This is a genomic window from Paraconexibacter sp. AEG42_29 (assembly GCF_040581415.1).
Lineage (GTDB): Bacteria > Actinomycetota > Thermoleophilia > Solirubrobacterales > Solirubrobacteraceae > Paraconexibacter.
In genome coordinates, this window is sequence record NZ_CP114014.1 from 839891 (window position 1) to 894769 (window position 54879).

59 protein-coding genes (2 of these 59 only partly in view) are annotated in these 54879 nt (G+C 72.2%); 36 read left to right on the forward strand and 23 right to left on the reverse strand.

Annotation, left to right across the window (positions count from 1 at the left end; translation table 11 throughout):
- The 7 genes from DSM112329_RS03995 to DSM112329_RS04025 all read left to right on the forward strand — a co-directional run.
- Positions 1 to 87, forward strand: partial view of a site-specific integrase gene (locus tag DSM112329_RS03995; protein WP_354700518.1) — the end only. Its footprint begins 1131 nt before the window's first position; 87 of the gene's 1218 nt are visible here — the last part of the coding sequence; its start codon lies beyond the left edge, outside the window; it ends in the stop codon at positions 85 to 87.
- The gene (locus DSM112329_RS04000; RefSeq protein WP_354700519.1) at positions 84 to 431 is read left to right on the forward strand and encodes a hypothetical protein; all 348 of its coding nucleotides are present in this window, start codon (positions 84 to 86) and stop codon (positions 429 to 431) included. The genes DSM112329_RS03995 and DSM112329_RS04000 overlap by 4 nt, the downstream gene beginning before the upstream one ends.
- A 42-nt stretch (positions 432 to 473) precedes the next feature.
- Entirely contained in the window at positions 474 to 956 is a 483-nt protein-coding gene (locus tag DSM112329_RS04005; protein ID WP_354700520.1) for a helix-turn-helix domain-containing protein, read from the forward strand.
- A 494-nt stretch (positions 957 to 1450) separates the two neighbouring features.
- Positions 1451 to 2407: a hypothetical protein gene (locus DSM112329_RS04010; protein ID WP_354700521.1), complete on the forward strand. Its 957-nt coding sequence runs from the start codon at positions 1451 to 1453 to the stop codon at positions 2405 to 2407.
- 50 nt (positions 2408 to 2457) lie between these two features.
- Complete coding sequence (locus tag DSM112329_RS04015; protein WP_354700522.1) at positions 2458 to 2841, forward strand: helix-turn-helix transcriptional regulator; 384 nt, start codon at positions 2458 to 2460, stop codon at positions 2839 to 2841.
- Positions 2842 to 2844: 3 nt separating this feature from the next.
- On the forward strand, positions 2845 to 3420 hold the full coding sequence (locus tag DSM112329_RS04020) for an ImmA/IrrE family metallo-endopeptidase (RefSeq protein ID WP_354700523.1): 576 nt from the start codon (positions 2845 to 2847) through the stop codon (positions 3418 to 3420).
- 136 nt (positions 3421 to 3556) lie between these two features.
- Positions 3557 to 4306 carry an MGMT family protein gene (locus DSM112329_RS04025; RefSeq protein ID WP_354700524.1) on the forward strand — a complete coding sequence of 250 codons (750 nt, stop codon included), beginning with the start codon at positions 3557 to 3559 and terminating at the stop codon, positions 4304 to 4306.
- An 8-nt stretch (positions 4307 to 4314) separates the two neighbouring features.
- On the opposite strand, the gene DSM112329_RS04030 is transcribed toward DSM112329_RS04025, so the two are convergent.
- Positions 4315 to 4881 carry a DUF488 domain-containing protein gene (locus DSM112329_RS04030; protein ID WP_354700525.1) on the reverse strand — a complete coding sequence of 189 codons (567 nt, stop codon included), beginning with the start codon at positions 4879 to 4881 and terminating at the stop codon, positions 4315 to 4317.
- 111 nt (positions 4882 to 4992) lie between these two features.
- Here DSM112329_RS04030 and DSM112329_RS04035 point away from each other — a divergent pair, with 111 nt between their 5' ends.
- The gene (locus DSM112329_RS04035) at positions 4993 to 5832 is read left to right on the forward strand and encodes a hypothetical protein (RefSeq protein ID WP_354700526.1); all 840 of its coding nucleotides are present in this window, start codon (positions 4993 to 4995) and stop codon (positions 5830 to 5832) included.
- 115 nt (positions 5833 to 5947) lie between these two features.
- On the forward strand, positions 5948 to 6250 hold the full coding sequence (locus tag DSM112329_RS04040; protein ID WP_354700527.1) for a hypothetical protein: 303 nt from the start codon (positions 5948 to 5950) through the stop codon (positions 6248 to 6250).
- A gap of 635 nt (positions 6251 to 6885) precedes the next feature.
- Here DSM112329_RS04040 and DSM112329_RS04045 read toward each other — a convergent pair.
- On the reverse strand, positions 6886 to 8127 hold the full coding sequence (locus DSM112329_RS04045) for a glycosyltransferase (protein WP_354700528.1): 1242 nt from the start codon (positions 8125 to 8127) through the stop codon (positions 6886 to 6888).
- 19 nt (positions 8128 to 8146) lie between these two features.
- Positions 8147 to 9709 carry an ABC transporter ATP-binding protein gene (locus tag DSM112329_RS04050; protein WP_354700529.1) on the reverse strand — a complete coding sequence of 521 codons (1563 nt, stop codon included), beginning with the start codon at positions 9707 to 9709 and terminating at the stop codon, positions 8147 to 8149.
- A gap of 176 nt (positions 9710 to 9885) precedes the next feature.
- Here DSM112329_RS04050 and DSM112329_RS04055 point away from each other — a divergent pair, with 176 nt between their 5' ends.
- The 6 genes from DSM112329_RS04055 to DSM112329_RS04080 all read left to right on the forward strand — a co-directional run bounded on the left by DSM112329_RS04055 (position 9886) and on the right by DSM112329_RS04080 (position 17027).
- Positions 9886 to 10359, forward strand: coding sequence for a lasso peptide biosynthesis B2 protein (locus tag DSM112329_RS04055; RefSeq protein WP_354700530.1), 474 nt, complete (start codon positions 9886 to 9888; stop codon positions 10357 to 10359).
- A complete protein-coding gene (locus tag DSM112329_RS04060) occupies positions 10340 to 11242 on the forward strand; it encodes a hypothetical protein (RefSeq protein ID WP_354700531.1) in 903 nt (300 codons plus the stop codon). Before DSM112329_RS04055 ends, DSM112329_RS04060 begins: the two co-directional genes overlap by 20 nt.
- A 4-nt stretch (positions 11243 to 11246) precedes the next feature.
- Positions 11247 to 13067, forward strand: a complete 1821-nt coding sequence (locus DSM112329_RS04065; protein ID WP_354700532.1) for an asparagine synthetase B family protein — start codon at positions 11247 to 11249, stop codon at positions 13065 to 13067.
- The gene (locus DSM112329_RS04070) at positions 13049 to 14212 is read left to right on the forward strand and encodes a sugar-transfer associated ATP-grasp domain-containing protein (RefSeq protein ID WP_354700533.1); all 1164 of its coding nucleotides are present in this window, start codon (positions 13049 to 13051) and stop codon (positions 14210 to 14212) included. The genes DSM112329_RS04065 and DSM112329_RS04070 overlap by 19 nt, the downstream gene beginning before the upstream one ends.
- Positions 14200 to 15594, forward strand: coding sequence for a glycosyltransferase family A protein (locus DSM112329_RS04075; protein WP_354700534.1), 1395 nt, complete (start codon positions 14200 to 14202; stop codon positions 15592 to 15594). The genes DSM112329_RS04070 and DSM112329_RS04075 overlap by 13 nt, the downstream gene beginning before the upstream one ends.
- 95 nt (positions 15595 to 15689) lie before the next feature.
- Positions 15690 to 17027, forward strand: coding sequence for a glycosyltransferase family A protein (locus tag DSM112329_RS04080; RefSeq protein ID WP_354700535.1), 1338 nt, complete (start codon positions 15690 to 15692; stop codon positions 17025 to 17027).
- Here DSM112329_RS04080 and DSM112329_RS04085 read toward each other — a convergent pair.
- Together DSM112329_RS04085 and DSM112329_RS04090 are read right to left on the reverse strand one after the other, a co-directional pair.
- Entirely contained in the window at positions 16998 to 17123 is a 126-nt protein-coding gene (locus DSM112329_RS04085; RefSeq protein ID WP_354700536.1) for a hypothetical protein, read from the reverse strand. The two genes, DSM112329_RS04080 and DSM112329_RS04085, sit on opposite strands and share 30 nt — an antisense overlap.
- Before the next feature lie 37 nt (positions 17124 to 17160).
- Positions 17161 to 17436 carry a PqqD family peptide modification chaperone gene (locus DSM112329_RS04090; protein WP_354700537.1) on the reverse strand — a complete coding sequence of 92 codons (276 nt, stop codon included), beginning with the start codon at positions 17434 to 17436 and terminating at the stop codon, positions 17161 to 17163.
- Between the two features lie 75 nt (positions 17437 to 17511).
- On the opposite strand from DSM112329_RS04090, the gene DSM112329_RS04095 reads away from it, so the two are divergent.
- On the forward strand, positions 17512 to 18657 hold the full coding sequence (locus DSM112329_RS04095) for a nucleotidyltransferase family protein (RefSeq protein WP_354700538.1): 1146 nt from the start codon (positions 17512 to 17514) through the stop codon (positions 18655 to 18657).
- Between the two features lie 2 nt (positions 18658 to 18659).
- On the opposite strand, the gene DSM112329_RS04100 is transcribed toward DSM112329_RS04095, so the two are convergent.
- From DSM112329_RS04100 to DSM112329_RS04120, 5 genes are all read right to left on the reverse strand, one after another.
- A complete protein-coding gene (locus DSM112329_RS04100; RefSeq protein WP_354700539.1) occupies positions 18660 to 19685 on the reverse strand; it encodes a magnesium and cobalt transport protein CorA in 1026 nt (341 codons plus the stop codon).
- Positions 19686 to 19695: 10 nt separating this feature from the next.
- Positions 19696 to 20625, reverse strand: coding sequence for a short-chain dehydrogenase/reductase (locus DSM112329_RS04105; protein WP_354700540.1), 930 nt, complete (start codon positions 20623 to 20625; stop codon positions 19696 to 19698).
- Between the two features lie 75 nt (positions 20626 to 20700).
- Positions 20701 to 22179: an NAD(P)/FAD-dependent oxidoreductase gene (locus DSM112329_RS04110; protein WP_354700541.1), complete on the reverse strand. Its 1479-nt coding sequence runs from the start codon at positions 22177 to 22179 to the stop codon at positions 20701 to 20703.
- Positions 22179 to 23297, reverse strand: coding sequence for a PDR/VanB family oxidoreductase (locus DSM112329_RS04115; RefSeq protein WP_354700542.1), 1119 nt, complete (start codon positions 23295 to 23297; stop codon positions 22179 to 22181). Before DSM112329_RS04115 ends, DSM112329_RS04110 begins: the two co-directional genes overlap by 1 nt.
- 4 nt (positions 23298 to 23301) lie before the next feature.
- Positions 23302 to 24183, reverse strand: coding sequence for a metal-dependent hydrolase (locus DSM112329_RS04120; RefSeq protein WP_354700543.1), 882 nt, complete (start codon positions 24181 to 24183; stop codon positions 23302 to 23304).
- 108 nt (positions 24184 to 24291) lie between these two features.
- Between DSM112329_RS04120 and DSM112329_RS04125 the strand changes: the two genes are divergently transcribed.
- A complete protein-coding gene (locus DSM112329_RS04125; protein ID WP_354700544.1) occupies positions 24292 to 24930 on the forward strand; it encodes a TetR/AcrR family transcriptional regulator in 639 nt (212 codons plus the stop codon).
- A gap of 3 nt (positions 24931 to 24933) precedes the next feature.
- On the opposite strand, the gene DSM112329_RS04130 is transcribed toward DSM112329_RS04125, so the two are convergent.
- Together DSM112329_RS04130 and DSM112329_RS04135 are read right to left on the reverse strand one after the other, a co-directional pair.
- Complete coding sequence (locus DSM112329_RS04130) at positions 24934 to 25122, reverse strand: hypothetical protein (RefSeq protein ID WP_354700545.1); 189 nt, start codon at positions 25120 to 25122, stop codon at positions 24934 to 24936.
- Positions 25123 to 25213: 91 nt separating this feature from the next.
- Positions 25214 to 26182, reverse strand: a complete 969-nt coding sequence (locus DSM112329_RS04135; RefSeq protein ID WP_354700546.1) for an NAD(P)/FAD-dependent oxidoreductase — start codon at positions 26180 to 26182, stop codon at positions 25214 to 25216.
- Between the two features lie 47 nt (positions 26183 to 26229).
- Between DSM112329_RS04135 and DSM112329_RS04140 the strand changes: the two genes are divergently transcribed.
- Positions 26230 to 26811: an XRE family transcriptional regulator gene (locus DSM112329_RS04140; protein WP_354700547.1), complete on the forward strand. Its 582-nt coding sequence runs from the start codon at positions 26230 to 26232 to the stop codon at positions 26809 to 26811.
- 42 nt (positions 26812 to 26853) lie between these two features.
- Here DSM112329_RS04140 and DSM112329_RS04145 read toward each other — a convergent pair whose 3' ends face one another.
- Positions 26854 to 27459 (reverse strand): hypothetical protein, encoded by a 606-nt coding sequence (locus DSM112329_RS04145; protein WP_354700548.1) that lies wholly within the window; start codon positions 27457 to 27459, stop codon positions 26854 to 26856.
- Between the two features lie 165 nt (positions 27460 to 27624).
- On the opposite strand from DSM112329_RS04145, the gene DSM112329_RS04150 reads away from it, so the two are divergent.
- On the forward strand, positions 27625 to 28851 hold the full coding sequence (locus DSM112329_RS04150; RefSeq protein ID WP_354700549.1) for a CARDB domain-containing protein: 1227 nt from the start codon (positions 27625 to 27627) through the stop codon (positions 28849 to 28851).
- A gap of 64 nt (positions 28852 to 28915) precedes the next feature.
- On the opposite strand, the gene DSM112329_RS04155 is transcribed toward DSM112329_RS04150, so the two are convergent.
- A complete protein-coding gene (locus DSM112329_RS04155; RefSeq protein ID WP_354700550.1) occupies positions 28916 to 29497 on the reverse strand; it encodes a hypothetical protein in 582 nt (193 codons plus the stop codon).
- A 114-nt stretch (positions 29498 to 29611) separates the two neighbouring features.
- Between DSM112329_RS04155 and DSM112329_RS04160 the strand changes: the two genes are divergently transcribed.
- Together DSM112329_RS04160 and DSM112329_RS04165 are read left to right on the forward strand one after the other, a co-directional pair.
- A complete protein-coding gene (locus tag DSM112329_RS04160) occupies positions 29612 to 29908 on the forward strand; it encodes a hypothetical protein (RefSeq protein ID WP_354700551.1) in 297 nt (98 codons plus the stop codon).
- A 9-nt stretch (positions 29909 to 29917) separates the two neighbouring features.
- Complete coding sequence (locus DSM112329_RS04165) at positions 29918 to 30082, forward strand: DUF1059 domain-containing protein (protein WP_354700552.1); 165 nt, start codon at positions 29918 to 29920, stop codon at positions 30080 to 30082.
- Positions 30083 to 30117: 35 nt separating this feature from the next.
- On the opposite strand, the gene DSM112329_RS04170 is transcribed toward DSM112329_RS04165, so the two are convergent.
- The 4 genes from DSM112329_RS04170 to DSM112329_RS04185 are packed head-to-tail and all read right to left on the reverse strand — an operon-like array spanning position 30118 to position 33630.
- On the reverse strand, positions 30118 to 30885 hold the full coding sequence (locus tag DSM112329_RS04170) for a ribonucleotide reductase (RefSeq protein ID WP_354700553.1): 768 nt from the start codon (positions 30883 to 30885) through the stop codon (positions 30118 to 30120).
- Positions 30886 to 30899: 14 nt separating this feature from the next.
- Positions 30900 to 31910 carry a 4-hydroxy-2-oxovalerate aldolase gene (dmpG, locus tag DSM112329_RS04175; protein ID WP_354700554.1) on the reverse strand — a complete coding sequence of 337 codons (1011 nt, stop codon included), beginning with the start codon at positions 31908 to 31910 and terminating at the stop codon, positions 30900 to 30902.
- A complete protein-coding gene (locus DSM112329_RS04180; protein WP_354702437.1) occupies positions 31907 to 32818 on the reverse strand; it encodes an acetaldehyde dehydrogenase (acetylating) in 912 nt (303 codons plus the stop codon). Before DSM112329_RS04180 ends, dmpG begins: the two co-directional genes overlap by 4 nt.
- Entirely contained in the window at positions 32818 to 33630 is an 813-nt protein-coding gene (locus tag DSM112329_RS04185; RefSeq protein WP_354700555.1) for a fumarylacetoacetate hydrolase family protein, read from the reverse strand. The genes DSM112329_RS04180 and DSM112329_RS04185 overlap by 1 nt, the downstream gene beginning before the upstream one ends.
- A gap of 63 nt (positions 33631 to 33693) precedes the next feature.
- Here DSM112329_RS04185 and DSM112329_RS04190 point away from each other — a divergent pair, with 63 nt between their 5' ends.
- From DSM112329_RS04190 to DSM112329_RS04235, 10 genes are all read left to right on the forward strand, one after another.
- Complete coding sequence (locus DSM112329_RS04190; RefSeq protein WP_354700556.1) at positions 33694 to 34467, forward strand: IclR family transcriptional regulator; 774 nt, start codon at positions 33694 to 33696, stop codon at positions 34465 to 34467.
- Positions 34468 to 34546: 79 nt separating this feature from the next.
- The gene (locus DSM112329_RS04195) at positions 34547 to 35500 is read left to right on the forward strand and encodes a VOC family protein (RefSeq protein ID WP_354700557.1); all 954 of its coding nucleotides are present in this window, start codon (positions 34547 to 34549) and stop codon (positions 35498 to 35500) included.
- Positions 35500 to 36858, forward strand: a complete 1359-nt coding sequence (locus DSM112329_RS04200) for an aromatic ring-hydroxylating dioxygenase subunit alpha (protein WP_354700558.1) — start codon at positions 35500 to 35502, stop codon at positions 36856 to 36858. Before DSM112329_RS04195 ends, DSM112329_RS04200 begins: the two co-directional genes overlap by 1 nt.
- A gap of 4 nt (positions 36859 to 36862) precedes the next feature.
- On the forward strand, positions 36863 to 37579 hold the full coding sequence (locus tag DSM112329_RS04205) for an SDR family oxidoreductase (protein ID WP_354700559.1): 717 nt from the start codon (positions 36863 to 36865) through the stop codon (positions 37577 to 37579).
- Positions 37576 to 38079, forward strand: a complete 504-nt coding sequence (locus DSM112329_RS04210) for an aromatic-ring-hydroxylating dioxygenase subunit beta (protein ID WP_354700560.1) — start codon at positions 37576 to 37578, stop codon at positions 38077 to 38079. The genes DSM112329_RS04205 and DSM112329_RS04210 overlap by 4 nt, the downstream gene beginning before the upstream one ends.
- Positions 38080 to 38082: 3 nt before the next feature.
- Positions 38083 to 38784 carry a class II aldolase/adducin family protein gene (locus DSM112329_RS04215; RefSeq protein WP_354700561.1) on the forward strand — a complete coding sequence of 234 codons (702 nt, stop codon included), beginning with the start codon at positions 38083 to 38085 and terminating at the stop codon, positions 38782 to 38784.
- Between the two features lie 6 nt (positions 38785 to 38790).
- Positions 38791 to 39702, forward strand: a complete 912-nt coding sequence (locus tag DSM112329_RS04220) for an alpha/beta fold hydrolase (RefSeq protein ID WP_354700562.1) — start codon at positions 38791 to 38793, stop codon at positions 39700 to 39702.
- Positions 39703 to 39709: 7 nt separating this feature from the next.
- Entirely contained in the window at positions 39710 to 41398 is a 1689-nt protein-coding gene (locus DSM112329_RS04225) for an AMP-binding protein (protein ID WP_354700563.1), read from the forward strand.
- A complete protein-coding gene (locus tag DSM112329_RS04230; RefSeq protein ID WP_354700564.1) occupies positions 41395 to 42360 on the forward strand; it encodes an alpha/beta hydrolase in 966 nt (321 codons plus the stop codon). Before DSM112329_RS04225 ends, DSM112329_RS04230 begins: the two co-directional genes overlap by 4 nt.
- A gap of 398 nt (positions 42361 to 42758) precedes the next feature.
- Complete coding sequence (locus DSM112329_RS04235; protein ID WP_354700565.1) at positions 42759 to 44072, forward strand: hypothetical protein; 1314 nt, start codon at positions 42759 to 42761, stop codon at positions 44070 to 44072.
- Between the two features lie 92 nt (positions 44073 to 44164).
- Here DSM112329_RS04235 and DSM112329_RS04240 read toward each other — a convergent pair whose 3' ends face one another.
- Complete coding sequence (locus DSM112329_RS04240; protein ID WP_354700566.1) at positions 44165 to 45763, reverse strand: class I adenylate-forming enzyme family protein; 1599 nt, start codon at positions 45761 to 45763, stop codon at positions 44165 to 44167.
- A 50-nt stretch (positions 45764 to 45813) separates the two neighbouring features.
- On the opposite strand from DSM112329_RS04240, the gene DSM112329_RS04245 reads away from it, so the two are divergent.
- From DSM112329_RS04245 to DSM112329_RS04255, 3 genes are read left to right on the forward strand one after another with little or no spacing between them, the layout of a single operon-like run.
- Positions 45814 to 47019 carry a MaoC family dehydratase N-terminal domain-containing protein gene (locus tag DSM112329_RS04245; RefSeq protein ID WP_354700567.1) on the forward strand — a complete coding sequence of 402 codons (1206 nt, stop codon included), beginning with the start codon at positions 45814 to 45816 and terminating at the stop codon, positions 47017 to 47019.
- A 15-nt stretch (positions 47020 to 47034) separates the two neighbouring features.
- A complete protein-coding gene (locus tag DSM112329_RS04250) occupies positions 47035 to 47538 on the forward strand; it encodes a MarR family transcriptional regulator (RefSeq protein WP_354700568.1) in 504 nt (167 codons plus the stop codon).
- A 38-nt stretch (positions 47539 to 47576) separates the two neighbouring features.
- A complete protein-coding gene (locus DSM112329_RS04255) occupies positions 47577 to 48143 on the forward strand; it encodes an HD domain-containing protein (RefSeq protein ID WP_354700569.1) in 567 nt (188 codons plus the stop codon).
- A gap of 119 nt (positions 48144 to 48262) precedes the next feature.
- Here DSM112329_RS04255 and DSM112329_RS04260 read toward each other — a convergent pair whose 3' ends face one another.
- From DSM112329_RS04260 to DSM112329_RS04270, 3 genes are all read right to left on the reverse strand, one after another.
- Positions 48263 to 50065 carry an AMP-binding protein gene (locus DSM112329_RS04260; protein WP_354700570.1) on the reverse strand — a complete coding sequence of 601 codons (1803 nt, stop codon included), beginning with the start codon at positions 50063 to 50065 and terminating at the stop codon, positions 48263 to 48265.
- Between the two features lie 88 nt (positions 50066 to 50153).
- Positions 50154 to 51401, reverse strand: a complete 1248-nt coding sequence (locus DSM112329_RS04265) for a cytochrome P450 (protein ID WP_354700571.1) — start codon at positions 51399 to 51401, stop codon at positions 50154 to 50156.
- A gap of 77 nt (positions 51402 to 51478) precedes the next feature.
- Positions 51479 to 52750, reverse strand: a complete 1272-nt coding sequence (locus DSM112329_RS04270; protein WP_354700572.1) for a cytochrome P450 — start codon at positions 52748 to 52750, stop codon at positions 51479 to 51481.
- Positions 52751 to 52866: 116 nt separating this feature from the next.
- Here DSM112329_RS04270 and DSM112329_RS04275 point away from each other — a divergent pair, with 116 nt between their 5' ends.
- Complete coding sequence (locus tag DSM112329_RS04275; RefSeq protein ID WP_354700573.1) at positions 52867 to 53670, forward strand: enoyl-CoA hydratase/isomerase family protein; 804 nt, start codon at positions 52867 to 52869, stop codon at positions 53668 to 53670.
- A 5-nt stretch (positions 53671 to 53675) separates the two neighbouring features.
- On the forward strand, positions 53676 to 54314 hold the full coding sequence (locus DSM112329_RS04280; protein WP_354700574.1) for a hypothetical protein: 639 nt from the start codon (positions 53676 to 53678) through the stop codon (positions 54312 to 54314).
- A 4-nt stretch (positions 54315 to 54318) separates the two neighbouring features.
- On the opposite strand, the gene DSM112329_RS04285 is transcribed toward DSM112329_RS04280, so the two are convergent.
- Positions 54319 to 54879, reverse strand: the 3' portion of a protein-coding gene (locus DSM112329_RS04285; RefSeq protein ID WP_354700575.1) for an NAD(P)-dependent alcohol dehydrogenase. The gene runs 543 nt beyond the window's last position; 561 of the gene's 1104 nt are visible here — the last part of the coding sequence; the start codon falls outside the window, past its right edge — the gene reads right to left on this strand; the stop codon is at positions 54319 to 54321.

Below are 54879 nucleotides of genomic sequence, written 5' to 3' on the forward strand. Positions count from 1 at the left end.
GTCTACACCCACCTCCTCCAAGGCGAACACGCGCAGCCGCTCGACCTCGACCAAGAACTCACCAGCCCGGCCGAAAGGAAGCCATGACCACGATCACCGCCCCGCTCGCGCTGCTCGCCTTCACCGTCCTGATCGCCTGGACCACCGGCGGACTCCTCCTCCGCACCCTCGGCACCCTGACCGTCTTCACCGGCCTCGCGCTGACCGCCTCCGGCGAGGCAGCCGGCCTCGCGCTCGCCATCGTCGGCGCGATCGGATGGCTGGCCGGCCACTACCTCTACGCCGTCCGCCTCCACACCTACCGCTCCCCGCTCGCCCGCCGCATCTACTTGAGCCGGCACCTGCAGCGGATCGACGTCACCCGCGACTGGGCGACCCCAACCACCCGGGCCGCCGCTCGCCGCCGCAGCTGCGAGCCACGCCGCCGGTAAGCGCCACCTCCGCACTCGACCAGCCACCCCGAAAGGAACCCCGTGAGCACCCCGAACACCGACACCACCGGCCCGCACCCGACCGCGGCGAAGATCCTCGACGCGCTCGCCGCAAGCCCCGGCGACACCGCCGCCACGATCGCCGACCGCACCGGCCTCGGCCGCTCCACCGTGACCAAGCACCTCAGCATGCTCGAACGAGCCGGCCAAGCCGAACGCACCCCCGGAGGCCGCAACGGCGCACGCAAACAGCCCAACACCTGGACGCCCGCACCTGCACCAAAGCCCGCACCGAAGACGCCCGCCGATCCCGGCACGCGATTGCGGCCCGGCGAACTGGACGCTCTCGTCCTAGCCCACATCGATGCGATCGACGGCGACCAGTCACAGGGGCCGGCGGCAGTCGCGAAGGCCATCGGCCGCTCGTCCGGAGCCGTCGCCAACTGCATGGCCCGCCTCGCCCGCGCTGGCACCCTCAAACAGACCAGCGACAAGCCCCGCCGCTACACCGCCGGACCGCGGTAGGACCGCCGCCGTCTCACTGCGATGCGTCGCGGCTGACCCCTCGGTCGGCCGTGGCGCCTCGGCAGCGCCGAAGGCGGTCAGGCGTGCTTCGGGCACGACTTCGGCTTACGCCCCGGCTTCGCCGGCCGAAGCCAATCGTGGTCGCCCGCCTCACACCACAACGACTGCTCCCCCGCTGCCGCCCGAGGCGCCGCCGCCACCGTCGGAGCGGTCGGCTTCGCGGCAACCGACGCGGCCGTCGTCGGACCCGCTGAGCCGCCCACACGATCGAGGACGAGCCGGAACGGCGCGAGGACAAGTCGAACGAGACCGAACATACGCCGCCATAGTATTCGCGGCCTGCGGCCGACGCGTACCGGGGCTCCGACAACCACCGGCGGATCGCGACCGGCTTCCGATTGACCACGAACTCGGAGCGCCGCCGGGTGACGCCGTAGCCTGAACGGCGGTCACCCGCAGCACGCTGGTGGAGATGACGCGACCTTCAGGACTGCATGCCCGACGAGCAGGAACTCATCAAGGACATTCGCGCGCGCCGCGCGACTGGTCTCGCCGACCTGGGCGAGGAGATTCGGCGTCGCGTCCGTGAGTTCGGCGCGACACGGATCGACAGCGATCTACGCCGCGAGGCGTTCTCCGAGCTGACCGCCCCCTTCGAGGTAGAGCCGTATCGGTTGATCGTGCGGCCCGAGTCGTGCGTCGACCCCACGTCGTCGACGGTCGATTTGCGAATGGTGCTTGTGGATGTCGACGGCGCCGACGCGACGGCGGTCGCGACCATCGAGCGCATCTTCGTGTTGGACGAAGCGCTGGTGCATCACGCCAGGTTGGCTGTCCGAGGCGCATTCCGGGGTAAGGCGATCGCCCCGCGCCTCATGCTGTCTTCTTTCGCGCGGTACGACCAGCTCGGCATCAAGACGATCACGGTGCACGCGGGGCTTGGAACGGGCCGCTTCTACTGGTCAGGCAAGGTCGGCTTCGACTTTTTGCGAGAGGCGGATCGGCGGTATGTCGAGCGATGGGCGACGTTCGTCCTCGGGGCACTGAAGTGTCCGGTCGACCTCGACGGGATCTCGCGGCCGCAGCAGTGGGCCTTGGTCGGCACCACCGCCGATCCGCCATCGACGGCTCGATTCAGCGAGCTCGCCGCGAGCGCTCCGACTGTGTCGATGGCACTGCTCGATCCGAACGCCACCGGGGTCGTGGGCTCTGCGATCGCCACAGACGTGGAGTCCGAGCTGGGGATGGTCGACCTCGCCGCTCACCTGCGGAATGTCACTACCGACAACGAGATCGAATGGGACGCCGACGTCCCGCTGGGCAAGCTGATCATGCTCAGCGGCCCGGACTGGCATGGCCAGTTCGACCTCACCGATCCGGTAAGCCGGCGGTCGTACGAGCAGGACGCAAGCCAAGCGATCGCCAAAGCACGTGAGACGGGCGACAGCTGAGGCGCCCAGCATGTTGCGTGTAAGCAACACTGCGTGTATACTCGCAACACATGCAGCCTGCCGTCGACACCACAGCGCTCTATAGCGCGCTCCTGGACAAGAAAGACGAGGAGGGGCTGTCTTGGCGCGCGGTTGCCGCTGAACTCGGCATCCACAGCTCGACGTTCACGCGGCTCTACAAGGGTTCTCGTCCCGACACGGAGACGCTGGTGCTGCTGACCAACTGGCTGGGCGTTTCCCTAGACCAGTTTCTCAGCGGCCAAGCCGCCGAGCGCGACCAGCGTCGCGAGACGATGGTCGCGATCGGGACGCATTTGCGCGCCGATCGGCGGCTCACTCCCGAGAGCGCCGATGCAATCGCCGCAGTTGTGAAGGCGGCCTACGACCAGTTGGCCGAGCCGGCTGCAAGCGAGTCCGAACGGCGTACTGAGTAGGCGATGGCGGCGAAGAAGCTCCTTCCGCTGTCGTTTCGTCGGCGCGCAGAGATGCTCGCCACATCGGAGCGGGACGCCTTCGACCTGTCGCCCACGTGCCGGCTGGACCCGCGGGCGCTCGCGCAGCAACACGGCATCCAGGTCGTCGCGCTGTCATCACTGGCGGGCGTGGGCGAGTACGAGCGCGCGCTGCTGATGAGGAAGAACAGCAAGGAACTCTCAGCGGTTCTTGTTGGCGAAGAGGGCAAGGCGGTGATCATCGTCAACGACTCCCACACGCCGCAGCGCCAGGCAAACTCGATCTGCCACGAGGTGGCTCACTTCCTGCTCGGCCATGCGAGCGGGCCGATCGTCGATGAGGGTGGGGTCCGCGTATATCCCGAGCGGCAAGAGGACGAAGCCAACTGGTTGGCGGGAGCGTTGCTTGTGCCGGTCAAGGGCCTGCGCATGCTTCACGCCAAGCAACCGCGGTCCGAGATCGAAGAGAACTACGGCGTGAGCGAAGAGCTGCTGCGCTGGCGCTGCAACATGCACGGCCTGTCGCCGAAGTGCCGAAAGAAGCAGCCCGTCAAGACCTAAACCGACGGTGCTCTGAGCGGGCGCCAGATGCCGCTGCTCAGGGCGTGTGTCGACGCTGGCGCGCGTTGCCGCATGCAGGACGCCGGTCGATAGCGCAGAATACCGCGGTGTGACGCCCGCTCGCTCGGTTCCGGTCGTGACTGCCCTGATGTCGAAACCGGCTCGGCGCGAGCCGATGCAGCAACATCAGACCGTGGCCGCAACCGCGCGTCACGGCCTGATCGGCGACTGCCACGCCAGCCCGCTCGGACCACGCCAGGTGCTCGTGGTGCGACAGGAAGACCTCGACCGACACCAGCTCGCGATTTGGCAGGTGCGCGCCAACATCGCGGTGCGCGGCCTCGGCGTCGACGACCTGGCCTCCGGCAACGTGCTCGAGATCGGCGCCATGACGCATGTGCGAGTGACGCACGAATGCGAAGTCTGCAAGATCTTGCGGCAATACGTGCCAGGCGAGACCTTCAAGAAGCTGCCCGGGCAGCGTGGCTCCCTGGGCGTGTTCGTGACCGGCGGCGCCATGAACGTCGGCGACGGAGTCGTGGTGCGGGCGTCTGGGTACCCGCAGGTGCCGGACGGGATCTATGACCGCCTCGCGTGGTTGGTGGCACGCATCCCGAGCGGTCGGGTCGTGACCTACGCGACGCTGCTGCAGCTGATCGGCGCGGCCCGTCCGTACTCCCGTGTACTCCCTACGTATCTGAGGCGGGCCGCCGGTGTTGGCCTTCCGGCCCACCGCGTCCTTACAAGCTCCGCGAACCTGACCGGGCACTTCGCAGATCAGGCGTCACTGCTGATCGCAGAGGGTGTCGCTGTCGACCCCACTGGCGCGCTGCTGGACAGCGCCCAGCTTTGGGATGCCCGCGACGTGTACTTCGCGCGGTCGTAGCCGGCGACTCACGCTTTGCCGTGACCACCCTGCATAGGGATTGGTGATCGCCAGGCCGCCCCGGCGTAGGACGCGGCCGTCACGCCCATGCGGTCATCGAGCTCTTGTTGTGACTCGAGATACCCGGCGTGGCGAATGTGCTGCACGTCGACGCCGCGGTCGCTCAAGGCCTTGCCGATGAGCAGGTGACGATGGCAGCGCTCCGGATCTTCCTCCAGGCAGATCAGGGCGACGCCGTGCTTCGCGCCAAGCTGCTTGATCTCATCGATGGCCGCAACGAACCACGGCTCGCTGCTCAGCGGCGCGTACAGCGTGTGCCCCTCCGCGTCGTAGTACTTGTCGGACTTGGGCATCCCGCCCAGCTTGTCGCCGAGGTAGCGATAGCGAAGGTCTATTTCGGTGAGAGCCGCTCGAAACCGGTCGCGGTTGAAGTGTGGCTGGAACCTCGCCAACGGCTTGGAGCGGATGTCGACCACCTCCTTGATGTCGTGGTCGGCGAGCATCTCCACGTACTCGTCGAAGCTCCGCGAACCGTGTCCGAGCGTCCAGATCGTCAGGGGGGAGGCGGAAGTCACCGGTCCATGATTGCATCGGTGCGTCCGGCCGAGCGACGAAACGTCGCGAAGTGCGGGGTGATCGTCGTCTGTGCGCCCGGGGACGCCGGTGCCCACGCTACTTTTTCGCCAATGGCCGTCGCCGGACAGGACTACCGCTGGAATGGCGAGATCGGACCGTTAGGTGAAGCGCTGGGTTCCGTTAGGCCAGGCGCTACCTACAGCGTGACTCACGGCGGGATCTCTCGCGCGTTCACCGTCGCGGGTCGTGGCGATTATGAGGCGGCGCTGCGGGACTGCGGCGCGTTGAGCAGCGACTCCTCGCTCGGCGACCACCCCGAGCTCGTCGCGGTGGTTCAGGCGCACTGGCACGCGTCGGGGAGCAACGGCTGCCGGTTTGCGATGTACCTGTCAGAGCATCGCGAGCGGTTCGGCTGGGAAACGTGGGTGATGCGAGACCGCGGCACCGTGCAAGCCGCAGCCAGTGCGATCGCAGCGCTGACGAACAGCCGAATCGACGAAGTGGAGGTCGACGTTCTGAGCTTCGTGCTCCCGCACGTCACGTCGTCGTCGGTGCTCGGCGAGATCGTGCAGTGCCTGGGCACGCGCGACGGCTGGAGGGTCGCCGAGGGCGGGGACGCCACCGACAAGGACATCGACCTACTGGGACTGACCGTCGGGATCGAGCTCGGATTCTGGTCTGAGGTCTTGGGTTTTGGCCAAGGCGAGCCGCTGGCTCACACGCGGCGGGCCCCGTTCACCGAGCTGGCGATCCGTACCAAGCCGCCAAGGGGCGCCCGATCGAGCAAACGCGCCTTCATGGCCGACGTGCCGCTGGATGCGGACTCGGCGACGATGGGACGTTGGAAGAAGGAGACCAAGCAGTCGCGCTCGCAGCGGCTGGGCGATGTGCACGACGCGCGCGGAAAAGCCAAATGGACAACTGTCGTTCAGCGATCTACGGGAGGGTGACTCAATGCAGCCAAAACCGGCCCCGAAGGGCCAAGCAGGCGACCCGCGCTGGAAGCGTTTTAACGACGAGGTCTTCAGCCTCCGGGCTTGCACCGGGGCGGCGACGGACCCTCTCGTGAGTCAGCTTGCTGCCGAAGGTGTCGAGCTGATCGTCGACGCGCGGCGTGACGGCGCGAGGACTCCCGCGATGGAGGCCGACTGCGAAGGGGCTGGGGTGTACTACGTCCCGGCGCCAGACGACGCGTCCGGGCGGGTCCTGTCGTCCGAGGCGGCTGAGAGGTATGCCAAGCTGGCGATGCGTCATAAGACGTGCTTTGTCGTAGACGACGGTGACGACGAGCTCTTGAGCCTCGTGTCGGAGCAGGTCCCATTCACCACGGTGCCGCTCAGCTACGAAGTAGGCCCCGTCGACGTGTGAGCCGCCCGCCTGGAGATGAGGCTCGCCTAGATGAAGCTGAAACCCTGCGCCGCCGCGGCAAGCTGCGCTCGACCTTCTACGCCGCGCGGCGCGACATCGACGGCGTCTTCCACCAGGCGGCTGCCGAGCGGCCGGGACCCAGCATCATCGCTTATCGGCCCGGATCGTCGCCACCTCTACGTGGTCAACGAGACTCAGCTTGTCGATCTCCGGCTACCGCATCGCGCCCGGGGGTGATCTCCACCCGGTACCGGGCTCGCCGTTCCCCGCGGGCCGTTTTCCGCACGGCATCACGTTGACGCCCGATGGCCGGTTCGCGTTCGTGCCGAACCTGTTCCGATCAGCGCATACGCCGTCAGCGACGCTGCGCTCGCGGAGTTGGACGCGTGTCTGGTGTCCCGTGGCGACCGACCGTCGGTTCGAAAGACCGACGGTCAGCGCGCGGCTGGGGCAACAATGGGGCAACACGCCCCACGGATATCGGGGCATCTCGACGGCGACGGCGACCGGCAGAAAGCAGCGATTTGCGGGGACGTCCTGCGCGCAGGTGATCTCCAGTGATCGGCTTTTGCCACCTACGGAACCGAAGGTCAGAGGTTCGAATCCTCTCGGGCGCGCTCTGCGGGCACGGCCCGTCAGCCGGGCGCCGTGGGGGACGACAGGCGCGCGGCGAGGTCGGCGGCGACCACCAGCGGATCCAGCCGCGGGCGCCACGCCGCTGCGAGCCGTCGGCCGGCAGCATCGTCCCAGGCGTCCACGACCCGGAGCGCCGCTGCCGCCAGCCGCGCGGGCGAGCGCCCGGCGACCATGACACTCCCGTGCCCGCCGCCGGCCGCGTGCGCCACCGCGTTCAGCGACGGGCCGACCACGGGGCACCCGCAGGTCACGGCCTCGCTGAACACCGTCGCCGAACCACCCTCCCAGCGGGAGGTGGACAGCAGCACGGCCGCCCGGGTGAGGAGTTCGGGCAGCTCGGCGTTGGGGACCGCGTCGAGGGCCTCCACGCGCGCGTGCCGCGGGATCACCTGCCCGGCGCCCGGACCGACGATCGTGACCCGCACCTCGGGGTCGTGCGCGAGGAGCTCGCGCAGCGTGGCGCGCAGCAACAGCGGATCCTTCTGCGCGGCGTACCACCGGCCGATCGCGAGGACCTCGCGCTGCCGCGGACCGTCGAGCGGCGCCCCGACGAAGTGCGGCGCCGCGGCCTGCTCGCTGATGCCGATCCGCCCCGGCGCGATGGCGATGCCGAGGCGCTGCAGCGTCGCGCGGTAGTCGTCGAGCGCGGGTCGTCCCGACACCCCCGTCCAGTCGGCGACCGCCACGGCGGCACGGACCCGCGCGCCGAAGTCGATGCGCGCCCGCAGGCCGAGCCGCGAGGGATCAGGACCGGGTGGCGATGTGGTGACCGCCGGGGGCGTCCCCACGCGGCCGCCCGCGGGCGCCGGTACGACGCTCATGCGGACGGCCGCGGCGTGCCGGGCCGTGCCTGCCGCGCGCAGCACGAGGTTGCGGGGGTGCCGCCACGGCACGACCTTGCCGTCGGAGTCCGCGAGCGCGATCGTCGGCAGGCCGGCCTCGCGGGCGGCGCGCAGGACGGCCGCCTGGTGGAGCCACGTGACCGCAACGACGCCGTCGACGCCGCGCCGCCGCCACGCCGACGGGTCGCAGAGGTCGCTCATGCTGGCGGGCTCGGCGAGGTCCTCCGTTCCGTGCACCACGGGTGACAGGGCGACGGCCTCGTGCCCGAGCCGGCGCAGTGCCGCCGTCAGGACGAGGACCTGCTTGGACCGCTCGCCCGGACCGAGGTCGGACGGCTGCACGAGCGCGACGCGCACGGCTAGCCGCTCGCGCCCGCGGGTCGCCCACTCACGATCCACCCGGGCATCGACGGTACCGTCACCGTTCGGCGGCGACGTGGGCGCCGATCTCCACCACGTGGTCGGCGACGTCGACGAGCGCCGCGCGGTGCCCGACCATCACCACCGTCCGGTCCTGTCCGCGGAGCCCGCTCAGGACGCGGCGCTCCGTCTCCTCGTCGAGCGCGCTCGTGGCCTCGTCGAGGATCAGCACGTCGGGACGACGGACGAGCGCCCGCGCGATGCACAGCCGCTGCCGTTCCCCGCCGGACAGCCGGGGGAAGTCGCTGAGGTCCGTGTCGAGCCCGTCCGGCAGCGCGTGCACCACGTCGTCGACGCATGCGGTCCGCAGGGCGGCCCAGAGCTCGGCGTCGCCCACGTCGCGGCCGGTGTGGACGGTCCAGGTGAGGTTCGTGCGGACGGACCCGGTGACGAGCGTGGACTCCTGCGGGACGTAGCCACAGCGCGCGCGCCACGCCGGGAGGTCCGCCGGCGGGGCGTCGTCGATCAGCAGGCGGCCCTCCTCGGGCTTGAGCAGGCCGACGATCACCGCGATGAGGGTCGTCTTCCCGGCACCGCTCGGGCCGCGGATCAGGGTCACCTGCCCGGCGGGCATCCGGCAGGACAGGTCGGACAGCACCGGCCGCTCCGCGTATCCGACCCGCAGGCCCTCGATGGCGATGGTCGCCGGCTCGCCTGTCGGGAGCGCGTCCCCGGCGGACGGCTCGTGCTCGCGGTGGGCCCGGGCCTCGTCGAGGTAATCGGCGACCTCGTCGACGGCGGCCGCCGTGTTGGCGAGCAGCTGGCTCATCTGGATCAGCGTCTGCGTCGAGCCCAGCAGGCGCGATGCCGCCATGGCCAGAACCACCAGCACGGTGGTCTCCAGGCCGGCGTGCCGTGCGGCGACGAGCAGGCCGAGCAGGCCGATGACCCCGGCGACGGCCATCACGAACTGCAGGAGCGCCTGGCGCCGGACGAACTCCGCCTGGAGCTCGCTGCCGCGCGCGGCCTCGGCCGAGACGCTGTCGAGCCAGCGCGCGGAGGCATCGTGCGCACGGGCCACCTGCAGCGACGCCAGCAGGTCGGTGACCTGCTGCCCGTAGGCGAAGACCCGCTGCGTGAACAGGGCCCCGAGGTGCGCGGCCGAGCCGACCGAGCCACGCGCGACCAGGGCCACCAGGGCGACGGTGACGACGGCCGACAGGCCGATCACCGGATCGACGACGATCGCGGCGCCGGCGACCGCGACCAGCATGACGAGCGCGATCGTGATGCGTCCCAGGGTGTCGAGCGCGGTGCCGACGCGTCCGACCTGCGTCGTGAGCTGCTGCAGCAGATCGCTGCGGTGGTGCTGGACGGTGAAGCGCCAGTCGGCGTGCAGCGTGGCCTCGAGGAGGTCGCGGCGCAGCCCGTCGGTGGTGCGCAGCCGCATCTTGGTGGTGACGACGGTGCTGTACGCCGAGAGCGCCGCCCGTGCGGTGACGGCAAGCGCCACGGCCACCAGCGCAACGGCCGGCGAGACGTCGACGCCCAGCCCCGGAATGGCGACCCGCGAGTCGCCGGAAGCGACCCCGAAGGCCGGCACGAGCAGCGCGAGCCCCACCCCTTCGCCGAGCGCCGCGAGCAGCTGGAGGCCCAGGACGAACGCGATCCGGCCCCGGCTGACGTGGGCCGTGAGAACGCGCAGCAGGGCACGGACCCGCTGGCGTGTGTCGGGCGTCGCCGGGTCCCGGCCGATGTGGGGAGTGTCGCCGGGAATTGCTTGCTAGTGTCGCAGCTATGAGGCGGGACGCTCTCGTCGCCCGCCTCCTCAGAGCCACTGTCCGGAGCGCCATGATGTCCGGCGCGTGGGTGCTGCTCGGCGTCAGTCGCTTCGTCATCGCCGCCGTTCCCCACGCGCGCTTCGCCAGGCTCCTCGGTCGCGACCTGGCCACCGCGCCCGCGGTCCCCGTCGTCTCGCCGGCCCAGGTCGCGCGGGCGCGAACGGTCTGCCGGGCGGTGGCGCGTGCCAGTGCAGCGACGCCGTGGGAATCAGCCTGCTATCCGCAGGCGCTGACCGCCCACGTCCTGCTGAGCGCCACTCGGGTTCCGCACGCGACCTGCTTCGGCGTCCGGCGTGAGGCGGAGTCGGCTGAGCTCAAGGCGCACGCCTGGGTCATGGCGGGCCCCGTCGCGGTCAGCGGCGGCGACGGCTTCGCCGACCACGCAACCGTGCGGACGTACCTCTGGGGACGTGTACCGCATGCTCTATGAGTGCCACGGGCTGACCTGGGCCAGCGAGCTGCCGCTGCCCGAGCTCGCCCATGGGTCGTCCGTCGCGGCGCCCGACGTCGAGATCACGCTGGGCCTGATCGAACAGCCGGAAGAAGATGTCTGGCGGGTCGGTTCCGCGATCGCCGGCGATCTGGACCGGTTCTGGCTCGACGTCCCAGGCGTCGCGCGCTTCCTCGTCGAGGGGGGTCGCCGGATCGTCGTCGAGCCCGCCGAGGGCAGCCACCCGGACGAGGTCCGCCTCTACCTGCTCGGCTCGGCCCTCGGGGCGGTGCTGTACCAGCGTGGCCTGCTCGTCCTCCACGGCAACGCGTTCCGCCACGGCGCCGCCGTGGTCCTCGCGGTCGGCCACTCCGGAGCCGGCAAGTCGACCCTCGCCGGCGAGCTGCATCTGCGCGGCTTCGACGTCTTCTCCGACGACGTCGTGGCAATCGACGCCGAGGGCTTCACCGTGCCCGGCCCGCCGCGCGTGAAGCTGTGGCAGGACGCCGCCGACCTGCTCGGCGTCAGCGTCGACGGGCTCCCGCGGGTGCGGCCCCAGGACGACAAGTTCCACATGGCGATCGACGCGCCGCCCACGCAGCGGCTCCCGGTCGCCGCGGTCTACGTGCTCGAGCGCCACGAGGAGCACGACCTCGAGCTCGTCCACGTGGCCGGCACCGACCGGCTGGGCGTGCTGATGACGCACACCTACCGGGCGGCCCTCGTGGACGCGCCGGGCCAACGCCGCCGCCACCTGCAACGCTGCGCGACGCTGGCCGCGCGCTCGCGCGTCGTGCGCGTCCTGCGCCCCGCCGGCTCCTACCGCCCGGCCGCGACCGCCGACGCGATCCTCGCGGACATCTCCGCGCACCACGGAGCCTGAGGCGATGTTCGCGGGAGTCGTGAGCCTGGGCCGCCCGGCCGCGGACCTCGCGGACCCGGGGGCCCTTCGCGCCGCCCTCGCGCCGTACCACCAGCCGGACGCCGTGGACGAGTGGCGCAGCGATCGGGTGGTGCTCGTCCAGCACCGGCGCGACGCGGACAGCGGCCCCCAGCCGCAGGCCGGCACCGTGCTCGCCTTCTGGGGCCGGATCGACAACCGCGCGGACCTGACGCGCGCGCTCGACACGACGCCTTTCGCGACCGATCGGGCGCTGGTCGAGGCCGGCCTGCGGCGCGAGGGGCCGGACTTCCTCACCCGGCTCGTCGGTGACTTCGCCTGTGCTGCCGTCGACTCCGGCAGCGGCGCGGTGACCCTGGTCCGCGACCAGGTCGGCGTGAAGCCCCTCTGCTACCGGGCCGTCGACGGCGGCTTCGCCTTCGCGACGAGCGTCGCCGCGCTGCGCACCCTGCGGGGGCCGTCACCGACCCCCGACCCGGAGTGGATCGCCTGCCGGCTGCTCGGGTTGTACCTGGACGACCCGCAGCGCACTCCGTACCGGGAGATCCGGCGCGTCGCCCCCGGCACGCTCGTCGCATGGGCCCCGGACACCGGGGTCCGGACGCGACGCTGGCACACCTGGCGGGACGACAGCACGTGGGCGCCGGTGCGCGAGGACCGCTGGGTGAAGGACTACCGGACGGTGCTCGACGAGGCCGTCCGCTGCCGTATCCCGGCCGACGACGTGATCGGGGTCGAGAACAGCGGCGGCCTGGATTCGACGAGCATCCTCGCGCTGCTCGGCGGGTTCGTGGACCGTCCTCGGCAGCAGATCGAGACGTTCGGCGTGGTCCATGCGGAGCACGAGCCGATGGCGATCCTCAGCGCCAGCGCCGCCGCGGGCGCGAGCTGGAACCACCTCCTCACCGCCGGCGCCGGTCTCGCCTCGGAAGAGTCTGCGACCGCGCGGGCGCTGCGCGTCCTCGGCCACCCCGAGGACCACGGCATGGCCGGCTCGTTCGCGACGTTCTACGAGCTGGCGGCGGCCCGCGGCGTGCGCACTCTCTTCTCGGGCTTCGGCGGGGACGAGGCGACCACCTACCACGGTTCGCTGCTCCTGACCGAGCTGGCGGACCGCGGCGATGTGTCGGGGCTGTACCGCAACGTCATCGGCAACGTCGCGACCAAGCCCGCCCGGACGCTCAAGCAGCTGGTCTGGCGGCGGATCGTCCGGCGCCGCCACCACGCGGCCCTGCACTCCGCCTTCAAGGAGTGCTGGCCGTGGCACGTGCTGCGCGACGACGTCGTCGCGGAGTACGACCTGCGGCGGCGCTACTTCGACGCCGCGCGCTACGACGCCCCCTTCCGCACGATCAACGGCTTCCTCGTCGACCACCTGCTCGAGCAGACCTGGATCGCCGCCCGGGTCTCGGAGTGCACGCTCGTCGCGGGGACCTGGGGCATCGAGTACCAGTGGCCGCTGTGGGACTCGCGACTGGTCCAGCAGTACCTCTCGACCCCGAGCATCGAGAAGTACGGACCCGGCAGCGGCCGCGACCTGCACCGGCGCGCGGTGCGGGGGACCGTGCCCGACGTGATCGTCGACCGGTGCGACAAGGGCATGGGCGCGAACCTGGTGCGGCCTCACGCCGGCGCGCCGGCTGCTGCGTCCCCGTCGGTGGGCACCCTTCCCGGCCCGCTGGCGGACATCGTCGACCGGCGGCGGGTCGACGACAGCCTCCGGCGGGCGCGGACCGGAGCGCCCATCGGCGCGACGTCGTGGATCGGGACGCTGGAAGCCCAGACCGCATGGCTCACGGCGTCGTGAGCCGCCTGGCTGCCGCACGACGCCGGTACGCCGGGCGGCGGGTGCCGCACGGGCTGTTCGGCCCCGGGCTGCTGCTGTGCCACCGGCCGCTGGTCCGCACCCACCTGCGCCTGTGGTGGGCGGGCCGTAGCGGCGTCCCGCCGGCCGCGCACGTCGTCCTGGAGCTCTGGCTCTACGTGCGGTTCCTGCTGACGCTGCCCCGGCAGCTGCGGCAGGCCCCGCGCGGCCGCCGGGTGCGGCTGCTGGTCCGCTCGGCGGCGTGGTCGGTCCCGCCCGGCCAGCTGCTGCTGTTCGGGCTGGACCGGCCGGGGTCACGGCTCCTCGAGTTCGTGTTCGACCAGGAGATCGGCGGCTGGCACGCCCTGCGCAACCGCGACGCCTCGGCCACGGCGCTCCTCGCCGACAAGCAGGCGTTCGCCGAGCTGGCGGCTGCGCACGGCGTGACGGTTCCACGGGCGCTCGTGGCCGTCCGGCGCGGGAGCGCCGAGCCGCTGGCGACCCTGCTGACCGGGACCGCGGGCGACCCGCTGGAGGTGTTCTGCAAGCTCCGCGCGGGGAACCGGGCCCTCGGCGCGTTCGCGGCCGTCCGCGCCGAGGCCGGCTGGATCGGGCGCCGGCTGAACGGCCCGCCGCTCGACTCGCCGGCGGCGGTCGAGTCGGCCTGGCGTGAGCTGATCGGCCACGGCGACGCGCTCGTCCAGCCCCTGCTCCGCGACTGCGTGGCCCTGCGGCCGTTGGCCGAGGTCGAAGGCGACGAGGTCACCACGATCCGCGCCATCACCCGCCGCGACGACGAGCTCCTCGTCGCCCTGCTCGAGGTGCCGCTGCCCACCGGCGGGTACGCGATCCTCGAGATCGAGGCAGCGACCGGCGCCGTGCTGCCCGAGGTCCCGCACCACCCGACCCCGGCCGCAGCGCGTGCGGTGCGGCAGCGGGCCGGCGACGGGTTCCGCGTGCCGTGCTTCGACGCGATCCTGGCGCAGAGCGCGCGCCTGCAGGCGCTGGTCGACCTGCCGGCCATCGCCTGGGACTGGACGGTGACGGCCGACGGCCCCGTCCTGCTGGAAGGGAACTCCGGGTGGTCCGGCCTGATGCCGCAGGTGTTCCGCGGCGGGCTGCTGACGGGGGACCGATGCGGCGCCTGATCATCAGCCCGGGTCCGGGCGTCGCGCTGCGGTCGGCCTCGCACGGACTGGACGCCGGCACCACCGTCGTCAGCGTCTTCGCCGGCCCCCCGTCGGAGGCCGGACCCGCGGAGCGCCTCGCCATGGTGGCGGAGGTCGCCCGCGACCGCGCGGCCCTGCTGCGGGCGGACGCCGAGTGCCTGTACTTCGCGTTCGCCGATCCCGTGCCGGCGTCGACCGTGGTGCAGGTCGCCTGGGCGCTGAACCGGATCGCGCACGACTTCGACGAGATCTGGCTGCCGGCGGGGATCGGCGACCGGCGGCATAGCGTCACGGCGGAGGCGGCGCTGCGCCTGCGGGGATCGTTCCGCCGCGTGATGTACGCGGAGCACCCGGACGCGGCCGCGCTCTGGCAGGACGCACCGACGCTGAAGTCCGTGCTCGCCGCGACGCGGTTCGCCCCGCCGCGCGTCCCCGACCACGAGCGCTGCCAAGCCGCTGAGCACGAGTGGACCTGGGACCTCCCCGCCGCCCCGGCGTCGCCCCCGACCGTCGCGCTCCTGCCGCGACCCGCCGCCGGCCGCGAGGGCGGCGTCTTCCTCAGCGTGCTGATGCGCACCCGCGGCGACCGCCCGGAGCAGCTGCGGCACGCACTGGCGAGCCTGGTCGAGCAGACCTCCCGTGACTTCGAGCTGCTGCTGCTGCCCCACGACTGCAGCCCCGATGCGGTGGCCGCCGAGGTCGACGCGCTCCCCGACTGGCTGCGCGAGCGCACCCGGACCGTCCCCGTCGCCGGTGGCAAGCGGGCGACCCCGCTGAACGCCGGGGTCCGCGCGGCACGCGGCCGGTACTTCGTCGCGCTCGACGACGACGACGAGGCGCTCCCGCACTGGGTCCAGACGTTCGCCGACCTCGAGGCCGCCACGCCCGGCCGCGTCCTGCGCACCGGCGTCGCGTTCGTCCACCTCGACGGCTCCCGGCCCGACGTCACGCTGCCGGCCGACTTCGACCTGGTCGGGCACCTCTCGGAGTCCTTGAGCGCGTTCCTCGGGCTGGCCTTTCCCCTCGACCGGCTCGACGGCGGCGAGCTGCGCTTCGACGAGACCCTCGACGTGTGCGAGGACTGGGACTACCTCCTGCGTGCCGCGCAGCTGTTCGGCGTCGCGAACACCCCGGTCGTCACCGCCCGCTACCTGCGCTGGCCGGACGTGGCGAACTCGTTCGGGGGCTACCCGGCGCCGACCTGGCAGGCGAGCTGGCGCCAGGTCCACGACGCGACGGACGCGAGCTTCCTCCTGCTCCCGCCGGGGAGCGCTGTGGACCTGCGACGGCTGTACGCCGCGGTGCACGACGCAGAAGCCGAGCTCGAAGCGCTCCGCGCCGCAGCGGGACCGCCGGAGTGACTGTGCCGACGCGCCGGCTGATCATCAGTCCGCTGCCTGGCGTCGCGCCAGCCTGGGCGTTCGGAGCCATCGGGCCCGCGACGACGGTGGTCAGCGTGTTCAGCGACCTGGAGGGCGACGCCGGACCGGCCGGGCTCCTGCGACTCGCCACCGATCGCGCGCTGCTCCGGCGGCTGCAGGCCGACGCGTTCTACCTGCCGCACCGCGACCCCTCAGAGGTCTCGGCGGCCTGGCTGACCTGGGAGCTCGGGCGCCTCGTCGCCGACCTCGACGTCGACGAGCTGTGGTTCCCCGCCGGTGCCCGAGGGGAGCCCGCCCACGTCCTGACGGCCGAGGCCGCGCGCGCGCTCCGCGGCAGGTTCCGGCGCGTCGTGTACGCCGACGTGGCCTGGGCGTCGGCGCCGACCGTCACGGAGGTGCTCGCCGCCACCCGCTGGGCACCCCCCGCGGTTCCGCGTCAGCACCGCCTGGACGGCGCGCAGGTTGCCGCCAGACGCGCGGCCCTCGGCGCGGAGCCGTCGTCCGTCGCCGTCGAGGCCCACGAGTGGACCTGGGACCTTCCCGTCGCAGGCCTCGAGCCGGGGCCGCTCGCGATGCTGCCGCGGGCGGGGCCGGGTCGGACGGACGGCCCGCTCATCAGCGTGCTCACGCGGACGCGCGGCGACCGGCCGCAGCCGCTCCGGCGGACCCTCGACAGCCTGGCCGAGCAGACCTCGCGCGACTTCGAGCTGCTGCTCATCCGCCCGCCCGGGCTGACGCTGGACGCAGAGGTCGCACGGCTTCCCACGTGGCTCCAGGAGCAGACCCGCCAGGTCGCGGACGGGGGCGGGCGGCTCGGCGCGATTCTCAACGACGGGCTGCGGGAGGCGCGCGGACGCTACTTCGTGACCCTGGACGACGACGACGAGACGCTGCCGAACTGGGTCGAGACCTTCGCCGCGCTCGACGCGCGGTCACCGGGGCGAGTGCTCAGGACCGCCTCGGTCAAGAAGTTCCTCGACGGGTCCGGCGAGGACGAGGGCTTCCCGCTCGAGTTCGATCTCATCGATCACCTCAAGCGATTCCGGTCACCCGTCTCCGGCCTGGCCTACCCGCTCGGCGGGCTCGCCGGCGGCGAGCTGCTCTTCGACGAGGACCTGGAGGTGTTCGAGGACTGGGACTACCTCCTGCGCGCCGCCCAGCTGTTCGGCGTCGCGGACGCGCCCGTCGTGACCTCGCACAAGCTGGTGTGGCCGCAGCTCGCGAACACCGGCACCGACTACTCGTACGACGTGTGGCGGCGGTGCCGGCGCGAGGTCATGGACAAGTGCGACGCCGCGCCGCTCCTGTTGGACGTGGGCGCGGCGCGCGAGGTGCGTGACCTACGGGCGCGGCTGGACGCGGCCCGTGAGGAGATCCAGCGGCTACGACGGACCGAGCGGGAACGAGACTGAGACGCCCTCGGCCACGCCGGGGCCCTTTGCGGCGGTGGCCTCGAGCGTGAGCTGCTCGAGCATCGGCGGGGTGTACGGGGCGCGGGGGGTTTCCATCCGAACAGTCTACCTGCGACGGAGCGTCGCGCTCAAGTTATTTCTCGCGCGTGCCGATAATGAGGCCGCTCTCGAGCAGTTGCGCCAGGAATGCCGACGTGTCCCGCTCGCAGTCCTTGCGTGACACCTCGAACCGGTCCACCACGGCGTTGACGAGCTCGTCGAGCGTCTGCGGCGACTCGAGCTGCTCCCAGACCACGGCCGCGACACCCTTCAGCGCGAAGTACGCGCCCTGCTCCTGGCCCATCATCACGTACTCGCCGTCCATCTCGACCGCATAGGCGTCGGGACTGCGTTCATAGCCGATCGTCACAGCAGTCCTCTCGAGGCACGACAGAATGTCGCGACTCTACTTGAGGGGTGCGGTCAGCAGGGTTACCTTGCAGCGGTGCTCCCCAGGACGCCCGCCGTGCCGTCCGCCTGGGCGCCGAAGCCCCCCGAGGAGCTGCCGCTCCCGACCCCCGCGCAGCTCGACCTCCTCCGGGCCGCACTGCTCCCCGCGCCGGCGGCGGCACGCGCCTGGGCCCGCTGGGGCGAGCGCGGACTGCGCCTGGGGACGACGGACAGGGCGTCCCGCCGGCTCCTCGGTCAGCTGCACCACAACCACCGGGCGGCCGGTGTCGGGCCTGAGGACGTTGCGCGACTCCGTGCATCCGGCCACCGGACGTTCGCCCACAACACGACGGTGCTGCGCGCGAGCCTGCCCGCCGTCCAGCTGCTCGAGCAGGCGGGAATGCCCGTCGTCCTGCTGAAGGGCGCTGCTGTGCTGGCCCTCACCGGCGGCATCGGCCGGCGGCCGATCACCGACGTCGATGTCCTCGTCCCCGAGCACGAGGGACGGCGGGCGATCGACCTCCTGCTGCAGGCCGGCTGGAGGTCGCACAGCGAGGGGCCGCCCCGCGCCGACAGCAGCTGCCACGGCTGGAACTTCGTGGACGGCGACGGGGGCTCGCTGGACCTGCACTGGTGGTGCTACCGGACCGCCGGCTCCGACGCCGGGGTCATCCGGGACGCACGTAGCGCCCAGCTTCTGGGGACGCCGGTGACGGTCCCGTCCCCCGCCGACCTGCTGCTGACGACCGTGGTCAACGGGTTCGGGCCCCTGCAGGCCGCCCCCGTGCGCTGGATCGCGGACTCCGTCGTGCTGCTGGGCCTCGAGGCCGACGCCGTCGACTGGGACACGCTGGTCGCCCGAGCGCGTGAGCGCGATGTGACCTTGCCCGCCGCGGAGGGCCTCGAGTACCTGGCCACGCGGTTCGGCGCACCGGTACCGCCCGCCACGCTCACGGCGCTGCGCGCGACCCCCGTCGCCCTGCGCACGCGGCTCTATCACCGGTCGGTGATGTCGCCGCCCCGGCGCGCTCCGGTCCTCGTCCCCGAGCTCGAGGCGCACCGTCGCCGCCGGCTCCACGACCCCGAGCACACGCCGTGGGACTTCCCGCGTCACTTCGCGCAGCAGGCGGGCGCCGGGACGGTCCGACACCTGATCTGGCGCAGCCTGACGGGCGCGCTGCGGCCGGGCGACCGCCGGTAGAACTAGATCCAGGTGCGGCGCCGGAAGATCGCGAACAGCACCGCACCGGTCGCCAGCATCATCGCGATGGCCATCGGATAGCCGAACTTCCAGCTCAGCTCGGGCATGTGCTCGAAGTTCATGCCGTAGATCGTCCCCACGAAGGTGGGCGCGAAGAGGATGGCGGCCCAGGCGGAGATCTTCTTGACCTCCTCGTTCTGGGCGATCGAGATCTCGGCGAGGCGCTTGGTCTCCTCGTTCTGCGCGACGGAGGCCTCGCTGAGGGCCTTGGTCTCGATGGTGAGGTTGACGTCGAGGATGCTCTGCAGGAGCTGGCGGAAGGCGTTGGTCTGCTCGCTCACCCCGCGAGCGTGGTCGAGGACGTCGCGCAGGTAGCGCCGCTCGTCGAGCTCGATGCGGTCGTCGGCGATGAGGCGCTCGAGCATGCCGGTCAGCGGCAGGGTCGCGCGCTGGAACGCGACGGTCTCGCGGATCAGCTCGTAGATGCGGCGGGAGACGTCGGGGTTGCCGCTGAAGACCTCGTCCTCGATCTCGTCGATGTCGGTCTGCAGGCCGACGACGACCGGGGCGTAGTCCTCCACCACGCGGTCCATGAGCGCATGGAGGATCGCGACGGGGCCGCGCTGCAGCAGATCGGGGCGGTCCTCCAGGGAGCGCCGGACGCGGGCGACCTTCGGCATGCCGGCGTGCCGGACCGTGACGACGAAGTCGGGGCCGGCGAAGACGTGCAGCTCACCGAACTCGACGACCTCGAGGTCGTCGTGGTAGCGGGCAGGCCGCAGGACGCAGAACCAGGTGTCGCCGAACCGCTGCAGCTTGGCGCGCTGGTGCCCGGTGACGGCGGCGCGGACGGCGAGCTCGTGCAGGCCGAAGACCTCGGCCACCTCGGCGAACTCGGCCTCGCTCGGACGGTGCAGGCCGACCCAGGCCGTCCCGCCGCGGTCCCGCGCGAGGGCGCGGACGTCCGCGCAGGTCGCCGGCCGGCCGTGGCGGAGCCCGTCGCAGTACACGGCTTGGTCGACGATCACACGCCAGAGCCTAGGTTCCCGCGCGCGCCGGCGCCGCCCGCGCCTCGATGTCCCGGACGATCGCGTGCGCCGCCGGGTCCCGGGCGACCCGGTCGTCCAGCACGACGTTCGCGACGCCCCGCAGCAGCGACCACGCCGTCCACGCCTGCGGAGCCATCGTGCGCGGCGCCCGCCGCGCGATGCCGTCCGCGATCACGACGCCCGCGTCCTCGGCGGTGATGCGCCGCCGCAGCGGACCCGGGAGCTGCGCCTGGAGCGCGGCGCCGAGCGGGTCCTCGTCGAGCGTCGACCGGGTCATCCCGGTCTCCACCACGCCGAACGAGGCGATGCCGCAGGTCGCGCCGTGCGGCGCCAGCTCGAGCCGCAGCGCGCGGCCCAGCTGCTCGACCGCGGCCTTGCTGATCATGTACGGCGACCCGCCCAGGCCGGGCGCGAAGGCGGCGACGGACGCCACGACGACCACGTGGCCACGCGCGGCGATGACGGACTCGAGCGCCGGGTGCACGGTGTTGAAGACGCCGGTCTGGTTGATGGCGATGACACGGTCGTAGTCGGCCGGGTCCATCGTCCGCAGCGTGGCCGGCTGCGGGACAACGCCGGCGTTCGCCACGACGATGTCCAGCGCGCCGAACCGCGCGACGGCGGCGTCGACGGCGGCGGCCATGGCGTCGCGGTCGCGTACGTCGGCCGCGATCCCGAGGGAGCGGCCCGCGGCGAAGCCCCCCGCCGCCAGTGCGGTGGCGTCGACGTCGACCGTCACGACGTTCGCGCCGCGGGCGTAGAGCGCGCGGGCGGTCGCCAGGCCGATGCCCTGACCCGCACCCGTTATCAGCGCGACCCTGCCTGCGACGTCGTAGGCCGGGGTGGGGGACAGGCCGGGGACGCCGGCCGCGCGGGCCGCGCCGAGCAGCGTGCCTACGCCGGGGATCCTGGGGGTCATGTCGGTCTCGTCTCTCGTGTCTCGGGTGGTCGGTCGATCGGTGGGTCCGCGGGCCCGGGTGGGAGCCCGTGCGCGTCAGGCCGCCGGGGTCAGGTCGTACGCGGACGGGTCGAAGCGCCGCGTGCGGTGCGCGTAGGCGAAGCTCCAGCTCGGCCACAGCCCGGAGTTGTGGCCGTCCCGGGTCTGGTAGTAGCTGCGACAGCCGCCGTCGACCCAGACCGTCCCGGCGCTGCGCTCGTCGACCTCGTCCAGGAACGCCGCCTGCGCCTGCGGGCGGACTTCGACGACCGCGACGTCGCCGGCCCGCATCGCGCGCACCGCGTCGACGATGTAGCCGACCTGCTGCTCGATCATGTAGATCGCGGACTGGTTGCCGGCGGCGCCGTACGGACCGAGCACGGTGAACAGATTCGGGAAGCCCGCGTACGCGGCCCCGAGGTAGCTCTGCGGCCGCTCGTCGTACAGGTCGACCAGGCTGCGGCCGTCGCGGCCGTGGATCACGGCCCCCGCGCGGGTCGGCGCCTGGAACCCGGTGCCGTAGATGATCGTGTCGACCGCGTGCTCGGTGCCGTCGTCCGTCACGACCGCGTGGGGCCGGATCTCGCGGATGCGCTCGGTGACGACGTCGACGTTCGGCTGCGTGAGCGCAGGCAGGTACGCGTCGGTCAGGATCGCCCGCTTGCACCCGATCATGTAGTCCGGCGTGAGCCGCGCCCGCAGCCCGGCGTCGCGGACCTGGCGGCGCAGCTGCAGCCGGCCGACGGCCTCGTACGCGTGGCGGAAGCGCAGGTTGACGAACTGCACGAGCCCGAGGCCCTCGATCAGCGTGAAGATCCCCCCGCGCAGCGCGGTCTGCAGCGGCGGGACGGCACGGAAGGCGGCGCGCTGGACCCCCACCGACCGCACGTCCAGCCGCGGCATGATCCAGGGCGGCGTGCGCTGGAAGACCACCAGCCGCTCGACCTCCGGCTGGATGGCCGGGATGAACTGGGCCGCCGACGCCCCCGTCCCGATGACCGCCACGCGGCGGCCGGTCAGGTCCTGCGTGTGGTCCCAGCGCGCGGAGTGGAACGTCGTCCCCGCGAACGTCGCGCGGCCGGGGATGTCCGGCAGCACGGGATCGCCGAAGAGGCCCTGCGCGCCGACGAGCACGGTCGTCGTGAGCGGTCCTGCGGTCGTCTGCAGCTGCCAGCGCCGGGCGTCGTCGTCCCAGCGGGCGTCGAGCAGCTCCGTCCCGAGGCGGACGTGCGGCCCGACGCAGTGCTCCGCAGCCACCGCCTGCAGGTAGGCGAGGATCTCGGGCTGGGTCGCGTAGACGCGCGACCAGTCGGGGTTCGGCGCGAACGAGTACGAGTAGAGCGCGGACGGCACGTCGCACGCGCAGCCCGGGTAGGTGTTGTCCCGCCAGACGCCGCCGAGCGCATTCGCGCGCTCGAGGATGGTGAAGTCGTGCACGCCGGCCTGCTTCAGCCGCACGGCGAGCCCGACCCCGGCGAAGCCGCCGCCGACGATGACGAGGGGGACGTGCTCGACGTCCTTAGTCGGGGGCGCCATCAGAGGTCCAGGACCAGGCGCGGGCCGGCGGCGCGCGAGACGCACGGCAGCATCGCCGCCGGTCGCTCGGCGGCGAGCAGGACGCCGTCGCGGTGGTCGACCGCGCCGTCGAGGACCGTGCACAGGCAGGTGCGGCAGAAGCCCTGCCGGCAGGAGTACGCGACGTCCGGCACGGCGCGGCGGATCGCGTCCAGGGCGCTCTCGTCGGCGGCCACGTGGACGGTCCGGCCGCTGCGGGCGAGGACGACGTCGAACGCCGTGCCGTCCAGGACCGGGGGCGAGGAGAAGCGCTCATGGAACAGCGGCGTGCCGGGGGCCGCGGCGCGCGTCAGCTGGCGGACCGCGTCCATCAGGGGCGGCGGACCGCACACGTAGACGTCGGGCGGCGCGCCGCCGGGGCCCAGGCCGGGCCCGCTGCGGTGTCGCGTGAGCAGGGCGGCGACGTCGGCGAACCCGTGCTCGTCGTCTGAATGGACCACGACGTCACCGCCACGTCGCTGGGCCAGGACGTCCAGGAACGGCATGCTCGCCCGCGAGCGACCGACGTACACGAGCCGCCACGGGATCCCGCGGCGCTCGGCCGCCTGCACCATCGGCAGGATCGGCGTGATGCCGATGCCGCCGGCGACGAACAGGTACGCCGGCGCGTCGACGAGCCGGAACGCGTTGCGCGGGCCGCGGGCCCGGACGGCGGCACCCGGGCGCAGCACGTCGTGCACCTCGCGCGATCCGCCGCCGCCGTCCGGCAGCCGCCGCACCGCCACGCGGTAGGCGTCCCGCTCCTCGGGGTCCCCGCAGAGCGAGTACTGCCGCACCCGCCCCGAGGGCAGGACGAGGTCCAGGTGGGACCCGGGCACCCAGCCGGGGAGCGCGGCGCCGGCGGCCGCGCGCAGGGTCAGGCCGACGACGTCGTCAGCCTCGGGGACGACCGCGTCGACCGCGAGGTCGAGGTCGAATCCCGTCCGCCGGACGGGCCGCGGTCGTGCGAGGTAGGGCGCGGCCGGCCCCAGGACGAACACGCGCTTGTAGGCGCCGAGGACCGTCGCGACGGCCTGCAGTCCGGGCGGCGGCCGGTCGGTGCCGCGGGCGCGCGGCGAACTGGGGGTGGACGTGGTCATCGGGTCAGTGCGCGTGGCCGTTGGCGGCGGGGGAGACGGCGAGGTAGCGCAGCGCCTTGTCGAGCGGTCCCATCTGCGACGGGTGGAAGCTCGGCTTGAGGTAGACGGGGATCTCGCTGAGGAAGTGCAGGCCGGTCGGGATGACGCCGCGCGCCATCGCGCTGCCCAGCTGCCGCGGCCACCAGCGGCCCTTGTCCGGGGAGGGGTCGTTCGCGTAGAGGTAGCCGGTCGTCGCGACGAACAGGATCCCGAGCATCGCGCTGCCGACCAGGGCCGTCCGCGCGCGCCGTGCGTAGCTGCCGTCGACGTACATGTAGGCGTCGAAGGCGACGTTGCGGTGCTCGACCTCCTCGGCGCCGTGCCACCGGATCAGGTCGAGCATCATCGGGTGCATCCCGAGTTCCTCGAGGTGGTCGGCGTCCAGGACCCACTGCCCCAGGATCGCCGTGTAGTGCTCCATCGCGGCGTACAGCCCGAGGCGCTCGCACAGCCAGGCGTGCCGCGCGCGCCCGGTGAGCCCGTGGCCGGACAGGAAGGTGTCCACGAGCCACTCGATCCGCCCGACCAGCGGCGCGACCGGCAGGCCCAGCTGCTCGAGGTGTGCGTGGACCCCTTCGTGGGCGCCGGCGTGCATCGACTCCTGCCCGATGAAGCCGATGACCTCCTCCCGCAGCCGCTCGTCGGCGATCAGCGGCAGGGCCTCGGAGAGCCCCTGCGCCATCGCCCGCTCGCCCTCGGGCAGCGTCAGGTGCATCGCGTTGAAGACGTGGGTGACGAGCGCCTCGCCGGGGAGGTAGTGCAGCGGCACTCCGTCCCAGTCGAACTGCACGTCGCGCGGCGTGATGGCGATCGCCTCGTCGCGGTACGGCTCCTGCACCCGGCTCATGGTCTTGCCTCTCGGTCGGACATGCGGATATCAACGTTTCCTGATGGGTGTACCGCATCGTAAACGAAAGGTTTCTCCTTTGCCGGCGGTCGCTGCGAGAATGCGTCCGTGGGACGCACCTATGCCGGTCAGACCGCGGAGGAACGCGCCGACGCCCGGCGGCGCCAGTTGCTCGACGCCGGGCTCGAGCTGCTCGGCACCCGCGGGGTGGCCGAGTCGACCGTGCGCGGGGTCTGCGACGAGGCCGGCCTCTCGACCCGCTTCTTCTACGAGTCCTTCACGTCCCTCGACGCGCTGGCGCTCGCCGTCTACGACGAGGCGGTGGACGCGACGATCACCGCGGTCGTCGAGGCGGTGCGCGGTGCCGGGACCAGCGATGCCCACCGCGAGGCGCGTGCTCACGCGGCGATCGCGGCGATGGTCGCCGCGCTCACGGACGACCCCCGCCGCGCGCGGGTCGTCCTGCGCGAGGCGAGCGCCAGCACCGAGCTCGCGCAGCGGCGGCAGCACACGATGCAGCGCTTCGCGGCCGTGATCACCATGCTGGGCCACGCCGAGTACGGTCTGCCGGACGGGGCCGCTCCGATCGTGCCGATCACCGCGGCGTTCGTCGCCGGCGGCGTGAGCGAGCTCATGATCGCCTGGGTCGAGGGCGACGTCCCGATCCCGCGCGAGCGGCTCGTCGAGGACTGCGCCCGGCTGCTCATCGGCATCGGCGACACCGCCCGCGCGATCGCGGGCCCCTGAGCGTCAGCCCGGGCTGTCGGCCCGCGGCACGGCGGGCCGCGTGCGCTCTGCGGCCCGGTCGAGCAGGTGCACGAGCGCGATCCACCCTGCGAACTCCGACCGGTCGGGGCCGTCGAGGACGACGCCCTGGGGTGGGTCCGTGGCGTCGAATCGCACTGACACCTGCACGTGTTCCGGGTCGCTCCGCATCATGGGGACGACGGTAGTCGGGGCCGCCCCGGGCCTCACCGGGGTTGGCACCCGAAGCTTTTGCCTCCGTGCGGCGGTCGCCGGCGCCTGCCGGTCAGCCGACGCCCGCAGGCGATGTCTCGGCCGCCGCCGCGGCGGCCTCCGCCATGAGCCCGTGCACGATCATCGCGGCCGCGCTCGCCCCGGCGGCGATCGCGTTCGCGACGGTGGGCATCTGGCCGCACAGGTCGCCGGCCGCGTGCAGGCCCGCGACGCTGGTCGCCGACAGCGCGTCGACCTGGACGGTCTCGGCCGACAGGTGGCCGGGCGGGGCGATCGCGGCCCCGAGCTCGTGCGCGAGCGCGGTCCGCTGGTGCAGCGTGACCGGCACGAGCAGGCCGCCGAGGGGGCGCTCTGCCCCGTCCGCGAAGACCGCGGCCCGGAGTGTGTCGCCGTCGCCGCGAAGGGCCGCGACGTGGCGGTCGTCGACCGTCACCCCCGCCGCGGCGAGCTGCGCCGCCCGGGCGTCGTCAAGCCCGGGCGGGCCGTCGGTCAGCAGCGTCACGTCGGCCGACCAGGCGCCGAGCAGCACCGCCCGCTGCGCACCGGTGTCGCCCCGGTCCAGGACGGCCAGCGGCTGGTCGCGGACCTCCCAGCCATGGCAGAACGGGCAGTGGAAGACCGACCGGCCCCAGAGCGGCGGCAAGCCGGCGAGCGCGGGCGGGCGGTAGTCCATGCCGGTCGCCAGCAGGACCCGCCGGGCCGTGACGGACCTGCCGTCGGCGAGGTCGAGCGCGAAGCCGGCGCCCGGCACGCGGCGGCCGTGGACGACCTCGCCCCGGCGGACCTCCACGGTCGGGTAGGCGGCGAGCTCCGTGTGGCCGGCCGCGTAGAGGTCCGGGGCCGGGCGGGTGTCGTGGCCCAGCAGGCCGCCGATCCCGTGCGCGGCGAGGTTGCTCTGCCGGCCGGCGTCGACCAGGAGCGTCCGGCGGCGGGCACGGCCCAGGACGAGCGCCGCGCTGAGCCCGGCCGCGCCGCCACCGACGATCACGCACTCCCAGGTCTGGTCAGGGTCTGTCTCCATGGGGTCGACCGTGACAGGGTCGCTGCGATATGCCAAGCTCTCTTGCCATGAAGGCAAGTCCGGTGGATGAGGAAGGTGTCGACGCCCGCGTCCGTCGCCGCCTGCGTGAGCTGCGGACCGAACGCGGGCTCACGCTGCAGCAGGTGGCTGACCGCGCCGGCATCGACCTGTCGACGATGAGCCGCCTGGAGTCCGGGAAGCGACGCCTGGCGCTCGACCACATCCCGCACCTCGCCGCGGCCCTCGGGGTGAGCACGGACGAGCTGCTGGCGGCCGGGGTGACCCAGGACCCCCGGGTGCGCGGGAAGCCGCGCAAGTACGACGAGCTCACGATGTGGCCGCTGACCCACCGGATGCATCCGGGCGCGCTACAGGCCTACAAGATCGTCGTGAGCGCCCGCCGCACCCGGCCGCCCGATCCGTTGCCCGTCCACGAGGGGCACGACTGGCTCTACGTGCTGCACGGGCGCCTGCGCCTGGTGCTCGGCGAGGACGACTTCATCATCGAGCCAGGCGAGGCGGCCGAGTTCAGCACCTGGACGCCGCACTGGTTCGGCGCGGTCGACGGCCCGGTGGAGCTGATCGGCCTGTTCGGCCCCCACGGCGAGAAGCTGCACCTGCACAAGTAGCCGGGGCGCAGCCCGCCCTGCGGAGACCCATCGCTCGGCGGGTCAGGCCTCGGGACGCGGGCGGTCCGCGACGCCGGAGTCGGCCTGCTTGATCCCGGCCTCGATGTCGGCCTTCTCGGCTTCGGCGGCGGCGGCCGCGTCGGCGTCCAGCTGCCGTGCGCAGATCGGGTCGACGTCGGCGTCGCGGCCGATCGTGATCGTGGAGGCGTCGGTCCGCTTCGCCTTCGCGCGCTGGCTCTGCACCTGGACGCGGAAGGTCTCGGCGGGCTCGCACGTCTTGTCGGCGAGCGCCTTGACGGTGAAGGCGGCGACCTTGGACTTGCCGGCCTTGAGCGTCACCGTCACGCCGCGGGCGGCCCAGTCGCCGGTGGCGGCGGTCGCGGTGCCGTCGACGGCGCCGATGCGGAACGTGCAGCTGCCGCTGCCCTTCTTGCAGCTGAGCGGGATCGCGAGGCGGGCGGACTGGCTCTCGACGAGCGTTGCGCCGGGGACGGCGACCGGCAGCAGCGTCGACGGGGCCGCGGGGACCGGCGCCGGGGCCGGCTGGGCCTCCTGCGCCTGAGCCGGTGCGGCGAGGGCGGTGGCCGCGAGCAGCGGGGTGGCGACGGCGAGGGCGAGGCGGGCGATGGAGGTGCGGGTGGAGGTCATGAGAGCGCTTTCGGTCTGGGTGGTCGCGGTGTCTGGGACCAGCTAACCGAGGTCTCCATGAAGCGAACGTGAAGCGGACTTCATCCGTGTTCATCTGCGCTTCATGGGCCGCTCGCGACAGTGCGTCTCGTCAACCACCCCTGTCGCTCAAAGGAGCCGATCCACATGTCCTTCGTCCTCGCCGCCCGCACCACCCGCCTCACCGCCGTCGCCGTCTGTGCCGCATCCGCGTTCACTGGTCTCGCCGCCGGCGCCGCCCACGCGGGTCCGGCTGCCAAGCCGGATCTGTCCGTCGCCCGCGGCAACGTCACCGTCTCCGATGGTGCGCTCAGCGGATCGTTCGTGGTCAAGAACTCCGGTCGCCGCGCCCCCGCGTCGACCGCCGCGCTCAAGGTCCGGGTAAACGGCCGCACGGTGATCCTGGCACGCGTGTCGGTCCCGCCCGTCGGGTCGTTCGGCACAAAGACGGTCCGCGTGCGCGGCATGACCTCGGTCGATGCCCCGGGCCCAGGTGACCTGGTCGTCTGCGCCGACTCGGGGCTGCGAATCCGCGAGCGCAGCGAGCGCAACAACTGCCGCGTCGCCGGCGAGGTCAGCGTTACGCGCGAGGACGAGGTGATCCCGCCGACCACACCGGCACCGGCACCTGCACCAGCCCCGACACCAGCGCCGGCCCCCAAGCCGATGCCGGCGCCGAGCGGCTCCTCGGTCCCGACCAGCCCGATCGCGGTCGAGGCCGACACGGTGGTCGACCGCAAGACGGCCACCGGCAACTACTGGCTGACCGTCCCGCAGTCCTACGACGCCTCGCACAAGACCCCGGCGACGCTCTTCGTGTGGATGCACGGATGCGGTGGCCAGGGCGCGGGCGACATCTACACGATCTCCCCGATGGGGGCGAAGCAGAAGTACGTCGCGCTGTCCCTGGGCGGCCGTGAGGACAAGTGCTGGGACATGAACACCGACAGCAAGAAGGTCCTGGAGGCCATCGCGGACGTCAAGACGCACCTCAACATCAACCCGCGCAAGGTGGTCCTCGGCGGCTTCTCCTCGGGCGGCGACCTCGCCTACCGGACCGCCTTCTACAACTCGGGCCTGATCGCGGGCGTCCTGGCCGAGAACACCGCGCCGTTCCAGGACACGCAGTCGACCCAGGCCGCGTCGCTCGCCGCGGCCACCACCAAGTTCCGCGTCGTGCACCTCGCCCACACGGAGGACGACACGTACGACATCAAGCAGGTCCGCGCCGAGACCAGCGCGCTGATGGCCGCCGGGTTCCCGGTGCAGGTCATCGAGAAGGCCGGCGGCCACTCCGACGCGACCACCGACCGCGACCTCGTCGCGCACCTCCTGCCGCACCTCGAGGATCCGTGGATGTTCGCCGGCGCCTGAGCCGACCGACGACGATCCCCGAACGACCCGGCCGGTCCGCTCCCCGCGGGCCGGCCGGCCGCGTTCAGGCGCCGGGGACCAGGCGCCGCAGCGGCGGGCGCCGGAACGTCTCCTGCGCCAGCGCGGCGTTGACGGCGATCAGCGCAGCCGTGCTGGCGAGGTTCACGGCGCCGAGGACGTTCAGCACGCGCTTGGAGCGGGCCGCGGCGGCCGGTGCGTCGGCCGCCGGCGTGGCCCCGTCGTCCAGGGGGACGTCACCGCCGTGCGTCTGCGCGCTCAGGCGGACGCCGCCGATCGCGGTCGCGACGCCCGTGACGGCGGTGGTCGCGACGAGGCCGTCCTTCACGAGCGCGAGGCTGCGCTCGCGCCTGGACAGCTTCCCGGGGCGCGCCTCGTTGGCCCGCGCGCCGCTCCAGCCGACGATGACGGCGGCCAGCGAGAGCGAGTTCACGGTCCCGTAGCGACGCCACGAGCGGTTCACCACGAGGCCACGCTCGCTCGGGTTGCTGATCGCGGTGACCGCCGGACTCAGCGCGATCCGGGCGAAGAGGTTGCCGCCGAACAGGCTGGCGAGACCCAGGTCATGCAGGGCACGGCCGGCCTTCGAGGCAGTGATCGGGGGCTTGGGCACCTGGATGTCGGGCATCGTGACTGGCTGCCCCGCCCGCCGAGGCGGCAAACGGAGGTAGGGACGACCAGAGGTCAGAGTCCGGAACACCCTCCTGTGCGAGCGGTCTCCGTCCGCCACCATGGAGGGACGATGACCGCAGAAACGTCCGACGTCCTCCCGAGTTCGCCGCTGATCCTGTTCCTGCGGTGGGTGCTGCCCGCCATCGTGTGCGTGGTGGGCATCGCGCTCGCGGCGGCCAACGGCTTCGACGACGACAGCCTGGAGGGCGGGGCGGCGATCGTCGGCGCCGGCCTGTCGATCTGCCTGATGAACGTGCTCTGGCGGGTGGGGATCAGCGGCGACTCCGACCGTGACGCCGAGGTCGCCGCACGGGACCACTTCGACCGGTTCGGGCGCTGGCCTGACGAGTCCGCGCCAAGCCGTTAGCCTCGCTGCATGACCGAAGAAGACTCCGGAAAGCGCAACCTGACGTGCCCGTGCGGCGAGTTCATCCGCGGGGAGACCGAGGACGAGCTGATCGACCTCGTCAACGCCCACCTGAAGGCCGAGCACCCCGGTCACGACTACACGCGTGACCAGATCCTGTTCATGGCCACCTGAAGGGCTCGACCGCGGCGGCGCGTGGTCCGAAGCTCCTATATCGAGCTCTGGACCGCACGCCGGCGATGTTCCGCCGGCCTGGTCTGCGCCAGGCGTCGTTCGTGCACCGCGAGCACGGTCGCGACCCGCTGCGGTGTCGCGACGTCCGGGCCCCAGGCCGCGGCCGCCCGCTCCGCCGCGGCGCCGACGTCGGTCCGCAGGCCGGCGTCCTGCAGGCACATGACCCCCAGGCCGACGTGCCAGCGCTCGTCGCCCTGCACGCGGCGGACGCCCTCGAGCGTGCCGGTCAGGACGGCCGCCGCCTCCAGCTCGTCGGTCAGCGCCTGCTGGCCGATCGCGAACACGATGCCCTCCAGGACCAGGTGGTAGAGGCCGACGCCCTCGGCCAGCGAGGCGTCCCCGCCGGCCAGGCGCCGCGCCAGCGCCGGGAGGTCGTGCTCGAAGAGGGCCCGCAGCCCGGCGGTCACGAGCCCGCCGTCGTCCGCCGCGTCCGGGTCGTGCCGGACCACCTCGCGGGCGACCCGGTCGAAGAAGCGCGCGTGCCGCCGTTCGTCGCCGGCCTGGACCGCGAAGCACTCCGCCGCGAGTGAGCGGTCGCCGGCTGCGGCGGCGAACGGGGACAGGTGCTCGGCGACGGCGCGCTCGGCGACGCAGAACCCGGCCACCAGCTCGGTGATCCGGTGCCGCGCACCCGCGTCCACGGATGGCCACGCCGCGGCGTCGGCGGTGAGGTCGATCGCGCCGTCGTCCCACTGCAGTCGCCGGGCGGCGGCGAGCAGGTGGTCGTAGCCGGCGAGCGTCACGCCGTGCAGGCTAACTAGGCCGGGGCTCCCGCCTCGCGCGCCAGGTCCTCGGCCACGTCCACGATCCAGTCCTCCTGCCCCGCGACCGCCTTGCGGCGCCCGAGCTCCACCAGGATGTCCCGCGGGTCCAGGCCCAGGCGCTCGCCGTGGCGCTTGGCGTGCAGCAGGAACGTCGAGTAGACGCCTGCGTACCCGATCGCCAGCGACTCGCGGTCGGGGAACGGCTGGAACGGCATGAAGGGGAGGACGACGTGCTCGGCGGCATCGCTGAGCGCGAAGGTGTCCAGCGGCGAGTCGTGGCCCATCCGGTCGAGGGTCGCGGCCAGCAGCTCCGTGGCCGCGTTGCCCGCGCCCGCGCCGAGGCCGCGCAGGCAGCCGTCGACCCGCGCCGCACCGGCCTCGATTGCTGCGACGGTGTTGCCGATCGCGAGCCCGAGGTTGTTGTGCGCGTGGAAGCCCACGTCGCCGGTGACGTCGGCCAACGCGGCCACGCGGTCCCGGGCGCCGGACGGGACCAGGGCGCCCGCGGAGTCGACGATGTAGATCGCGTCCGCTCCGTACGACGCCATCAGCGCCGCCTGCTCGGCCAGGGCCTCCGGCGTCAGCATGTGGCTCATCATCAGAAAGCCGATCGCCTCCATGCCCAGGTCCTTCGCGGCGGCGAAGTGCTGCTCGGAGATGTCGGCCTCGGTGCAGTGCGTGGCGATCCGGACAGCGACCGCGCCGCGCTCCGCCGCGGCCTTGAGCGTCTCGCGCGTCCCGATTCCCGGGATCAGCAGGACCGCGATCCGCGCGTCGCCGGCGACCGACACCGCTCTCGAGATCAGGTCCATCTCGGAGACCGCGCTCATCCCGTACTGCAGCGAGGAGCCGCCGAGGCCGTCGCCGTGCGCGACCTCGATCATCTCGACGCCGCCCGCGACGAGCGCCTTGACGACCGCCTCGACCTGGTCGGCGGTGTACTGGTGGCGCATCGGGTGGGACCCGTCGCGCAGCGTGGTGTCGCAGACCAGAGGAGCCTTCATGCCGGGACTCCAGTGTGCAGCGTGGCGGCGATGCGCCGCCCGATCCGGCAGGCCGCCGCGGTCATGATGTCCAGGTTGCCGGCGTAGGGAGGGAGGAAGTCCCCCGCGCCCTCGACCTCGAGCAGCGCGACGACGACCGGGACCCGGCCCCAGCGCGTGTCCTGCTCGTCGATCACGACGGACTTGCAGCGATAGCCGGGGACGTACTCCGCGACCTCGGCCACCCGCGCCGCGACGGACGCCCGCACCGCCACCTCGTCGAGCGCGCCGGCCGCCGGCACCGCGTAGAGCGTGTTGCGCATCATGATCGGCGGATCGGCGGGGTTCAGGACGATGATGGCCTTGCCCTCCTCCGCGCCGCCGACGCGCTCGATCGCTCGCGCCGTCGTGCGTGTGAACTCGTCGATGTTCTTGCGCGTCCCCGGCCCGGCCGACAGCGACGCGATCGTGGACACCATCTCCGCGTAGCGCAGCGGAGCCGCCGTGTTGATCGCGTCGACGATGGGGATCGTGGCCTGCCCGCCGCAGGTGATCAGGTTCACGTTCGGGGCGCCGGCGTGCTCCTCCAGGTTCACGGCCGGGACGACGAGCGGCCCGACCGCCGCGGGCGTGAGGTCGACCGCGACCTTGCCGGCCGCCTCCAGGCGCGGTGCGGCCTCGCGGTGCGCGTAGGCGGACGTCGCGTCGAAGACGATCCGGATCTCGTCGTCCGCCAGGATGTCCTCGATGCCGTTCGACGATGTTCGTACGCCGAGCTTCGCCGCCCGCGCCAGGCCTTCGGACGCGGGGTCGATGCCCGCGAAGAGCGCCACCTCGACGTCGTCCGCCGCGCGGAGCTTGTAGAGCAGGTCGGCGCCGATGTTGCCGGTGCCGAGGATCGCGACCTTCACGGGAGCGGGCACCTCGATCACGCCTCGATGTCGATCGTCACGGTGCCGAGCAGCGGCCCGAAGTCGGCCACGTACCGCCCCGGGAGCGCATCGACCGCCGGCGTCAGCGACCCGGACAGGATCGGCACGCCGGCGGGCAGGACGTCGCCGCGGGCGCCGAGCTCGTTCGCCAGCCACGCGACCGCCTCGGCCGGGTCACCCAGAACGGCGCTGCCCTCGCCCGCCTGCAGGATCTCGCCGTCCCGTGCCAGCGTCATCTTCGTGTGCGGCAGCGGCCCGGCGTCGGGCAGCGTGACGTGGTCCCCGATCACGGCGCCGAGGCAGGACGCGTTGTCGGCGACCGTGTCCACGAGCGTGATCTTCCAGTCGCGGATGCGCGAGTCGATCAGCTCGAAGACGGGCATGACGCCGGCCGTCGCCTCGCGGACGTCCTGGGCGGAAACCCCGGGACCGGCGAGCGGACGGGACAGGATGAACCCGACCTCGCCTTCGATCCGCGGGAGGATCGCGTTCAGCGCGCTCATCGAGACGCCCTCGCCGGACCGGAAGGTGAGCGTGTCGAACAGCACCCCGAAGTCGGGTGAGTCGACCCCGAGCTGCTTCTGGATGCCCTCGCTCGTGAGGCCGATCTTGCGGCCGGTGACGGTGCGGCCGGCGGCGACGTGACCGGCGATGAGCGCGCGCTGGACGGCGTAGGCGTCGTCGACCGTGAGGTCGGGGTACATGGCGGAGATCGGGTCGAGCGGGCTGCCCGTCTCGAACGCGTCCAGCAGCGCGGTCGCCAGCGCATCGACGCGCGAGAGGTCCAGGGAAGGCGGTGGGGAGGACACCTCAGGAGCGGACCACGTCACCCCGCGGACCGCAAGCAGCGTCCTGATAGTTTGGACGCGCCCATGCTCCTGACCGTGCAGAACGTCGGCCGGATCCTCGACCTGTACGACCTGGAGCACGCGGAGCTCGGGCCGACGGAGGTCGCCGCGAAGCTCGCCATGAGCAAGTCCAAGGCGCATCTGCTGCTCACCTCGATGGCGGAGATCGGGCTGCTCCGGCGCAACCACGGCGGCCGGTACTGCATCGGGTGGCGGGCGCTGTCGCTCGAACGCCTCGTCGCGGGCAACGCGCCGTTCCGCCCGCTCGCCCGTGCGATGGCGCTGCGGCTCGCACGCCACTGCGGGGAGATGATCCATGTCGCAGCGCTGGACGCCGGGCGGGTGGTCTACGTCGACCGCGTCCCGGGCGCGCGGGCCGCGAAGGTCCCCGTGTCCAGCGTCGGGGCGGTGCTGCCGGCCCACTGCAGCGGGGTCGGCAAGCTCCTGCTGGCCCACCTGGAGCCGGCCGAGATCGACGTCGTCCTCGACCAGCACGGCATGGCCCGGCTGACCCCGGCGACCATCTGCGACCGCGAGGCCCTCTACGCCGAGCTGCACCGCATCCGCCGCGACGGGGTCGCGTTCGACCGCGAGGAGGTGCAGGCGGGGCTGTCCTGCGTCGCCGCGCCGATCGCGGACGCGGACGGCAACGTCGTCGCGGCGATGAGCATCTCGGCGCCGACGCGCAGGTTCACGGACAACGAGGGCGCCTATCGGGCAACGATCGTCAACGCCACCGAGGGCGTCGCGCGCCAGCTGCGCGCCCCGGTCCTCGACGGCGTCCCCGACGTGTCCTAGATATTCGGACTGGCGTTGCGCGCGCCGACGGCGGCCCGTTAGACCTAACGATCGTTACCGTCCTCGGAGGAAAGCCGTCATGCCGATCACCCATCTGGGCCACGCCGAACTGCTCGTCACGGACCTGGCCGCCTCCCGGGCGTTCTTCGTCGACATCATGGGCCTGCAGGTCAGCGAGGAGCGCGAGGGCACCGTCTTCCTCCGCGCCTGGCAGGACTGGGACCACCACACGCTGCAGCTGACCGAGGCCCCCGAGTCCGGTCTGGCGCACCTCGGCTGGCGCGTTCCGAAGAAGGCGGACGCCGACGAGATCCGCGCGTCGCTCGAGGCCAAGGGCATCACCGTCGACGAACGTGCCGGCGCGGACAACGAGGGCCACGGCGACTCGTACCGCTTCACCACCCCCGGCGGCCTGCCGTTCGAGCTCTACTGGGAGGTCGAGTACTACGTCGCGACCGGTGACCAGGTCTCGCGCATGGCCAGCCACCCGAGCCGCATCCCGCTCAAGGGCGCCGCGCCGCGCCGCTTCGACCACGTCACGTTCATCGTCAACGACGTCGTCGCCGAGCAGGAGTTCCTGACCGACGTCCTCGGCATCCGCCACAACTACTTCGTCTGCGGCCCGGACGGCGACCGCTGGGGCTCGTGGCTGAGCTGCAACAACGTCTCCCACGAGACCGCGGTCACCCGCAACGCGGCCGGCACCGGCGGCCTACTGCATCACGTCGCGTACTACGCGGATACGGTCGATGAGGTGACCAAGGCGGCGTCGATCCTGGTGGACCACGGCTTCGAGCTCGAGTGGGGCCCGGGCAAGCACGGCACGTCGGGCGCGACGTTCCTCTACTTCCGCGAGCCCTCGGGCAACCGCGTCGAGATCTGGACGGGCGGCATGCTGATCTTCGACCCGGACTGGAAGGCCATCGAGTGGGGTCCCGAGATCGGGCACCTGGGCAACTCCATGTGGGGGACGCCGCTGCCGGAGTCCTTCCGCGAGGGCACCGCCCTGGGCGAGCCCGAGAAGGTGGCGTGATGTCCGGGGCGAACGGCAGCGGAACCCAGCGCCCCGACTATGTCGTCGACGACAAGGAGCGCGGCGTCTTCCGCGTGAACCGGGAGTCGATGACCGACCCCGCCGTCTACCACCGTGAGCTGCGCAAGGTCTTCGCGGAGTCGTGGCTGTACCTCGGCCACGACTCGGAGATCGCCGGCGAGGGCGACTACGTCCGCCGCACGGTCGGCGGGAAGTCCATGATCTTCGTCCGCTCCCGCGACGGCGAGGTGCGCGCGTTCCACAACGCCTGCCCGCACCGCGGCGCGATCGTCTGTCGCCAGGACGCCGGCACGGCCAAGGCCTTCCAGTGCTTCTACCACGCGTGGACGTTCGACACCCAGGGCGCCCTCGTCGGCATCCCGGGCAAGGAGGCGTACGCGGACGGCTGCTTCGAGAAGGCCGACCGCTCCCTGACGCCGGTCCCGCGGCTGGACAACTACCGCGGCCTGTGGTTCATGTCGTTCAAGCCGGACATCATGTCCCTGAGCGACTGGCTGGCCGGCGCGAAGGAGTACATCGACATCCTCTACGACCAGTCGCCGACCGGGTCGATGCGCGTCGTCTCCGGCTCGCACAAGTACTCGATGCGGGCGAACTGGAAGCTGCTCGTCGAGAACTCCGTCGACGGCTACCACGGCATGCCGACCCACCAGACGTACTTCGATTACGTCATCGGCGCCGGCGGGCTGGGCGCGGGCGGCAAGAAGCTGCACGGCCGCGGCTACTCGCTCGGCAACGGGCACGCAGTCATCGAGTACTGGTCCCCCTGGGGCCGGCCGGTCGCGCGCTGGGCGCCGCAGATGGGCGACGCCGCCAAGCCGGAGATCGAGGCGACCAAGCGCGATCTGCAGGAGCGCCTCGGGACCGACCGCGCCGAGCGGATCTCCGAGTGGAACCGCAACATGATCATCTACCCGAACCTGGTGATCAACGACATCATGGCCGCGACGATCCGGACCATCAACCCGGTCGCCGCCGACATGATGGAGATCGACGCGTGGGCCATCGCGCCCGTCGAGGAGCAGGGTGACCGGCTCGAGACGCGGCTGCAGAACTTCCTCGAGTTCCTGGGCCCGGGCGGCTTCGCGACGCCCGATGACGTCGAGGCGCTCGAGTCCTGCCAGATGGGGTTCAACGCCGGCGGCGAGCAGTTCAACGACATCTCACGCGGCATGCTGCGCGAGCCGCAGATGGACGATGAGCTGCAGATGCGGACCTGGTGGCGGCAGTGGGCCGCGCAGATGTCCGGCGTCGAGGTCACCGACTGGGACGACGCGCCGCCGCCCGAGAACGTCGAGAACGCCCCGCCGGGCTGGACCATGCCGCAGCCGGCCTGACGCGATGCCCGTAGCCCTTGTGACCGGCGGCGGTGGCGCCGGCGGGATCGGTGCGGCCATCGTCGCCGGGCTGGCCGAGGCCGGGTGGACGCTGTTCGTCGCCGACCTCGAAGGCGATGCCGACCACACCGGCGACCTCTCGACCCGCGAGGGCGCGCAGGCGGCCGTCGCGGCCACGCTCGAGCGGCACGGCCGCCTCGACGCGCTCGTCAACAACGCCGGCGGCGGGGTCCTGCGCAGCTTCATGGACCACGACGAGGAGTCGATCGCCAAGACGATCGGCGGCAACCTCATGACGACCATCCACTGCACGCAGGCGGCGCTGCCGCACCTGCCCTCGCCCGGTGGCCGGATCGTGAACATCGGCGGTGAGTCCGTGCGCAACGGGCTGCTGATGCACGCGATGTACAACGCGGCCAAGGGCGGCGTGCACGGCCTGACGACCGGCCTCGCCCGCGAGGTCGCTCCGCGCGGCATCACCGTCAACTGCGTCGCCCCCTCGATCATCGCGACCGACGCGGTGAAAGGCATGCTGGCCGACCCGTCGCCGTTCACGGACGAGTGGAACGGCATGATCCAGCAGGCGGTCGACCTGATCCCGACCGGTCGTCCCGGGACCGTCGACGAGGTCGCGGCGGTCGTCACCTTCCTCTTGAGCCCGGGGGCGTCGTTCGTCACGGGCCAGATCATCAGCGTCAACGGCGGGAGCTCGATGTCATGACCACGCAAGCCATCACCGAACGGCTGCTGCTGCGCCTGGAGGCCGAGGAGTTCCTCGTCGAGGAGGCCGCGATCCTCGACGAGTGGCGGATGGACGACTGGCTCGCGCTCTTCACCGAGGACTGCCGGTACGTCGTCCCGTCGACCGACAAGCCCGACGGCGACCCGGCGACGGACCTGACGCTCGTCGACGACGACCACGAGCGCCTCTACTGGCGCGTGCACCGGCTCAAGAGCCGGCACGCCCACCGCGAGTTCCCGTCCTCGCGCACCCGCCGGCAGATCTCCAACGTGCGGATCCTGGCGGCGGACGACGACGGGTTCACCGCCACCTGCACCGTCGTGGTCTACCGCTACCGCCACGGGCAGCAGGACCACTTCGTCGGCAAGTACGTCCACGAGCTGGTCCGCACGCCGGACGGGCTGCGCATCAAGGGTCGCCGCGCGGAGCTCGACCTCGAGCGCCTGAGCCCCAACGGCGCGATCAGCATGGTGTTCTGAGGCGTGAACCGGGAAGACGCCCTCCGCGACCTCCTCGCCGGCTGCGCGATCCTCGACGGCGAGCGGCTGACATCGGCCTTCGGCCACCTGACCGCGCGCATGGACGACGGGACGATCCTGTTGTCGGGCAACCAGGGACCCGGCCTGGTGCGGACGGCCGGTGACGTCGTGACGGTGGACGCCGAGGGCAACGTCCTCGACGACCGTGCCGCGCTCAAGGCCGGCGAGCTGCCGATCCACCTTGGGCTGCTGGCCGCCAACCCCGGGTACATGAGCGTCGCCCGTTTCCACGGCCCCGCGACCTTGGCCTGGGGGACGCTGAACCGCCCGCTGCCGGCCACGCTCGGCATGGGGATGTTCGCCGGCGCGTCCGTCCCCGTCTTCGACACCGACACCACCGTCACGACGCTCGAGCAGGGGCACGCGCTCGCCGCGGTCGCCGGCGACACCCCCGCGGTCCTGCTGCGCGGGTTCGGCGCCGCCACGGCCGGTCGCACGGTCCGTGAGGCCGTGACGCGGGCCTGGCTGCTCGAGCAGAACGCCGCCGCCACCCTGGCGGCGTCCGCGGCCGGCACGCCCCAGCCGTTCGACGCCGCTGCCGCCGCCCCCTTCGCCCGAGCGGACGGCCCCGCGGCCGCGCAGCTCGCCCGCCTTTGGCATTACCTCTGCCGGCGCCACGCCGCAGACCAGATCCAGGAGGACTGACCCCGCATGAGCACGACCGACGCATCCACCACCGAGACGGCCACCACGTCGATCTGGCTCGACCTGCTCGGGTCCGGCGCGGGCGAGCGGTTCTACGACGTCAAGGGCGTCCGCACGCGGGTCATCGAGGCCGGCAGCCCGGACCTTCCGGCGCTCGTCCTGATCCACGGCACGGGCGGCCACGCCGAGACGTACTGCCGCAACATGGGGCCGCTGTCCAAGCACTTCCGCGTCCTCGCCCTCGACCTTCCCGGCCACGGCTTCACCGACCGTCCGGCCGAGGCTCCCGACGTCGCGGGCTACGCGCAGCACGTCGTCGACCTGCTCGACACGCTCGGCATCGAGCGGGCGCACGTGTCCGGCGAGTCGCTCGGCGGGATGGTGAGCGCCTGGGTCGGCATCGCGCACCCCGATCGCGTGAACAAGATCGTGATGAACACCGGCACGCTCGCGCGTCCGAACGCCGCCGGACAGGCGCAGCTGGACGACCTCGAGCAGCGCACGCTCGCGCTGCGCGACAACGGCGTCACCCGCGAGGGCACCCGCCACCGCATGAACTGGCTCGTCGCCGACCCGTCCCGGATGACGGACGAGATGGTCGAGTGCCGCCTGCGCATCTACTCCCAGGACGGCATGCTCGACTCGGTCGCGCGGATCATGAGCAGCGTCGTCGGGATGCTCCGCGGTGACCACGGTGACGAGTTCATGGCCCCCGGGGTCCTGAAGTCGCTGGCGGCCCCTACGCTCGTGCTGTGGACCGAGGACAACCCCGGGCAGACGACGGAGCTCGCCGAGCAGGTCTCGGCGGACATCCCGAACGGCCGCTTCGAGGTCCTCACCGACTGCGCGCACTGGCCACAGTTCGAGCGTCCCGACGTCTTCAACCAGACCCACCTCGAGTTCCTGCTGGAGGACTGACCCCGCCATGAACGCCGCGCTCCTTGCCGCCCTCGACCGCCCGGGCCGGGACGCGCCGCCCCGCCTGACGGACTACGACGCCGAGCGTGCGTCGTTCGTCAACGAGGTCCCTGAGCGGTTCAACCCCGTTCTGGCGATCGTCGAGACCTGGGCCGCGGAGTCGCCGGACGACCCCGCAGTGCTGTCCCTCGACGGCGCCGGCGAGGTCGTCCTGCTGCAGTCCATCGGCGAGCTCGCGCAGGCGACGCGCGAGGCGGCACGGGCGCTGCTGGCGGCCGGGATCCAGAAGGGCGATCACGTCTTCGTCATGCTGCCGCGGGTACCCGAGTGGTACGCGGCGATGCTCGGTGCGATGCGGATCGGGGCGGTCCCGATGCCGGGGCCGAACCTGCTCACGCCGAAGGACATCAAGGACCGGATCGCCCGGGGCGACGCGGTCGCGGCGATCACGGACGCCGCCGGGGCCGTGAAGGTCGACGAGACCGGTGCGGAGCTGCGCGCGAAGTTCTGCGTCGGTGGGGCGGAGGGGTGGACCGACTTCAGCGCGGCCTGCGCCGAGGCCGGGGACGGCGAGACCCCGCAGGACCCCACGCATCGCGACGACCCGCTGCTGCTGTACTTCACCAGCGGCACCGTGTCGGCCCCGAAGATGGTCCAGCACACGCAGTCCTACGGCCTCGGGCACGTGGTCACGGCGCGGTTCTGGCACGACCTGCGGCCCGGCGACCTGCACTGGACCGTCACCGACACGGGCTGGGCCAAGGCCGCCTGGGGCGGGCTGTTCGGCCAGCTGCACGAGCGGGCGTGCATCGTCCAGGTCGCGCTCGGCAAGCCCGACGCGGACACCATCTTCGGCATCCTCGCGCGGCACGGGATCACGTCGTTCTGCGCGCCGCCGACGCTCTATCGCACGCTCGTCCAGGGGGACTTCGGCGCCCATGACCTGAGCGCGCTGCGCCACTGCACGAGCGCCGGCGAGCCGCTGAACCCCGAGGTCATCCGCGCGTGGAAGGAGGGCACCGGCGGCCTCACCGTGTACGACGGCTACGGCCAGACGGAGACTTGCTGCGTCGTCGCCAACTACCGGTCGATGGACGTGCGACCGGGATCGATGGGCCGGCCGATGCCGGGCTGGGAGATGACGGTCGTCGACGAGGACGGCGGGCCGGTGGAGACGGGCGCGGTCGGCAACGTCGTCGTCCGCCACGACGGTCAGCGGCCGGTCGGCCTGTTCCCCGGGTACCACGGCAACGACAAGGCCACGGCCGGCGTCTTCCGCGGGCCGTACTACTTCACGGGGGACAAGGCCGCGGTCGACGAGGACGGCTACTTCTGGTTCGAGGGCCGCGACGACGACGTGATCACCTCGTCGGCCTACCGGATCGGACCGTTCGAGGTCGAGTCCGCCGTCGTCGAGCACCCGGCCGTCATGGAGGCCGCGGTGGTGGGTCGCGACGACCCCGACCGCACGCAGATCGTCGTCGCCATCTGCATCCTCGCCAAGGGCCACGAGGGGACACCCGAGCTGGCGAAGGAGATCCAGGACTTCGTCAAGCAGAACACCGCGCCGTACAAGTACCCGCGGGAGGTGCACTTCGTCGACGAGCTCCCGAAGACCGTCAGCGGCAAGATCCGCCGGGTCGAGCTGCGGGGATGGCTCGCCGACGGCCGGCTACCGGTCGGGGGTGCGTCGTGAGCTCGCTCTCCGGGTTCAAGCGGGCCGACGGGCAGCGCCTGAGCCCTCGGCTGGCCGCGCTCTGCGGCCCGTCGACGCTGACGCTGAACTTCGCCTCGCGCCACCCGAACCCCGCCGTGCGCGCGGTCCTCGACCAGATCTTCCCGCTGGTCGGCTTCACCGCCCGGGGCGACGCGACCATGACCGAGGTCACCGTCGACGGTGCCGACGGCCCGATCCCGGCTCGGCTGTACGAGCCGGACGCGCGGGTCGAGAACCCCGGCCTTCTGGTGCACTTCCACGGCGGCGGTTTCGCGGTCGGCAGCCTGACGACGCAGGACAACGTCTGCCGTTTCACGGCGCGCCACGCCGGCTGCAAGGTCCTCGCGATCGGCTACCGCAAAGCGCCCGAGCACCGGCTGCCCGCGGCCTTCGAGGACTGCCGTGCCGCGTTCCGCTGGGCCGTCGAGCACGCGGCCCACCTCGGGGTGGACCCGGACCGCATCGCGGTCGGCGGGGACAGCGCGGGCGGCCAGCTTGCGGCGGCCGTGGCCCTGCACACCGACGGCGGCCCGAAGCCGTGCTTCGCCTTCCTCATGTACCCGGTCGTCGACGCGGACATCAACGCCCACGAGTCCGCGTGGCTGTTCGAGCGGGGGCCGCTCCTGAGCCGCCGGAACGCCAAGGACCTGCTCGACCACTACGTCCCGACCGAGGCGGACCGCACCGACCCGCGGATGTCGATCCTCCATGCGGACGGCCTGGGGGCGATGCCGCCGACGTTCGTCGCCACGGCGGGCATGGACCCACTGCGCGACCAGGGCGAGGCGTTCGCAGCCAGGCTGCGCGAGGCGGGGGTCACGGTCGAGTCCGAGCGCTTCGACAACCTGCCGCACGGGTTCAACCTGCTGCTGATCGACCCGCAGGCGAGCGCGGCCTACGCCCGCTGCTGCGACGCGCTCACCCGTGCCCTGACCCCGTAGCCGCCTTACTCGCTCGGAGTGGCCGGGTGAATGTCGATCCACCGGGCTCGGAGCCGTGCGATCCGCCACTGACCCTCGCGGCCGGTGTTGACCCCGTGCGCGTTGGGGGTGAATGCCGATTCACCGGGCTCGGAGCCGTGCGATCTGCCACTGCCCGCGCGCCCGAGGGTGAATGCCGATCCACCCGGCTGGGAGCCGTGCGATCCGCCAGTGACCCCCGCGGCCCCGCGCGGGTCGGCGGTGCATGTCGATTCACCAGGCTGGGAGCCGTGCGATCCACCAATGCCGGCCCAGACGCCGCGGGCGCGCGACCGCCGACCCCAGAGCACCCCCGTCCGCCCGTCCGGCGGACCGGCGGACCGGCGGACGCGGTTCGGGCGGAGGGTAGGCTCGCGACCGTGTCCCGCCACGTCGCCCGCCGGTTCGTCACCGCACTCATGGTGGCCGGCGTCGCAGCGATCGTCGCCGCCGCGCCCGCGGCAGCCACACCCGGCCCGCCGCTGCGGGTCGGCCCCGCGGCGATCGACGCCGCCGTCACCTGCGCCGGGCCGTCCCTGGCCACCGCCGCCCGGCCGCCGGTCCTGCTGGTGCACGGGACGTTCGTCACCGCCGACGTGTGGCGCGGGGGCTTCTACGAAGCGCTGCAGGCCGACGGCCACCCGGCCTGCCTTGTCGAGGTCCCGGACTTCGAGGTCGGTGACGTCCAGGACTCGGTGCAGTACGTCGTCGGCGCGATCCGGCTCGTCCGCGCTCGCGCCGGCCGCCCGATCGCCGTCGTCGGCCACAGCCAGGGTGCCTTCCTGACGTCCTTCGCGCTGCGCTTCTGGCCGGATCTCGCGTCCGGCGTCAGCGACTTCGCCGGGCTGGCCGGCGTCTACGACAACGGGACGACCCTCGCCGACACGCTGTGCCTGGTCCCCTGCGGGCCCGCCGGCCGCCAGCTGCGGCCGGGCTCTGCGCTGCTGACCGCCCTGGCCCGGCGGCCGGTGTATCCCGGTCCGTCGGTCACGGCACTCGCCACGCGGTTCGACGAGGTCGTCACGCCCCAGCCGCGCGGGGGCCTGCTGGGCGGCGCGCGCCAGCTCGTCGTGCAGGACCGGTGCCCCGCGCACGTCGTCGAGCACGGCGGCATGTCCAGCGACGCCGTCGCCTACGCGGTGGTCCGCGACGCGGTCGACCACCCCGGCCCGGGGGACCTGTCGCGGATCCCGGACGCGGCCTGCGCCGCGCAGCTCGTTCCGGGCGCCGCACCCACCAAGCCGGTGACCGACGCGCTGGGGCTCGCCGCGGGGACCGCGGCGTTCTACGCCCGCGCAGTTGGCGTCGAGCCGCCGGTGCGCTGCGTCTTCGTGCGCCGCTGCACGCCGCGGACCTTCACGCCCGGCATCGTCGCGCGGCTCGACCGGCGCAGCGGCACCGGCGCGCCGTGGACGGTGCGCACGCGGGGAGCCATCGTGCTGCCGTCCGGCGCCGTCGACCTGTGCGCAGGGACGGTGAGCGTCGCGATCGTCCGCGGGACACGCACCGTGTCGACCCGGCGTGCCGCCGTACGCCGCGACTGCAGCTTCGCGAGCACGGCACGGCTGGGCGGGACCGCGCGGGCCGCGGCGACCGTGCGCGGACGCCTGCGGATCCGTGCGCGCTACCTGGCCCGTGGGGAGCTCCGCGGCGCGGCGGCGCCGACCCTGACCTACGTCGCTCGCCGCGGCTGATCCGGCCGCTCGGTCCCTGCCGAGCTGCCGTTCTTCGGCACCCAGGTCGACGCCCGTCGCGTCTCGGCGCCGTGAGCGCCGAACCTCCCGGCTCAGGACTCCGGGAAGATCACCCGCAGGCGCTTCTTGTCCGCCTTGCCCGCGTCCGTCATCGGCAGCGGCTCCTCGCTGAACCACCACCGCGTCGGGACCGCGAAGGACGCGATCCGCTCCCGCGCCCAGGCGCCCAGCTCGTCGGGACCGGCCGTCGCACCCGGCCGCAGCAGGACCGCCGCCGCGACCTCCTCGCCCAGGTCCGGATGGGGGAGGCCGACGACCGCGACGTCGGCCACATCGGGATGCTGGTGCAGCGCCGCCTCGACGTGCGGCGCCGCGATGTTCTCGCCGCCGCGGATGACGACGTCCTTCGCCCGGCCGGTGACGTAGAGCCGCCCGTCCACCAGCTTGCCCAGGTCCCCCGAGTGGACGAAGCCCTCCGCGTCGATCGTCTCCGCGGTCGCCGCCGGGTCGCGCCAGTAGCCCAGCATCTGCCCGGGCGTCCGCGCAAGGATCTCCCCGACGCCGTCGTCGTCCGGCGAGGCGATCACCAGGTCGACCGCCGGCAGCGGGTAGCCCGTCGTCCCCGGGAACTCCTCGATCGTCTTCGTCGACGCCCGCGCGAGCGTCCCGCTCGTCTCGGTCATCCCGTAGACGTTGTTCACGCGCCTGCGCGTGTTGGGGAACGCGGTCTGCAGTCGCTCCAGCAGTTCCGGCGACACCGGGGCCCCGCCGAGCGGGATCGACCGCATCGACGACAGGTCGCGCGACGGCAGCGACGGGTGCTCCAGCACGCGGATCGTCATCGTCGGAATCGCGCCCCAGACCTCGACCTTCTCGCGCTCGATCACCTCGAGCACCTGGCCCGGGTCGAACTTCCCCTCGAGGAAGACCAGCGTCCCGCCACCGATCAGCGCCAGCCCGAGCGCCTGCAGCCCGCCGATGTGGAAGAGCGGCCCGGTGAGCAGCGACACGAACCCGGGCGTGCTCTCGTCGACCGTGTGCGGCAGCCGCCGCGACACCGCGAGCGACTGGTGCATCGTCGCGATCCACGACCGGTGCGCCAGCGTGGCCCCCTTCGGCAGGCCGGTCGTCCCGGCCGTGAAGACGATCAGCGCGGGGTCGTTCTCGTCGCCCTCGAGCACCCGCGCCGGCACCTGCAGCGAGCGGCCCGCGGTGACCGCGGCATCGATCATCGGCCGCAGCTCGTCGACGTCGATCGTCGCCACGCCGGCCGGCACCTTGGCCAGCCGCTTGGCGTCGCCGATCACCAGGGACGGCTCGGTCAGGTCGAGCGCGTGGACGACCTCCTCCTCGCTCCACCACCCGTTGCCCGGCGCCACGATCGCCCCGATCGACAGGCCCGCCCACAGCGACACGATCCACTCCGGCGAGTTGACGGCAAGGATCAGGATGCGGTCGCCGGCGGCGACGCCGAGCGACCGCAGGTGCTCGCCCACCACGTCGATCGCGGACAGCACGTCCGTGAACGACAGGCGCCGGTCACCCTGCACCAGGTGCGGCCGCGAGCCCCAGCGCGCTGCGTCCTCCAGGAGCTGCGGCAGCCGCGTGCGCCGCGGCTCGTACAGCAGGAAGGGGATCCCGCCGGACTCGGAGCGGGCGACGGTGTCACCCCAGGCGAAGACGTCGGACATGAGAAAGAAGTCTACACATCATTAGTTGGGGACTAGAGTATTATCGACCTATGTCCGACACGAAGCCCCGCGCCAAGGGCGAGATGCCCGAGGCCCTCCTGACCGACGAGCTGATCGCGTCGATGAGCAAGCGCGCCGGGACGCAGCTGCGCATAGAGCACTCGACGAACAACGAGGAGGCCACGCGCATCGCGGTCGCCAAGTTCGCCGCCGGCATCGGGGACATCAACCCGCTGTGGACCGACGCCGAGTACGCGACGGCGTCCCCTTACGGCGCCCGCGTTGCCCCGCCCAGCTTCTTCATCGGCTGCTTCTCCGGCATCCAGTTCGGCTGGCCCGGTCTCGGCTCGTTCCACAACCTCACCCGGGTGACGTTCGACAAGCCGGTCTACGTCGGGGACACGGTCAACGCGACCTGCACCTACGACGGCTTCACCGGCCCCCGTCCGTCCAACTTCGCGGGGAACATGGTCACCGACCTGTTCACGAACCGCTACTCGAACCAGCACGGCGAGGAGCTCGCCCAGATCCACTGGGAGGTCGTGAACTTCGAGCGGTCGGCGGCGAAGGAGAAGTCGAAGGACAAGAGCGAGAAGGGCTCAGGTCCGACGCTGCCGCACGAATGGGACATGGACGAGGTCGAGCGCATCGAGGCGCAGGTCCTCGCCGAGGCCCCGCGCGGCGCGACCCCGCGCTACATCGAGGACGTGAAGGTCGGCGACCACGTGGACACGCTCACCAAGGGCCCGATCGGGCTGACGGACGAGATCGCCTTCGTCGTCGGCGGCGGCACCCCGATCCCGCGCCTGAGCGCGCACGCCGTCGCCCTGCACTCCTACGCGAAGCACCCCGCCTGGTCGTTCCGGGACCCCGAGACCAGCGCGCAGGAGCCGATCTACTCGGTCCACTACAACAAGCACGCCGCCCGCGCGATGGGCGTCGGCTACCCGTACGACGTCGGCTTCCAGCGGCAGGCGTGGCAGATCCACCACCTCAGCCACTGGTGCGGGGACCACGGATTCATCAAGTCGTGCGAGTCCCGCTACCGCCGCTTCGTCTTCCTCTCCGACGTGGTGGAGCTGTCCGGCACCGTGACCGGGATCCGGGTCGACGACGACGGCGAGCACGTCGTGGACATGGATACGCAGGCCGTCAACCAGCGCGGCGAGGACTGCATGCCCGGCAAGGCGACCGTCGCCCTGCCGAGCCGGTCGGACGACCTCTCCGCCAGCCCGGCGGCCCACCGCGCGCGCTGACAGACTGCGCGCCTGATGCCCGGCCAGCGTGAACCCGACCCCGTCGAGTGGGTGCGTGCGCGCTGGGCCGAGCAGGACCTGCCGGAAGCCGACCGCTTCATGGCCGTCGCCTCGGTCATGCGTGCGCACGCGCTGATCGTCAGCGAGCTCGACAAGGCCCTGCGGCCGCACGGCATCGGCCGGACGACCTACCTGGCGCTGGTCACGCTCGCCCTCTCGAAGGACGGCGCCCGGCCGCCGAGCTACCTCAGCCGCTACCTGATGGTGCACCAGACGACCGTCACGAACCTGCTCGACCACGCCGAGAAGCAGGGCTGGGTCAAGCGGAGGCCCCACCCCACCGACCGCCGTGCCTCGCTGGCGGTCCTGAGGCCCGCCGGCCGCAAGCTGGTGCGCGAGGCGACTGCCGCCGCGGCCGGCGTCGGCTTCGGCGTGGGGGACGTCGACGACGCCACGCTGCAGACGCTGATCGACTCCCTGCGCGCGGTCCGTCGCGCCACGGGGGACCTACCGGACTGACTCGCACCACCGCCCCGCGCTGTGGCTAGGGTCGGGGAATGTACGAGGCGGACCGCATCAGCGACACCCCGGCGGCGCAGGCTGCGCTCGCCGCCGTTCGGGCCGGGGCGGGCGTCGGGCCGGACGGCCCGATGGAGCGTCACTGCCTGCGCCAGTTCCGGATCGCCGAGCGCTTGGCCGGCGACGAGCCCGTCGATCGCGAGCTGCTGCTGTGCGCCTGCTGGCTGCACGACGCCGGCCTCTACACCGACAGCAAGGACGCCTACGTCACCGAGGCCGCCCGGCTCGCGGGGTCCGTCCTCGCGCCCTTCGACTGGGCGCCCGAGCGGCTGCGTCGCTGCATGGACGCGTGCGAGCAGCATCATGCGCCGACCTCCCGGCGGTCGATGGGACTCGAGGTGGAGCTCGTCCGCCGCTCCGACCTCGTGGACGTCAGCCGCGGCCTGGTCACCTTCGGACTGGACCGCGCGTGGCTGCGGACGCTGTTCGCCGAGGTCCCGCGGGACGGCCTGTACCGCATGCTGGCGAAGGCAGTCGGCGGCGAGCTGCGCGCGCGGCCGGCGTCGCTCGTCGACGTGTTCGTGCGGCCGGGCAAGCGCGCCTGAGCGCGACCGTCAGACCTCCAGCGCGTCGACCGCCCGCAGTTTGTGCTGTCGTCACGGCCCGAGTCGCTTCGACCTGTACCGCACCAATGTCCGCACGCAGCGTTCCGGGCGGCGGTCGTCTAGGACGCGTACATCGCGTCGATCTCGGCGACGTACTTGTCGTTGATGACGCGGCGCTTGAGCTTCGAGGTCGGGGTGACCTCGTCGCCGCCGGGCAGCCACGCCACGGGGAGGATCGTGTGCTTCTTGATCTGCTCCACGCGGGCCAGCTCCTCGTTGGCCGCGTCGATCGCGGCAGCGACGTGCTCGGCGACGGCGGGCGCCTGCGACAGCGTCGCGACGTCGCCCTCGAGGCCGTGCTTGGCCGCGAACGCGGTGAGCGCCTCCTCGTCGAGGCTCACCAGCGCCGTGACGTAGAGCTTGCCGTCGCCGATCGCCACGATCTGCGCGATGAGCGAGGAGTGCGTCTTGACCGCCATCTCGATCTTCTGCGGCGGCATGTTCTTGCCGGCCGAGTTGATGATCAGCTCCTTCTTGCGGTCGACGATCTTGTAGTACTCGCCTTCCTGGACGGCGACGTCGCCGGAGTAGAGCCAGCCGTCCGCGTCGATGGCCTCGGCGGTCTTGTCGGGCTGGTTGCGGTAGCCGGACATCAGGTTCTTGCCGCGGACGAGGATCTCTCCGTCGGGAGCGAGCTTGACCTCGACGCCGGGCACCTGGTGTCCGACCGTGCCGAGCTTGATCCGGTCCGGCGGGGTGATGCACGAGAAGACGCACTCGGACATGCCCCAGATCTGGAGCATCGGGATGCCGATCGCGTGGTAGGTCTCGTGCATCGCGACCGTCGACGGGGCAGCGGCGACGCAGCACCACTCCAGCGCGTCGAGGCCGAGCTTCCCGCGGACCGCGGCCAGGGTCGCGCGCTGCGCGTCCGTCAGGCCGTCGTCGGTCGCGTGCGCGTCGGTGGTGCCGGCCGCCTGCTCGGCGCGCACGCGGGCCAGGCCGGCGGCGAGCGCGTCGGCCAGCGGGCCGTCCGGGTCCGCGGCGGCCATGCCCTCGACGGCGCCAGCGAGCTTCTCGAAGACACGCGGGACGCCGAACATGCGCGTAGGGCGGGCGCTGGCCAGCGCGCCGGCGAGCTGCTTCGGATCCGGGCAGCAGGTGATCGTGTGGCCGAACACCATCGACGCGTAGTGACTGATCCAGCGCTCGGCGATGTGCGCCATCGGCAGGAAGGACACCAGGCGGCCGGCGGGCGTCACGTGGTCCGACTCCTCCAGGCCGCGCAGCCCGTAGAGCAGCGAGAGATGCGTGTGCTGGACGCCCTTCGGCTCGCCGGTCGTCCCCGAGGTGTAGACGAGCGTGACGACGTCCTCCTCCTCGAGCGCCTGCCAGCCGGCGTCGAAGTCGAAGCCGTCGACCTTGCGGGCGGCCAGGTCGGCGAACGTGAGGTCGGCGGCGCCGGCCTCGTCGTCGACGACGATGATCGTCTCCAGCGTCGGCGCCAGCTCGCGGGTCTTCAGGGCGACCTCGAGGAACGCCGGCTCGGTGACGAGCACCTTGGCGCCGGAGTTGTTGATCAGCGGGATGTTCGCCTTCGCGGGGTTCGTCGCGTAGATCGAGAACGCAGCCGCGCCGAGGTGGATGGCGGCCGTGTCCGCGAGGCTGACCTCGGGCCGGTTGACCATCAGCAGGGCGACCGCGCCGCCGCGCTCCACGCCGATCGACGCGAAGCCCTCGGCAAGCGCGCGGACCTGGGCCGCGTACTCGGTCCAGGTGATCGAGACCGAGTCGTCGGCGACGCGCAGGGCGACGGCGTCGCCACGTGCCGCTGCCGTGATCTGGAACGCCTCGCACAGGGTGCGGGCCTCCAGTGCCGCCGTGGCGTCGTAGGTGGAGTCCTCCGCAGGGATCGTCGACATACGACGACCGTACGGCGGCTGACCGTCGGCCTGCCTCGCCCCCGGGGGACAACGCTGTCCCCCGGAAGGAAGGGGTCTTAGTCCGCCTTTAGGGAGTCCACGTGCCGGGCAGGTGCTTGACGCCGTGCATGAAGCTCGACGCGAGGAACTCGGGCTCGCCGATCTCGATGTCCGGCAGGCGGGTGTAGACCTCGCGCAGGCCGTGCTTGAGCATCTGCTTGCCGAGCACCGAGCCGAGGCAGAAGTGCGGGCCGCCACCGCCGAACGTCATGTGCCGGTTCGGGGTGCGGGTGATGTCGAACGTCATCGGGTCCTCGAAGATGTCCTCGTCCCGGTTGCCCGAGCAGTAGAACAGCGCGAGCTTCTCGCCGGCCTTCAGCGTCTTGCCGCCGATCTCGTAGTCCTCCATGACCTGGCGGCGCATGTGCAGGATCACGGACGACCAGCGCAGGACCTCCTCGACGGCACCGTCGAGGTACTTCTCGATGTCGGACAGCAGGAGCGCCTTCTGCTCGGGGTTCTGCTGCAGCGCCAACATGCCGTGGGCCATCGCGTGACGCGTGGTGTCGTTCGCCGCGCCGGCCATCAGCACGAAGAAGCCGCCGATCTCCCAGTCCTCCATCTTGCGGCCCTCGAACTCGGCCTGGACGATCCACGTCATCAGGTCCTCGCCCGGGTTGACGCGGCGGTCCTCGGCGAGCTCCATCGCGACGTCCTGCAGCTTCTCGGCGGCGTTCGCGAAGATCATGATCGGCTCTTCGTGCGCGGTGAGCTCCGGGTCGTTCCAGGAGACGATCTCCTCCGCACCCTGGATCGTGTTGTGCACGTGCGCCGGGTCGGTGATGTTGAAGAACGAGCAGAAGATGCGTCCCGGGAGCTGCTTGGTGAACTCCTCGCAGATGTCCGCGGAGCCATTCGGCTTTATGCCCTCGATGAGCTCGATGACCTGGTCGCGCGTCCACTCCTCGAGGGTCTTCATGTGCCGCGGGCTGAACGCGTTGGAGACGACGCCGCGCAGGTAGGTGTGCTCGGGCGCGTCCTGCACGATGAACGAGAGGGCGCCGACGCGGACGGGCTCGGGCAGGTCCTCGAGGAAGATGCCCTCGGAGTTCGAGAAGATCTTCGGCTTGCGGGAGATCTCGCGGATGTGCTCGTACTTCGTGATCGCCCAGAAGCCGTCGGTGTTCATCTCCGGCTCGACCAGCAGCGAGTCCGGTGGACCCTGCCAGGAGACCGGGTCGTTGGCACGGAGCTCCGCGAAGACGCGCTCGCGCTCGACGAACGGCATCTCCCAGAACTCGAACGACCCGACGTTCAGCGGCGAATAGGTGGCCATGGGCGCACGCTAACCCGCGCCCGTGCCACCCCGAATCCCCCTCGGGGGGGAACGATCGCGCCCGAGGGGGTGACGACTCAGCGCTCAGGCGTCCATTCCGCCGGCAGGCGCTTGACGCCGTGCACGACGTTCGCGTCGAGGAAGTCGGGCTCCCCGATCACGCGCAGGTCCGGCATCCGCGTGTAGACCTCCTTGAAGATCGACCGCAGCGTGAGACGGGCCAGGGCCGCGCCCATGCAGTAGTGCGGGCCGCCGCCGCCGAAGCCGACGTGGCGGTTGGGGTCGCGCGTGATGTCGAACTTCATCGGGTCGGGGAACGCGTTCTCGTCGCGGTTGCCCGAGCAGTACCAGAGCGCGACCTTGTCGCCCTGCTTCATCTCGACGCCGCCCCACTCCACGTCGCGGGTCACCTGGCGGCGGAAGTGCATCAGCGGCGTGGCCCAGCGGACGGCCTCCTCGGCGAGGCGCTCCCCGGCCTCGGGCGATTCGAGCGTCGCCTGCCACCGCTGCTTCTGCTCCGGGAACTGGTCGAAGGCCCAGATGGTGTGCGCCATCGTGTGACGGGTGGTGTCGTTCGCCGCGGCGGACAGCAGCGAGAAGAACGAGCCGACCTCCCAGTCCTCGAGCATCCCGTCTTCGGTCTGGGCCTGGCAGACCCAGGTGAGCAGGTCGTCCTGCGGCTTCTTGCGCCGCTCCTCGATCAGCTCGAGCGCGATGTCGTTCAGGCGGAAGGACGCGTCGCCGAAGAGCTCGATCGGCTCCTTGCCGCGGCACATCTCCTCGTCGCTCCAGGACGCCATGTCCTCGGCGCAGTCCATGACCTCCTCGCGCAGCTCGCCCTCCGGGACGCCGAAGAGGTTCGTGAAGAGCCGGCCCGGGAGCTGCTTGCACAGCGTGGTCGCCAGGTCGGCCTCGCCCAGCGGCGCGATCTCGTCGACGAGCTCCTTCGCCTGCCGGTAGATGTCGCTCTCGAGCTTGCGCATGTGGCCGGGCGTGAACGCCGACCAGACGATCCCGCGCAGCTCCTTGTGCCGCGGCGCGTCGGTCACGATGAACGACAGCGACCCCTGGACGACGACGTCCGGGAAGTCCTCCATGAAGATCCCCGACGCCGAGCTGAAGAGCTTCGTGTCGCGCGACGCCTTCTGGATCAGGTCCGCCGTGTTGATGCCCCAGAAGCCCTTCGCGCCCTCTTCGGGCTCGAGCAGCTTGCTCTCGAGCGGCGGGTGCCAGGACACCGGCGCCGTCGCGCGCAGGTGGGCGAACGTCTTCTCGCGCTCGTCGAACGTGGTGTCCGACCAGAACGAGAAGGACGAGATGTCGACGTCGGCGATCGGCTGCGTGCTCATGCTCCGACACTACGCGGGGGCGGCGCGTCCTGGAAAGGGCTTTGACCCGCCCGGATGACGACGACCCCTCGATGTGGGGACCTGCCCGCGACAGCGGCCGGACTAGGCTGGCGAGGATGAGCACCGCCCCTGCCTATACGGCGTTCTCCCTCCACGTCGAGGACGACGGCGTCGCGCGCGTGCGCCTGACGCAGGACGCTCGCGGCAACCCGTTCGACCAGGTCTTCTGCGACGAGCTCAGCGCGATCATGAACGCCTGCGACGAGGACCCCGCCGTGCGTGCCGTGCTGATCACCGCGAGCGGGCGGTTCTTCAGCGTCGGCGGCGACCTGCAGTCGCTCGGACGGGACCAGGCGGCGCTCGCGCGGTTCATCAAGACCGGGACGACGACCCTCCACGCGGGCGTCTCCCGGATGGCCCGCATGGACGCCCCGGTGATCGTCGCGGTGCACGCGCTGGCGGCCGGTGGTGGCGTGTCGCTGTCCGCGGCCGCGGACTTCTGCATCGCCGCACGGTCGGCGAAGTTCTACGCCGCCTACCAGGGGGTCGGCCTCGCGATCGACGGCGGCGGCTCGCACTCCGTCCCGCGCCGGGTCGGGGTTCGCCGGGCGACGGAGTTCTACCTGCGCAACCAGACCTGGTCCGCCGAGCTCGCCGCCGAGCGCGGGCTCATCAGCGAGGTGGTGGACGACGACGCCCTCGAGGAGACGGCGCTGGCGCTGGCGCGCGAGCTGGCGGCCGGCCCCACGAAGTCATACGGCGAAGTCAAGAACCTGCTGCTTTCCAGCTATGAGCAGTCGCTCGAGGGCCAGATGGAGCTCGAGGCCCGGGCGATGTACCGGACCACGCAGACGGCGGACACCTGGAAAGCGATCACGGCGGCGGCGACCAAGCGCCGGCCGACGTTCACGGGGAGCTGAGGCGCGTGCCCCAGGCCGCGACGGAGGATGGGTGGGTCGGCAGCGACGTCGAGAAGGAGTTCCCCGGCCTCGGCCTGCTGTTCCTGCCGGTCCGGGTCGGGGACCACGCCGCCGCCGCCGAGGCCAAGAAGCGGCTGGCGGACCTGGAGGGCTACTTCACCGGGACGTTCGTCACGGGGCTGCCGACCCGCCCGGTCACCGCGGCCTACCGCGTCTTCTACCGCCAGATCGGCCTGGACCCCGACCGGGACTTCACGCCGCTGGAGTGGATCGTCCGCAAGCGGCTGGCCCGCGGGCGGTTCCGCTCGCGGGGCCTGCTCGCGGACGCGCTGACGATCGGCGCGGTGGAGACCGAGATCCCGATCGGCGCGATCCGCGCGGCCGACGTCCTCGGGCCGCTGGGCATCACCACGTCGCGGCCCGGCGAAGCGATCGACCGGCCGCTGCCGGAGTCGACGCTGGTCGTCGCGGACGCCGCCAAGCCGCTCGCGGTGCTGTTCGGCGACCTGGAGGAGACGTCCCGCTACCGGGCCGACAAGAAGGACTTCGAGGTCGTCCTCTACGCGACGATCGTCCCCGGCGTGGCCCCGGCGACCGCCGCCGAGGCCCTGTGGCTGACGGCGGCGATCCTCGGGGCCGAGTAGTGCCTCAGTCGAAGACGATGACCGGCTTGATGACCTTGCCGGCCTCGGAGTCGGCGAATGCCTCGTTGATCTGGTCGATCGAGTAGGTCTTGATCAGCTTGTCGAACGGGAACTTGCCGTCGCGGTAGAGCTGGATCAGCTTCGGGATGAACGTCTTGGGGTCCGCGTCGCCCTCGATCACGCCGGTGAAGGTCCGGCCGAGGAGCAGGTGCCCCTGGTCGATCGTGATCTCGTTCTCGAGGCCCTGGAACCCGACGGACGCGCAATGGCCGGGCGACCGCAGCATCTCGAGCGCCTGGCGGATGACCGGGCCGTGGCCGACGCAGTCGAACGAGAGGTCCACGCCCGGGGCGACGACCTGCATCGCATCCCAGATGAGGTCCTTGTGCTCGGACGGGTTGAAGCCGTGCGTGGCGCCGAGCTCCTTGGCAAGCTCGATGCGGTCGTTGTTCAGGTCGAACGCGAGGATCGGGTCGCAGCCGACCGCCTTCGCCGCCATGACGGCGCCGAGGCCGACACCGCCGAGGCCGAAGATCGCGATCGACTGCCCCTCCTTCGCGGCAAG

Excerpts from the sequence above, each read along its gene's own strand:
- DSM112329_RS04000 (WP_354700519.1), top strand. The coding sequence starts at position 84 with ATGACCACGATCACCGCCCCGCTCGCGCTGCTCGCCTTCACCGTCCTG.
- DSM112329_RS04010 (WP_354700521.1), top strand. The coding sequence starts at position 1,451 with ATGCCCGACGAGCAGGAACTCATCAAGGACATTCGCGCGCGCCGCGCG.
- DSM112329_RS04015 (WP_354700522.1), top strand. The coding sequence starts at position 2,458 with ATGCAGCCTGCCGTCGACACCACAGCGCTCTATAGCGCGCTCCTGGAC.
- DSM112329_RS04020 (WP_354700523.1), top strand. The coding sequence starts at position 2,845 with ATGGCGGCGAAGAAGCTCCTTCCGCTGTCGTTTCGTCGGCGCGCAGAG.
- DSM112329_RS04035 (WP_354700526.1), top strand. The coding sequence starts at position 4,993 with ATGGCCGTCGCCGGACAGGACTACCGCTGGAATGGCGAGATCGGACCG.
- DSM112329_RS04055 (WP_354700530.1), top strand. The coding sequence starts at position 9,886 with ATGAGGCGGGACGCTCTCGTCGCCCGCCTCCTCAGAGCCACTGTCCGG.
- DSM112329_RS04065 (WP_354700532.1), top strand. The coding sequence starts at position 11,247 with ATGTTCGCGGGAGTCGTGAGCCTGGGCCGCCCGGCCGCGGACCTCGCG.
- DSM112329_RS04070 (WP_354700533.1), top strand. The coding sequence starts at position 13,049 with ATGGCTCACGGCGTCGTGAGCCGCCTGGCTGCCGCACGACGCCGGTAC.
- DSM112329_RS04075 (WP_354700534.1), top strand. The coding sequence starts at position 14,200 with ATGCGGCGCCTGATCATCAGCCCGGGTCCGGGCGTCGCGCTGCGGTCG.
- DSM112329_RS04085 (WP_354700536.1), bottom strand. The coding sequence starts at position 17,123 with ATGGAAACCCCCCGCGCCCCGTACACCCCGCCGATGCTCGAGCAGCTC.
- DSM112329_RS04105 (WP_354700540.1), bottom strand. The coding sequence starts at position 20,625 with ATGACCCCCAGGATCCCCGGCGTAGGCACGCTGCTCGGCGCGGCCCGC.
- DSM112329_RS04110 (WP_354700541.1), bottom strand. The coding sequence starts at position 22,179 with ATGGCGCCCCCGACTAAGGACGTCGAGCACGTCCCCCTCGTCATCGTC.
- DSM112329_RS04115 (WP_354700542.1), bottom strand. The coding sequence starts at position 23,297 with ATGACCACGTCCACCCCCAGTTCGCCGCGCGCCCGCGGCACCGACCGG.
- DSM112329_RS04120 (WP_354700543.1), bottom strand. The coding sequence starts at position 24,183 with ATGAGCCGGGTGCAGGAGCCGTACCGCGACGAGGCGATCGCCATCACG.
- DSM112329_RS04130 (WP_354700545.1), bottom strand. The coding sequence starts at position 25,122 with ATGATGCGGAGCGACCCGGAACACGTGCAGGTGTCAGTGCGATTCGAC.
- DSM112329_RS04135 (WP_354700546.1), bottom strand. The coding sequence starts at position 26,182 with ATGGAGACAGACCCTGACCAGACCTGGGAGTGCGTGATCGTCGGTGGC.
- DSM112329_RS04140 (WP_354700547.1), top strand. The coding sequence starts at position 26,230 with ATGAAGGCAAGTCCGGTGGATGAGGAAGGTGTCGACGCCCGCGTCCGT.
- DSM112329_RS04145 (WP_354700548.1), bottom strand. The coding sequence starts at position 27,459 with ATGACCTCCACCCGCACCTCCATCGCCCGCCTCGCCCTCGCCGTCGCC.
- DSM112329_RS04150 (WP_354700549.1), top strand. The coding sequence starts at position 27,625 with ATGTCCTTCGTCCTCGCCGCCCGCACCACCCGCCTCACCGCCGTCGCC.
- DSM112329_RS04155 (WP_354700550.1), bottom strand. The coding sequence starts at position 29,497 with ATGCCCGACATCCAGGTGCCCAAGCCCCCGATCACTGCCTCGAAGGCC.
- DSM112329_RS04160 (WP_354700551.1), top strand. The coding sequence starts at position 29,612 with ATGACCGCAGAAACGTCCGACGTCCTCCCGAGTTCGCCGCTGATCCTG.
- DSM112329_RS04165 (WP_354700552.1), top strand. The coding sequence starts at position 29,918 with ATGACCGAAGAAGACTCCGGAAAGCGCAACCTGACGTGCCCGTGCGGC.
- dmpG (WP_354700554.1), bottom strand. The coding sequence starts at position 31,910 with ATGAAGGCTCCTCTGGTCTGCGACACCACGCTGCGCGACGGGTCCCAC.
- DSM112329_RS04190 (WP_354700556.1), top strand. The coding sequence starts at position 33,694 with ATGCTCCTGACCGTGCAGAACGTCGGCCGGATCCTCGACCTGTACGAC.
- DSM112329_RS04195 (WP_354700557.1), top strand. The coding sequence starts at position 34,547 with ATGCCGATCACCCATCTGGGCCACGCCGAACTGCTCGTCACGGACCTG.
- DSM112329_RS04200 (WP_354700558.1), top strand. The coding sequence starts at position 35,500 with ATGTCCGGGGCGAACGGCAGCGGAACCCAGCGCCCCGACTATGTCGTC.
- DSM112329_RS04205 (WP_354700559.1), top strand. The coding sequence starts at position 36,863 with ATGCCCGTAGCCCTTGTGACCGGCGGCGGTGGCGCCGGCGGGATCGGT.
- DSM112329_RS04210 (WP_354700560.1), top strand. The coding sequence starts at position 37,576 with ATGACCACGCAAGCCATCACCGAACGGCTGCTGCTGCGCCTGGAGGCC.
- DSM112329_RS04220 (WP_354700562.1), top strand. The coding sequence starts at position 38,791 with ATGAGCACGACCGACGCATCCACCACCGAGACGGCCACCACGTCGATC.
- DSM112329_RS04225 (WP_354700563.1), top strand. The coding sequence starts at position 39,710 with ATGAACGCCGCGCTCCTTGCCGCCCTCGACCGCCCGGGCCGGGACGCG.
- DSM112329_RS04240 (WP_354700566.1), bottom strand. The coding sequence starts at position 45,763 with ATGTCCGACGTCTTCGCCTGGGGTGACACCGTCGCCCGCTCCGAGTCC.
- DSM112329_RS04245 (WP_354700567.1), top strand. The coding sequence starts at position 45,814 with ATGTCCGACACGAAGCCCCGCGCCAAGGGCGAGATGCCCGAGGCCCTC.
- DSM112329_RS04250 (WP_354700568.1), top strand. The coding sequence starts at position 47,035 with ATGCCCGGCCAGCGTGAACCCGACCCCGTCGAGTGGGTGCGTGCGCGC.
- DSM112329_RS04255 (WP_354700569.1), top strand. The coding sequence starts at position 47,577 with ATGTACGAGGCGGACCGCATCAGCGACACCCCGGCGGCGCAGGCTGCG.
- DSM112329_RS04260 (WP_354700570.1), bottom strand. The coding sequence starts at position 50,065 with ATGTCGACGATCCCTGCGGAGGACTCCACCTACGACGCCACGGCGGCA.
- DSM112329_RS04265 (WP_354700571.1), bottom strand. The coding sequence starts at position 51,401 with ATGGCCACCTATTCGCCGCTGAACGTCGGGTCGTTCGAGTTCTGGGAG.
- DSM112329_RS04270 (WP_354700572.1), bottom strand. The coding sequence starts at position 52,750 with ATGAGCACGCAGCCGATCGCCGACGTCGACATCTCGTCCTTCTCGTTC.
- DSM112329_RS04275 (WP_354700573.1), top strand. The coding sequence starts at position 52,867 with ATGAGCACCGCCCCTGCCTATACGGCGTTCTCCCTCCACGTCGAGGAC.